Here is a 57,671-nt window from a genome sequence, read left to right on the forward strand (position 1 = left end):
GCGTTGGTGACAGCTATGACAACGCTCTAGCGGAAAGCACAATCGGTCTGTTCAAAACCGAGGTCATCGATTTTATGGGGCCTTGGAAATCTGTTGGACAGATCGAATGGGAAACCCTGAAATGGGTGAACTGGTACAACAAAAAACGCCTACACAGCAAAATCGATTACATCACCCCCCATGAAGCAGAGGAGAACTTCTATGAAGCCTTGAATGCCGCTGAAAAAGCAGCTTAATATTTGAACCAACAACTCTCCGGTAAAACCGGGGCGGTTCAATGTTCGCTATCCCATAGGTACCCATTTCCCGGTTCTAGTATGGCGTTGAACTCTGGATAATCGACGAGCTGACGCCCAACTGTTGTTCCTTGTAGGGCGTAGAATGGTTCCTCGGATCTTCGAATTTCTCGAGTTGTGCGCTCACAGGCGAAAGCATCGACGACCCCACGCCGCAATGCCAGTCCGTTTAACTTAAACGCAGAATGTTCTGAATGAAATCTAGGTGATTCGGGTTTATCGAATGAAAGCTCGTAGGCTGTGCTGGAAATGAGTGTTTTCCACGCTTCAAACTGTAGGTCTTCTGGGTAGTCTTTGGTAGTCCATTTAAAAAGCATCAAGTTTCCATTACGCTTGCTCGTTGTGGGAGCCGGCGGTACTTAAAGGTGTTCGTTTGTATGCAAATGACAGGGCTATTGTGGCGTTTTTGTGGTAACCGCTGAAAAAATACTATTTCAATCAGTTACTATACGTCAATTCACATAAAAGAGATGTTGGCGTGGATGGTGTGGAGAAGGGTTACGCCACATGTGATGAGGGTTGCAATCAGAAGAAAAACCCGCACCCATCTGGCCGATATCGTGACAATTGACCTATGAGGCGGCGCAAGTTGATGGTCGCAAATGGGGCAGTCGCAAAAGGTCTCTGCGACTTCTATTCTGCAAAAATGGCAGGATTGTGTTGCCATATGCTGTCCTTTTAATTTGCACACTAAGACGCAATTGAAATTTGAAATATTTGGCGTCCCAACCAAAGAACACGATCGGTGATTGGGTGGCCTGTATGAGAGGCCACCCAATGGTTTAGAATGATTCGACTGTCAGCGTAGCGTTGCACTGGCTGCCGTTATATGTGCCGATCCAAACATCGTATACGCCTTCGGTTTGGGCACCGGACATACGGATTTTTGGGTCAGCATTGCCGTTGCCATCGTCGTCAAACAGCCACGTGCCCGTTGCAGAGTTTACAAGCAAAACGGAATCACAATCACTGACAACACGGAATTCCAGTTCATAACCAGAAAGCTGGTTCATGGTGAATGAGAAGTCAGGCTTACCGATTACGTTACCAGTCATTGCTCCAGACCAGTTTGAAGGCCGGATGCCACAGGTTGAGAGGTCATATTGACCGCCAGCAACGACACTATAGTTGCGCGGTGTAAATAGATCTTGACCGGATACGGTGACTTTCTGACCCCATGCGCTGGCGTCTGGGCAGGCCAATGCTGCACCGGTTGTCGCCAAAAATGCGACTGCTGTCAAAAGTAGTTTCATATTCTCTCCTAGGTGTGCGCCGAGTTGGCGATAGACCAAAAATAAGGATGATGATGTCGGATTGGTATGCTGGTTTTCGCTCATCCCACTCAGCGAATGGCGTTTGGATGGTACCGCTTGAGGAGATCTCCTGACCGGCGGGTAGGTGGGACAGCGGCCAGGAGAAATACGCCCTCCAATGCAACACGACAAAGAGGGATGGGATATCCCTTAGGTCATCGTATTCACTGAAATAAACGGACGTGGCCCTAGTCACAATGTAAGGCGCCAAAAGGCAACTCAATTTGCAACCGTCATTCCTGCGTCCCGTTGGTCGGGATGTGGTCGTTCAATTTGCATGTCCCGCCAGGTGGAATGCGTGAACCGGAGGGGTGCGCGACTCGCCTTGCGGTGGTTACCAGTAAAAATTGGTTCCTAAATACCGCAGGGGTGAGATGATGACTTTTATGTTTGCGACGACAGGTGTGAATATCAACAATCTGCATATGAATGCGATTGGTGTTAGACTATCCGGCCTGCGTCGCCTGGCGAAATACGCCCTTTCAACGTCGATCTTATCCTTGCTTCTAAATGCCCCGGCCTGGGCAACCAACGAATGTGGTTTAGACACGCCAGGGGCAACAACCTTGACTTGTCCGGGGGGGACATTCACCACTCTACCCGGGGGTCAGGACTCGATGGTCAGCTACTTAAGTGCTGATGATCTAACACTTGATTTCAATTCAGCAACCGCGTTTACTCCCACTGCTTTTACCGATGCAGGTGTGAAGATAAGGAATGGGGATGGCAATGTTACAATTAATGCCCTAAACGGCCTCTCTGTATCCGGGGCGACCAAAGGCATAGCGTTGATTCATACGGGCCCAACCGGTAACGCTGCAATCAATGTAGATGGCGCAATCATAACAACGATTCGCAGGATAAATGGACTTTCCCCAGGAAATTCAAATGGATATGGTTTAGGTATTATCATTACAGATACCTCAAATGCCGATGGTGCGATCAGCCTAAGCAATAGCAGAATTTCGCTTAATGGTGCGGCAAACAGTGTTGGCGCACTTGTTGAGAACCGAAGTGCCACTGGCAATGCACATGTTGCCTTTAATAATGTGACCTACACATCTACCGGCGTGGCCAGTACGGCCCTAAATAGTCTTATCCGAAACGTAAACAGTACAGGTGATGCGACTGCTGTGCTAAACGGTGGTTCCATCACGACACAGGCTGGGATTAATGGCTTTGCAGCTGGTGGTGCCCTCGCGCATAACTTGGGTCTAGGCGATGCGACGATTACCGCGAACAACACGGTGGTGAATGTCCTTGGGTCACAAGTAAATGGCCTGCCTGGCGTTGACTCTAAGTATAGTTCGCCAATTGGCATTGCGGCGGTTATCGGGAATGCTTTCTTTCCTAACATACCTCAAAACACGGGCAGTACTGGCACCGCAACGGCTATTGTAAATCACAGCACTGTTAATCTTGGGCCTACGGCGACTTCAAATGGGGTTGCCGCGGTAAATTGGGCGAATGGTGGATCAGCTGCGACAGTGACCAATACGCATATTACCACGACCGGCCTCAATTCCAATGGGATTGTAGCATCGACGCAAAGGAATAATGCGAATAACAGTAATGCCGTTGCAACAATGATCGGGGGCTCTGTCACCACCGGTAGTCGCCTTGATCCTTTGTTGGGTTATAATTCTGCGGGTGTCGCTGGCTATAGTCAGGGGGCGGGGAATGGCGAAGTCCATGTGATGGAATATGTGGATGGAGGTGGGACAGCACACGGTGCTGTCGTCACATCCAATGCCGACGGATCTTCGGCAGTGGCAACTCGTTCCCGCGGGGCAACAATCGTGACTGTCCAGGGTGAGGACACGGTCCTGACGGCCTTTGGCTTTGATTCGTCTGGCATTTTGTCCACTCAAAATGCCAGCGGCGCGGGATCTACCTTTGCGGTTACTGTTGGCACTGGTGTGGAGGTATATGGTGGTGCCGGGGCTGGATCGGCCGGCATTAGAATCAAAAGCCAAACAGGCAATACAGGCACCATAGACATCGCGCAGGGCGCATTGATTGATGGTTCAACCGGTGCGCATGGGATTTGGGATGAAGAGGGTGACGCGACTGTTACCAGTTACGGTGAGGTACGACAGGGGATCGCAACCTTTGGCGGCGTGGACGTTGTAAACCTACTTGAACACAGCTTGACCACAGGTGGTTCGGGTGTACCTGGTGTTGATACCGGGGAAGGCAACGACACTGTAAATGTTAAAAGTTTCGACCCGCTCGCGGTTGCGACCGTTGAAGATGGCATCATTACAGGCTTGGGTGATGATATTGTAAATATACTAGACGGTAGCGACGTCTCAGGGCCCGCAAATGGTGACGGTATAAATACAGGCGCTGGCAACGATCAGGTTTATGTTCGCAGTGTGGACCCTTCGATGTTTGCTGATATTTCGCAAGGCATCGCAACGGAAGATGGCGATGATATTGTACGCATAGAACAAAATAGCCGTGTCACAGGCGGTTTGAATACCGGCGACGGCAACGATAACGTTTTTGTCGGCACTGGAGCTACTGCCGTGGCTACGTCTGCGGTTGCGTCACTTGCGGGCGGAATTGATACGGAAGATGGTGATGACACTGTCCGATTGGCCAATGGCAGTGTTGTCACGGGCGGTTTACGTACGGGTACGGGCGACGATATTTTCAGCATTGGATCCAGTTCCACCACTGTGCACACCGGCTTGGCCAGCTTGACCGGCGGGATTGATGCTGGTGACGGCGACGATGTTGGTGAATTGCGCGATAGCAGTGTCGTCACTGGCGATATTGAAATGAGCGGGGGCAATGATGCCCTGACCATCACGAGTGGCGCGGATATTACGGGTGTCACTTTGATTGATGGTGGGGGCAACGCGGCTTTCAATGACGGTGAAGAAGATATCCTACACCTTGTGGGTAATTTGCAAACCCGCAGATTTCAAGGTTCTGATTTAACCAATTGGGAAACAGTTAACCTGGCGAACAATGCTGATATCACGTTTCACGGCGCAGATCTTGTGACTGGTTCTGGTGCAGGAACTGGGTTCCACAATGAAAATGCTGGTTTGGTTGTACAAAGTGGATCGTTCGCACGTTTTGACGGGGATTTCACAGTCGACGGCGATCTCACCAACAGAGGGACCGTGGACCTAAGGCCTGATGCGGCACTAGGGACAACGCTTAATGTCACAGGGGATTACACCGGTGGTTCTGGATCAACCTTGTTAATGGATGTGTTCCTTCAAGATGGTCTCACTGACAATAACCTTTCAACTGATATTGGCATCAGTGATCATCTGATTGTTGCAGGAAATGGATCTGGATCTACTGTCGTGGATTTCAACAATATCGGCGGCCCTGGCGCTTTAACAGATCTGAACAGCAACGGCGTTGTCGACAACAACGAGGGTATTCTTTTTGCCCAGGTTCAAGGTGGGACTTCAACCGCCAATTTGTTTACGCTTGGCACGCTTTCTGGCACGACCATTGGCGCATTCACCTATGATCTTGTGGCCTTTGACCCTCTCACTTCAGCCAGCGGATCTTGGGATTATGTTCTGGCCAATCGGTTCTCAAATATATCAGAGCCGTATGAAGTATACCCACGCGCTGTGATGTTTACGATGCCAACCTTGCACCAACGCGTAGGCAATCGCCACTGGGATGGGCTGCAACCTGAACTGCCACCAGAAATCTTCTGTAAGGATCCCGAGCAAAACTACCGCTGTACGATCACGGAAGAACAGGCCTCTTATTATGGTGAAGAGAAACTGATCGAAGAAAACAGTGCCTGGGTGCGGATCGTTGGCAGCCACGCCCGTATTGCACCCACGCTCTCAACCACTGGCTTGGTCAACTACAACATTGAAACTGTCGAAATTCAGGCCGGTATTGACCGCTTGTTGCGTGAAAGTGATGAGGGCAACAAATGGATTGGTGGCTTGAACGCACAGATCAGCACAGCTGGTGTCACGGGGAATGATCCAAGTGGCGATGCGTCGATGAAAGCGACTGGTTTGGGCATTGGCGCCACCTTGACTTACTATAAGCCAAACGGATTCTATACTGACATCCAGGCCCGCCTCATGGCGGTTAGTACCGATTTTTCTTCCACTTCCGGCAGCTACGATAATGCCCGCGCTGTTGTTGCGTCTGCCTCTGTTGAGGTTGGTCGTAAATATGAATTCGGTGATGGCTGGCGTGTAGTGCCCCAAGCGCAGCTGACTTATACCCAAGCGCGTTTCCGTAGTTTTGTTGACACGGTCGGCACAGTCGTAGAACCAGATAACGCTGAATCGCTGAAACTGCGTGTTGGGGTTAACCTTGGACGTGAACGCAATTGGATCGCTGATAATGGCACCGTCCGTCGTCTTGAAGTTGAAGCAGGCCTCAATCTGCATAAAGAACTTGCCGGACGTACACGTGTGAATGTTTCAGGCACGCCGCTTTACAACGAAGAAGAAAGCGCCACTGTTGAAGTCACACTGGGTGCGACTTATAACTGGAACGACGATCGGAATTCAGTTTACGGGGAGGTCGGTGTCTCAACAGGCCTGCGTAATCTTGGCCGCAGTCGTCGGATCTCAGGTACAATCGGGTACCGCCGCAAGTGGGATTGATTTAAAAATCCGTTTAGCTTAGCAATACGATGTTTTACGAGCTAAACGGATTTTTATGGAATGTATCATTGGACCAGTCATGGGTTATCAGCCTCGCACGCCTATGAAGCTTGGCGTGACCAGCTTTCAAATTCATCGGTGCCTTGGCATTTGAATTCACAGGGTGAAGATCCGTTTTCTATCAATTATGCTGCGCAAAAAATCGGAAAACTTGCAATAACCCATTGCAAGTTTTCTGCATGTTCAGGGTACCGAAATAAGACGGATATTTACCAATCAGCCGATGCGCTTTATTGTATTCAATTTATGGTGGGTGGCCGCGAGAACGTGGCTTATGACGACAACAGAGATATCCTGTTGCCAAGCGACGCCTATATTTGGGACAGCGAAAAAGAGTTCACCTTTTGCACCAAGGGCAAGGTCAAGAGCTTCTCCTTGAGTATTCCTAGGGCTTCTTTTTTCTCAAGGGGTAAGCCCGGCGTACCGATGGTGCGCAAGATCGATTTCGAGAAGGGGATGGGTGCCCTGTTGTTTCAAACGGTTTTATCGACCTTCAACAATGGGCATGCATTTTCTCAGGGTGACAGCGACGTTGTGGAACGCGCAATTATTAAGTTGGCCACCATTGCATTCCACGCATAGATTGGCCCGCTTACTGATTGGGGTGGTTCAAGGGCCGCGTTTATTAGCAGCGGTTCCCTAAACATAACACATCCCATCAGACCCTGATCATACAAGCTGATATACCAACACCCGAACGCATTTGGCCGGCCCCCGTCAAAATGCACTCTTTTTGCACTCAGCGTCAATTTTTTCTGCAGTGTCGCGCAATAATGATTTTTAGATAATTGCTATCAATGGTCTAGGTTGGGACATAACGACGGGGATTGTCGGTTGGGAAAAATACAGCGAAATGATCAAATGCAGCCAGGAGTGTCCTCGCAAGAGCGAGTCCTCGCAGCATTGCAATCGGTCGTGTCACGCGGGGCGGCTACGTTAACGCAGGTCACAGATGAACTTCAGATCCCGCGCAGCTCATCACATCGGGCGATGCAGGCACTTATTGACTTTGGTTGGGTCAGTAAGCGATCTGGTGATCAAGCCTATGTTTTATCCTGTCGGTTCGCAGACCAAGTTGGAGTCTCAGGTTTTGGTATGCATGCGGCCGAATCTTTTCGGCCAGTTATGGCGGACCTGCGCGAGCGCGAATACTTACATTCAGAAGTGGCGCTGCCAGACCCTGCGGGGCGCATGCGTGTGATCGAAAGTACATCAAAAGAAGCATATGCACGTGGCGAAGCTTGCAAGTTAGCACGCATTGTTGCCAACACTGTTCCGGAAATCTACGAACACTGCAATTCAGTGCAGGAGGCCGCCCGTCGCCTTTCTTCTTGGGCAGTACCAAGTCGGGAAAAGGCGCCGGTAATCGGAACGCCAATCTCATGTTCCGGGGCGCATATCGTGGGTAATGCTGCTTGTATTTCTTTTAGAACTGAGCGGTCTGAGGTGGGGGTCTGGACGATTTGGCCTGTGCGTAACTTTAGCAATTCAGTGACACAGTTAGAACGTATTGTTGGCCACTTTCGAAATGATGAAGTATTTGATTTTCCACGGGAAATCGACCTATTCTATACCGGAGATATCCAATGAGTTTATCTGCCCCATCTGCCGTCCTGTTCTTACTATCGCTCGCTTTTGCAGTGGTTGCGCTGCTTAAGTTTTACGGCGTGCATGTTCCACAAATACCATTGTCCGTTATGTGGTGTTTCGCGATTGCATACGGGATCCTTTTCGTTGGGGTCGTGTCCCGGGGTTTATGACCTTTGGGGGCGGCGATCCCACTCATCGGGATGGGGTGACGCATCTGATTGCGTGCCAATAGCGAACCGTCGCAAGCTAAAAATATGAGATTTGGGGACAAAATGGCGCAAATATCGAAATTTAAAATGATAACAGGCGTTTCGGCGATTGTTCTCGCGGCGTTATCGCCGGTCAACTACGCAGTGGCGGCTCCCGATAGCATTATCGAGGTGTATAAGCAGTGGAATTATCAATGCCAGTTCGTCACTGCTGTAAACCTGCCCGCTGTGACTAAAAACTGTGAAGTGGTACATCACCTAAATGATAGCACCGGTAAGCGCATTCTGAGCGTCGCTTTCACTTGGGAAGACGACACATCAGAGCCGCCAAATGGCTTCGATCAATCTGGGATCAAAGCAACGCTTGTCACACCGCCAGGTGTGAATTTACGGGTTGTTCCTGAGCTGGTGGTGGAACGCTTGAGTGAGCTGCCAATCGTTTGGAACGCCCAATACAGCACTTGCGTTGTGTCTGGATGTATTGCTGACCTGATGTTGAACCCATCACATGTTGGAACGCTGAGTTCTGGCGTTGGCATCCAAGTGCGCTTTGGGATGGTGAATGTAGGTCCCATTGCCGAGTTGAACCTACCGGTTGACGGTCTAGAGGAAGCTTTGGAGGCGTTGATCCGTGACGATGCAAATTAAAAACCTTTCTCGTCGTGGCTGCCTTATGGGCATCGGCTCAAGTTTACTGGGAACTTCCCTTCTTTCGGGTTGTAGTTCAGAAACACCTGGGGTTGAACAGCGTGTGCCTTACAATTTCTCTGTAGCAAGAAATTATGAGGACGAAGAGTTTCGCGTTTTACGTGTGCGACGCAATAAGTTTGATGACCGGTTTCTTCCGCAAGTGGTACGATCCCCCTTTCGCCATAAGACGGGTACTTTGATTGTGAAAACTGCAGATAACTATATCTATTTGCAGGTCGGAAATGGCCTTGCACGTCGATATGGCGTTGGCGTTGGCCGTCGTGGCGTCGCATGGTCGGGAACAGCGACTGCTGCCTTGAAACGCAGATGGCCTGCCTGGCATCCAACACCACGGATGCGCGCCCTTGAACCAACCTTGCCCGCCTATGTATCACCTGGGGAACATAACCCTTTAGGGGCAAGAGCTATATATCTATTCCAAAATGGTGAAGATACACTATACAGAATACATGGCACTTCAGAGCCATGGACAATTGGCACACGCGCCTCTTCAGGTTGTATTAGAATGTTGAATGAAGACATCATCGACCTGTTTGATCGCGTGCCGCTGAATGCAACTGTCATCGTAACTTAAGAATGGCAGAGCAACACACATGAGGCAGATTGAGTACAATGAAACAAGTAAACCATTCTCCAAGGCGCTTTGCGCTTGGAATGGTGCTCACGTTGCAAGCGATTGCAGGGGGAGCACAGGCAGCTGAAGGTGTACGGTTTTCGCGCATTGATGTGCGCGGGAATACCCAAAGCAGTGATGCAGAAATCCTGGCTTTATGTCAGCTTTCTCCAACGGCACGCTATCAGGCAAATGATCTGCGTATGGCGCTGGATTGTCTCGGGCAATCAGGGCGTTTTGAAACCGTTAATTTTGACGCCGAGGGCGATGTTCTTGTTGTTAATGTCCTTGAGGCACCCCAATATAGTGGGCTTTTGGACGTTAGCGCATCGGTGGATTCTGATCGCGGGCTAAGTGCAAATCTTTTTGTTGAAAAGCAAAATCTATTCAGTGAGGAACTGACTGGAAGTTTGTCTGTTGAGCTGTCAAAATACGACCAATATCTCGGGGCATTCTTGCAAGATGAAGACATGTTTGGGAGCGGTATACCCGGTGGCTTCAACCTCGAGTATTCGGGGCAGAATTACCCCGATAGTGCCTATGATGTCAGCCAATTTGAGTTGGGGTCATACCTAGAGTTCGCGCATGGGGAAAATGCTCTGACGCGCTTGCGGGCAGGCGTTCAAAGGTTGGAAGTTGATGATGTAGCGCCAACCGCCGGAGCCTATATGCAGGGCGAGGAAAACACGTTTTCTCGTTTATTCTTGGGGGCTGACTACCAACAACGCAGAGAATTTGCACTCGGAAATCTTGAAAGCGCAAGCTTGCAGTTTTCTGCATCACAAGTGTTTTATGCCAATTCAGGCGGTGGAAATGCTTCGAAAACTGAAGCCTCTGCTGCTGTCCGCGCCGCAACACAAGGCGAACGGTTTGCGTTTGGTGCCAGCGTTTCAGGTGGGCATGTTGCGGCTCTGGGGGGCGGGCGCACATCTATCGCCGATCGCTTTCAATTGGGCGGTGAAAGCCTGCGCGGATTTGCGGAACGCAGTATCGGCCCGCGTGAAAATGGGCATGCCCTTGGCGGGAATTCATATGCCGTGATGCGAGTAGAAGGCGATATGCGCTTGATGTCCTTTGAGAACATCGAATTGCGTGGTGGCCTTTTTGCCGAGGCTGGCAGCGTTTGGGGGCTTAGTGATGCGCCTGCAACCATCGATGATGATGCGAATTTAAAAAGCTCCGTTGGTGTCTCTTTCGGTGTCGAAGTCGGTGATGTGCCGATTAACCTATTCTACGCGGTGCCAGTGAACAGCGACCCAGGGGATGATGTCCAAAGGTTTGGGTTTTCATTGTCTAGACGTTTTTAATGTTTTGATGCGAGCAGGTGTTCCTACATCAGCAAAGCAAGAAAAAGAAACCCTGCAGCGGCGAAATTGGCCGATGCAGGGTTTGTCCTATAATCAAGTCAGGGATTGGTGGGGGTGTTCCGCGTGATTTTCTGTCCCAATAGTGAGGCGAAATTGTCCCAATAAGGGGTTCTTGAAAGCTCAAAAATCCCTTATTTTTAGGTTTAATTACACAGACATGCAGATGTATTTCATTTCGAGATATTCATCTAATCCGTGATGCGAACCTTCGCGTCCTAGGCCCGATTGTTTGACGCCTCCAAAGGGGGCGACTTCGGTCGAGATGATGCCTGTGTTCACGCCAACCATGCCGTATTCTAAGGCTTCGGCGACTTTATAGACGCGCGAGAGGTCCTTGGCGTAGAAGTATGATGCAAGGCCATAGATCGTGTCATTGGCCATTGCGATCACATCATCCACATCGTCGAACTTGAACAGCGGCGCGAGCGGGCCGAAGGTCTCATCTGTCGCGACCTGCATATCTTGCGTGACGCCGGTGACAATTGTCGGTTCATAAAACGTGCCGCCCAGGGCGTGGGTTTTACCACCTGCAATCAGCTTTGCACCTTTGGATGTGGCGTCTGCAAGGTGCTCTTCCACTTTCGAAACTGCGGCTGGGGTGATCAGCGGGCCGGTGGTGATACCATCTTCTAGGCCGTCGCCCACGTTCAATTTCGCGACAGCTGCGGCTAGCTTTTCGGCGAATGCGTCATAGACACCGGATTGCACATAAATGCGGTTGGCACAGACGCAGGTTTGGCCATTGTTGCGGAACTTACAGATCATGGCCCCTTCGACAGCAGCGTCCAGATCGGCGTCATCAAAGACGATAAATGGTGCATTGCCACCAAGTTCCATTGAGCACTTCATCACTTGATCTGCCGCTTGACGCATCAAGATCCGGCCCACATTTGTGGAACCCGTGAAGGTTAGTTTACGCACAGCGAAGTTCTCGCAGAACTCTTGACCAATGCCAGCAGCATCTGTCGCCGGGATCACGTTGAACACGCCCGCTGGGATGCCCGCGCGATCTGCCAGTACAGCCATAGCCAGAGCAGACAATGGGGTTTCAGTGGCGGGACGCGCAACAAAGCTACAGCCAGCCGCAAGGGCAGGGGCCGCTTTTCGGGTGATCATTGCGTTGGGGAAATTCCAAGGGGTGATTGACCCGACAACACCAATGGGCTGCTTTAGAACCATGATGCGTTTGTCGGGTTGGTGACCGGGGATGGTTTCGCCGTAAACGCGTTTGGCTTCCTCGGCGAACCATTCGATAAAGCTTGCGCCATACATGATTTCGCCTTTGGCTTCGGCCAGAGGTTTGCCCATCTCAGCGGTGAGGATCGCGGCGAGATCGTCGGCGTTTTCTAGCATAAGGTCATACCAGCGCCGCAGGGTGTTTGCGCGATCTTTCGCGGTCAGGCCAGTCCAGCCTTTCATCGCAACTTCGGCGTCTGCGATACAGGCTTCGGTTTGGGTGCGGCTCACGTCCTGGACAGAAGCAATCACGTCACCGCGGGCTGGATTGATCACATCGAATGTTGCTCCGGTTTCGACCCATTTGCCGTTGATATAGGCGCGGGTTTCCAGAAGAGACGGATCTTTCAAAAGGGATTTCAGGTACGTCGCTGACATGATATTTCTCCGATGCAGAACAGTTGCGCTTTCAAAGCACGCAGCCTAAGTCTTGTCCAGATAATATGATCAAATTTGCAAAGAGTAGGTCCAGAGATGTCGGAAAATCAGTCCAATGATGATGCTTATGCCAATGGCGCCTATATTGACGGTGCCGCGGATTATCCGGCGCGTTGGGAAGGGCAAGCCCAAGACTGGCGCATGCATGAAAATACCGCCGGGCGTGCGCGTCTAAATCTGGTTTATGGGGATGCGCTGCGTCAGAAATTCGATTTGTTCTTGCCCGAAAGCAAGCCGTTGGGCACGTTGATTTTTGTGCATGGCGGATATTGGAAGGCCTTTGACAATAAGTCATGGTCGCATTTGGCCAAGGGCGCACAAGCGCGGGGCTGGGCCGTTGCTATGCCGTCTTACACGCTGTGTCCCGAAGTGAAAATTGCCGATATCACTGAGGAAATCCGCCAAGCGCTGCACCACATTGCAAGCATAACACAGGGGCCGATCGCCCTAGCTGGGCATTCTGCTGGGGGTCATCTGGTGGCCCGTATGTTGTGCCAGGACGTGCCGCTTGCACCTGAGGTGGCCGATCGTATTGTCAAGGTCACGCCGATCTCGCCGTTGTCTGATTTGCGGCCCTTGGTGGACACAGAAATGAATATCGATTTCGCGATGAATGCGGAAACAGCTTGGGCGGAAAGCCCATTGCGTGAAGTCACCCCGCGCACTGTACCTGTGGCCTGTTGGGTCGGAGGGGGCGAACGCCCTGCATTCATCGATCAAGCAACCTGGCTTGCAAAGGCCTGGGGGGGAGATTTGAACATCGACGCGGATCTACATCATTTCAATGTGATTGATGGGTTGGCCGATGAACATAGCGCGCTTCTAATGGCCTGTCTTGGGCTTTGATCGTATATTGGCAGAGGTGGAAAATAGCGCCCAATAGGGTGTTTTCCCTCTGCACATCCCTTCAAATATCCGTTATTACCCCTATATAGAATGTGAATAGTAAGCGAATTAGGGAGTACCATGGCAGATTTTAACACGCAGATTCAGCAAAGCCAGCAACAGGTTTCAGAAGCTCAAGCTCAGATTGAGGCGATCACAAGCCGGATCGAAACCGCCCGTGCGAAAATGAAAGCCGGGGAAAGTGACATCGACATCGAAAGCGCGTCCCTTGCAGACGTGCACGCCCATACTGACCTGATGAATTCCAACATCGCGGAATTGATCATGGGGCTGGATGATGTGACCGCTGGCTTCTCGAAAGAGTTCGATGAAATGCGGACCAAAACCGGCTGGGAAACCTTCGTTGGTATTTTCTCAAAGGGTAAATCCGAAAGCCTGCGTCAAGAACGGATGCGCACCGCGTCTGTCGATGATAAATTGCAGGATCTGATTTCAAAATCTGACGTGATCGTCAAGCTTCTGGAAGGTCAGCTGAATGTGCTGAATGAGCAGAAAGAAAAGGTTTCTGTCAACCTTGCTGACACGTTGGACGAACGCGAAATGTCGGTGGGCGAATTGGAAACTCTTAAGGCCGAAATCCAGGGTATGGACCCGAAGATGATCGCACTTGAGAATAAGATCGCCGTTGAACAAGACGCCGCTGCACGTACCAAATTGGAAACTGAACTTGCCGCGCTGAACGAGACATATAACGCGAAGGTTCAAGAGGAACAGGTCAAGATCGCGAAATCCCAGACCTTGGAACGCTACATTGAAAAGGGCAAAACTTGGGTTGATTCACTTCAAAACCAAGCCGCAACCCAGATGGTTCTGATCAACAAGCTGCAAACAGACACAAAGCAACGTGTTGTTTTGTATGAAGCCCTGACAAGTTCTTTGAAAACTGCGCAACAACAAGATGTTGCCCATCAGATCAACGAAATTGGCGTGGAAACAGACCAAAAAGCCCAAACCGCCATGGCCGCCATCGGGTCTGCCACCAATCAGCGTATGGCTGACATGATGGAAGCTCATGAAGACCACATGGTGTTTGCGCGTGAGGTGCTGGAAGCCAAAGCGAAATCAGACGAGCGTTTCGCCCGTCGCTTCGAGAAGATCGTCGAAAAACACGATAAGAACCTCTACGGCGGCTCCTGATGAAGTTCTGGCATCAGCAAATTGCTATTGCCGGATTTATCACCCTGACAAAGCTCGTAGCTTGGGCAATTGATGCACCTCCATTTTCACTCAATGGCAAAATGGAGGTGAACTCAGGGTATTGGTTGGCCTGGATGCGAAGTCTGCTGAGTATCGTATTCCTGGGTCGGACCTTGACTTGGTTCGCTTGGGATTCAAAGCGGGGACATTGGCTGGTGGAAGCGGCGGGCTTTTCATCAGATAAATTGGACCGAAAATATACTGGCTGGTTTACCCGCTGGTGGCTCCATGTTGATCGAAACGGTGTAGATTTAGATGACCGAAGTTAACCTCACCCGCGATCACACGGACCTCTCTGATGGACGTTTGGCGCGGCGGTATTTTTCCAAGTTCCAACGGATCACCCGCCATCTGACACGGGTGGCGGCTGTGATGCAGCAGGAACGGGAGTATTCCAAGGCGGAAATGGCCGTGATGACCCGCTATCTGACCGGGCTGTCTTACACATTCCAGGCGCTTTCGACCAAATATCTCATGACCGGGCGTGTTGGTGGCATGACCGCGGATGAGATGACGATTGACCGCCAGGAAAGTGGCTTTCCGGTGCTGGCCGAAATCCTGCGTATGGCAACGGATGCCAGCCAAGCTGAAACCCATCTGCGCAATATGCCGTCCACAGAAACCCTGAAAGACGAGATGGTCCGCCAGATTGTTGGCGATCTTTCCGTGCCGACAAAATTGCAATTCGCTTTGTCGCAACGCCAATATTACGAGGAACTGTTGAAGGGCGAACTCTTTTGGGCCTCGAATGATCCCGAAGCACTTTGGCAGGGCAATATCGGTGATGACCGCCGTGAATTTCTGGTGCATTGGGCGACCTGGGACAATCAGGTCAACCTGCCGGTGATCTATTTGATGACGGTTGAGGACAGTGGTCGCACGGCCCTGCCAAAAGACAGCCGTCGCTGGCCTGGCGTGCAACATCACCTGATGGCGCAGGCGCTGAATGGGTTGAAATTGGTGACGATTGCCAAGGGATTTGACCGAGATTTCGACGACCTGCACCCCAAACGCCTGCGCCGCATTCACATCGGCCCGATGTATTCATCGGCCTTCACGCGCCAAACCGGTCCGATCCGTGAAGTTCTGGAAAAAGCCCGCGCACCTGTCGGGGATGATTGGGCCTTGGCGTGGACGGTTGAAAACTTGGAAAGCGAACGGGTGATGGAAGAGAAATCCGGCTGGTTTTCCACCGTGGAACGCGAAGTGTTCAAGCTTGATCCGTTTTCTGGACGTGGCGTGGATACAGGCGCCACAAACACCAAACGCGCGATCATTATGCCCGAACGTCCGTTCCAGGTGCTGGATGATATGAAACCCGCAGGGTTCAACAGCGTTGAGAAATTTGTCGTCAGCGAAAAAGGCCGCGTGTTGCGGTATCGTTGAATAGTTAATACGAATTATGAGGTAGATTTATGAGCCATTCAGCCGATCAAATGGAACTCCGCGAAGACGATATTCGCAAACATTACGATGCTGCCGGAAATATGCTGGCGGGGATCGATCACACGCCGCGTATTGGCAAGGGGCGTGACGCAGCGCCTGTTGCGGGTGGGTCTTCGGGCATTCCGACGCGCAGACGTTTTCGGTCCACCACGCCAGGTCTTGTAACTCGATCCACCGCGCGCCCCGAAGGTGTGCAATTGATTGCGCGGATTGAAGGGCTGGGCGGGGATGATCCGCTGACCTCTCCGATGGAAGCGACCGTTCTGAACGATCTGCGCCGCGCGGTTGCGATTGCCTTGGCCGTGGCTGAAAACTTTGGCGAGGCGACCGAACTGGCCGCCATGAAACGTGACAACCTGCAAGGCGCTTTGGGTGACGATCGCAAGGCCGCCTTCAGCGAACTTTTGACGGCTGAGGCCCTTGTCACTCTATCGGTTTTCGCCAATGCGACTTCTTTCCTGTTGTCCCCCCATGCGTCTGAGGCCACCGCCGATATTGGTGAGGTTGAGGAAGTTCTGACAGACAATGGCCAGCTGGCTTTGCACGGTGCGCTCTGGGAATTGGACCAGGAATTGTCGGCGCTTGCGGAAGAAGAAAAACTGGTCGCAACCGTCATGGCGTTCTGTGAAAAACTCATGGAAAAGGTCAGCCTGCGTGCGCAAAACGCTGGTAAACTCGCCGCGTTCCACAATGCATCCTGGAAGGTCGAAGCAGATGATCTGACCATTGCCGGTTTCACGCCCGCACGCGCCGCCAAGGGCAGCAAGCTGACCATGAGCTTCAAAAAACCCAATGAGGTCGTCGGCAATCACATCGCGAAATATCAGTCGATGAAATTGGCAAAAATGGTCATGGCCTATGACTTTGAACGCAAGCTGAACCCTTTTGCGGAACTGGGTGGTTTCATCTTTACCTTCATGGGCGATGGCAAGCCGGGCACGGGTAAAACCACGCTGATCCAGATGATGGCGGGCTTGATCAATGATTACTGTCAGGTCGCCGGCTATCCCTTCCGGTACCAAAACCTTTCGACCGATAACATCGACAGCTATCAGGGTAAATCGGGCCAAAATGCCAAGGCTTTCATCAACAATGTGCTGGATCCCAACGTGATTGGTTTCGGCACAATCGATGACATCGACCAACTTGCGGGCAAACGTGGGGATCGGCAATCTTCTGCAGGTCAGCTTGAGATCACCGCCGTTCTGATGGAAAGCTTTGCGGGCGCCAATACGGTTGTGCGCGGGAATTGCACCTTTGGCATGTTCTCGAATTATCCGGAAAATGTCGATGATGCGCTGCGTCAACGGGCTGGTGCGCGCTTCCTTGTGGATGGGCCGCAGACGCGCGATGACTATATCGATATCCTGTCGCTGCTGATGGGCAAGAACCATGATATCCCTGTGGGTGATCACGAATTATTTTCAGCGCAAGAGATCAAAAAAGCCGTTTCCGCCAGCTTTGAGGGCCACGGAAAACCGCATGAAGAAGGCCTGTTACGCGTTTGGGATCAGACCGAAACACAGATCGGCAAGCTTGATACCATCGCGAAATTGGGCACCTATCTGAAGGCGATCCAGGAGGCGGATGAACGCTTTACGGGTCGTGCGATCAAGAACATCACGGATGCTGTGAAAGTGCGTGCGATGGACTTTGAGCTGCCGGATGAATGGATGGAAAACCCCGATCTGTTCCTGTTCAAGGATTATAACACCAAGCTTGCGATGATCTCGGACATGCGCCAACCGATCACGGTGGATATGGTTGTGCAAGAGATCAACCGCTACGCCGACAGTGAATTCCGCTATGCCGATAAATCGGATGAGGTGGCGATTGAAAACATGGTGCGTGACTTTGGCCGAAACGAGGAAGCCAAGCGGCGCTATCTGAAAGGCCAAGCGTAATGCGCCTTAAACACAAAGGGCAGTGCCTGACCCTGGGTGGGTGCGAAGCGCCCTCCCGTCAAACCGCAGGTTTGCCTTCGGCAAAACGGGAGGGTCAGGCGCTGCCCGGCGGTGCCGGGCAAGGACCGGTCTTGGTCGCGAACCTTAGTGGTGATCTGACACGGAGCATCCGGGATGAGTGAGGAACAAACAGATCGCTTCTGGCGAAAGAATAACCCCATCCTTTGGGGGATTATTTTATCTGTTGCATTCATCGGTATTTACGGCTGGTTGGCTATTCTCGAAACCTGCGGTGTTGTGTCCTGCGAAAGCAAATGGCAGGAATTTTTGTCTGCAAGTCCAAATGAGATTGGTGACACGCTTGCAGGTATCTTTGGTGGCCTCGCTTTCTTGTGGATCATTATGACTGTTTTGCTACAGAGCCAGGAGTTGAGGGAGCAACGCAAAGAGTTACGTCAGGCACGTGGTGAGTATGAGAAAATGGCTAATGCTATGCAGAAACAAGCGGAAGTGGCAGATCAGCAGATTTCGATATTGCAGGGGGAGCAGAGACAGCGTGATGAATTGCGTGCCGACAGACTCTTCAATCAAAAGCTTACATCTTTTGTTCAGAGCGTAATTGAAACACCTTCCCAGGGGCTTCATTGGTACTTTTCAAATGATATAATCGATGACGAAACTGGTGGGAATGGTCAGATACATGCCTTAAATTTATATCATAAGGACATGCATGATCAAACGGTCGATGAAACATTGATTGGTCTTCGCAGGAGATTGCCTGGGCTACGCGAGAGTTTGTGGGAGTATACACATACGAGTATCGATTTTCGATTGCCTGATTCACATGCTGTAATCTTATACTTGGTTGAAAAGTTGGAAGATCTTACTCGAATGAAAGCTGATATCTCCGATGCAGAACAAGAACGTTTGGAAATGTTTCGCTTGCCTGAAATCGGACAAGAGTTGCAGGAGCTTTTGTCGACTACTCAATTGTGGGCGGACACCGTAGAATGAAACGTCTCATCCAACATGGCCTGATGTTTGGCAATCTGATTGAGGTTTCCTCGCCCGCTTTGGTGGCGCGTTACAATCGTGCGCTGGACAGTTTGACGGGGAAGACCACAGACCTCACGGATTTTCACATTGATATTTCCGGCTACTCCCCCGAGATCGGGGATGAGCTGGGGGATCATCTGTATCTGAACCACGGGGGCTGTAATCGGCAGTTTATTCTGCTGACCACCGATCAGAAAACCGCGCCTTTGTTGAATGCCAAATTTTCCACATCTCGCGGGATTTTGCGGCAGTTTATTGAACGCAACGAAAGCCAATTGTTCGCGCTGACCACCCGCGATGCGGTGGCGGGAGAGCTGTTGAATTCGGTCTATGCGGTGGACGGGGCGCAGGCCTTGTTCGACATCCGCCAGATCACGATTGAGGCCGACACCACCGAAGCCCATGTGTCTGACGCCCGGCGTCTGGAAGGCATGATCACCCGGTTTCGCCATGAGGACGATGGCTGGCTCGACGATGTTTTGATCGCCGATATGATCACGCTGGCCAAGAAAACTGGCGATGTGACGCGCCAACCGATCAACCTGAAAACCCCTAGTTTCAGCCAGGAAAATTTCTGGACGGCGCATTTTGGTGGGATCTATCTGTTCCAGAATATGGACCACCCGGCACTGATCTCGCGCGAGGATAAAGTGGCACTTGGCAATAGGCTTCCGATCAAACATGTGTTTGATTTTGATAACAGAAACCAGATCGCGAAGTTTCTTGAATATAACGATCTGGTCGAACCCATCGTGAAGGCACGCGGTGTCGATGCCGCGGCGATCTTGCAGCAGAAAATGGATTTCATCGTGATGGATGTGGCCGCGGATGCAGGCGAAGACCTGACTGGTGCAACCCGCCGTGATCTGCGGGCCATGGCGCGGCGGTATGGGGCCGATTTGCCGAAGGAATTCCACGGCCTTGCGGATCTTTTGCGTTGGGCGAATGGGGCTGGAAAATGGCCAAAGATCACGTCGGAACACCCGGCCTATTTCTATACATTACGCGCACGAAATCATGCAGACCGCGACCTGGTAAACATGTTGTTAGCGGAATTAACGCCAAAAGACATTCGCCAATTGTTCATCTGCCACAAGGAACGGTTCTATCAAGATTACGCGTCTTGGCCGGATGCGAAAAAAGGATTTGTGGCGGAATTCTTGGCGCGCGATTATATGGTAGATAAAGCGGGCGCGCGTGCGGCGTTATTTGGCGGTGAAGACACAATGGATGAATCGTCACAGCCATCGCGCGCAGGGGCATCACGCCAAAAATTCAGCGGCCCATGGGGCAGCGCAGTATAAACGAGGGAGGCAGGTTTGGGACTTATCAGATTGATAATATTTGGTTTTCTCGCCATGACCGTGACCTATTTTCTGGTGTCGTGGTATTCGCGTTCTGTGCGGCTTGAACGGCTGGAAAAGGAATGGGATGCTGACCCGCAAGGCGATGATGCCGCGCGTACAACCCATATCGAAACCGGCATGGTCGCTTATGAAAATGGCTTCCGTAAGAAGTTGATATGGCTGATTTATATCGTGCCTGTGGTGTTTGTCATCACGGCTTTCTATGTAACAAACACAGGTTAAAAATCACATGCTGAACAGAATTAAATTTGGACTGAAGGTCCTTTTGGTCGTCATCATGGGCGGGTTTTTCCACTATGTTTTGCCGCAACACGACGTGGTGCGCGTGACCTCGACCGAGATCATCCGCCAAGATTTTTCGTGGTATAACAAATTGTTCTATGCCCAAGCTGACAGCGGGAATGTTGAAGCTGCCAACCGCGATATGCGCCTGATAAACACAGTGCGCCGCAAGACATGGATCTGGGGGTTCTTCCGTCGCGAGTCTGAAGAGGTAATGGTGTATCGCAATGAAGATACCGGCTGGATTTGGCCACCGTATTTCAAGTTTGACAGTTCCAACTTGCAAGCTGAGGCCGCGGCGGTTGTGTCGTCGCGTGAGGATGAACAATGGGTGGTGCTCACGCATTATGGTTGGCGCAATAAGTTGATGACCGTGTTTCCAAATGCGATTGGTGTCCGCGCGGTCGAAGGCCCGGATGTACGGATAATTCCTTGGTTTAACATTATTTTCTTCACCTTCCTGCTTGTGGCTTGGCGGTTCTTGCAGGCGGCATGGGGACAGTTTCGGGAACGCAATCTTGACCCCACACTGGATACTGTGGATGGACATATGGATGCTGCAACAGACCGCGCGCGTGGTGTTTGGGGGCGATTTACCGGTTGGCTCGGTACGTGGCGCAGCAAACCTCGCAGATGACGATGCACTTGCGTTTCTAGTCAGCTTTTAGGCCCCCTAATTCATCCTATGTGTGTTAGGGGGATCGTTGGGCAACAACGCATGTATTTCTGCAAAAAAAACGGGGGCGGGCATTGGTAGAGTGCTGTCAGATATCATGAATTTGCATGACCACCACCCCTGGTGGATTTCTTGCCAACCAATACTATCTTCTTTTATTTGGTAGTGTTATTCGCCAGCACGAGATCAAGGGCTTGTAGGGTCCGCTGGCTTGCGCCTTGGTGCTGGGATGTGAAGGCGATGATACTGTCCTGTGAAACTTCTGACGGCACACGCAGGGTTTCAATCAGCTCTGCCGCTGTTGTAACATCTTGCGCAACGCCGGCCTGTTTAGCTTCGACAAAGGGAAATTCGATTGGCCAAGTAATGGGACCAACCAAGACAGGCTTGCGCAACGATAGGGCTTCGATGATGTTATGGGCACCGCGTTCGTTAAAGCCTCCTCCAACGATTACACGATCTGCCAAGGTCAAATAAAAGTACATTTCCCCCATGCTGTCACCAAGCAATACGTGGGTGTCGTCGAGAAAGGGTGTCTTAACAAAATGATCTGTCCCAGCATGGATGTCGCCCAGGACTTTGCTGCGGCGAAGCGTTTTGAGATTTGAGGCAAGCAGCAAGGCCTCAACCGCATCAAATCGTTCTGGGGCACGTGGGACGTAGATGAATAGCGGGGTGGGGCGTTTGTCTTCTTCTGCTTGCTTGGCCACTCTTTGGATCAGGTCCGTATACAGATCTTCTTCATCGGCAACGCCGCTTGCGATTGCGATAACCTCGCGATCACTGTGGGCGATTTGCTGTCGGACTTTCGTTGCGACATCAATCTGTTGTTGGGGGATGGGTTGGTCAAAGCGCAATTCGCCCGTAACAGAGATGTTGGGCAGGCCGATTGACGCAAATTGTTCGGCCTGAATCGCAGACTTAACAAAAGCGCCGGCGCATTTTTGGATCACTCTCTGGCGAATGCGTAACCCTTTGGCGTCACGCTTCATTGGGCGCGAAGAATACTGTGCATTGCAGAGATAGAGCGGCAGTTTTGCACGTCTGGCAGCAAGCACCATTGCTGGCCAAATCTCAACTTCAAGCATCAATGCGATCCGCGGGCTGCAAGCGCGAAAAAACCTTCGGTGACACCAAGCGATATCAAAGGGCACCCAGATCACCGCGAGTTGCCCCGTTGCTATTTCGTGGGGAAACTGGCGTTCTGCCTCTCGGCGTCCTGCGGGTGTGAAATTGGTGATAACCACTGTGTCGTCGCGATCCAGCACCAGTTGAATAAGTGGTACAGCGGATCTGATTTCGCCAAGGCTGACCGCGTGAAACCAGATTGGGTGTTGGGGCAGTGATCCCGAATAAAATCCAAACCGTTCGCGCAGATGCTGGATGTAAAGCGGGTCTTTGCGGCCTCGTTTCCACAAGTAAGCCAATATCAGTGGCATCAAAAGACCCCAGCCTAGGCCATAGATAAGCATAAAAATGGTTAGGATCATGGATCGGGCCTTAGCAGTGAAATCAACTCGTTGGCCAGCGGTATAACAGAGGCTTGCGCATCGGCAACCAGCTGTTCTGCAACGACTTGAGAGTGTGCGGTGGGATCAGTTCTGATGGCCTGAACAAGGGTTTCTACAGGCGTGTTTGACGTGTCAATTTGGCAGGAAAGCCCAGCGTCTTTAAGGGTGTCATAGTCCACTTGGAAATTGTGTACGTCTGGTCCGTGCAATACAGGGACACCCAAACAAATGGCCTCCCACGGATTATGACCGCCCACGCCTCCCATGCTTGCCCCAATATATGCCTTTTGGGACAGGCGATACCACAGGCCAAGCTCGCCGAAACTGTCTGCAAGGAAGACCGCGGTATCGTCATCGGGGATCATGCTGAGGCTTCGTTGCGCAAATGCCATTTGGCTGTGCCCTAACTGTTCGATCAGTTCGGGGGCACGGTTAGGAACACGGGGGGCAAGCACCAGAAGATAGGATGGATCATCTGCAAACAACAGCTTTTGGGCGGCGATCACTACTGCTTCATCGGCAACATGGGTGGAAGCTGCCGTCCAGATTTTACGTCGGGACAATTGATGTTTTAGTTGGTTCAAATCAGATGGGTTTACCGTAAGAGGGGCCGCCGCCGGTTTGAGAGACCGATACAATTGTGGTTGTTTCGCCCCAAGTGACTTGAGATGTCTTTGGGTCTCTGTGTCTTGTGCCGACACAAAGGCGAACCGTTTGAATAGATCAGCATGCAAACCCGCGAAGCGGGCGCGGCGTTTATAGCTGTTTTCATGTATGCGGGCATTGATGAAAGCCAAAGGAATGCCGCGAGCATATGCATCATGTATCGCACCGGGCCAAAGATCTTGTTCTGACCAGATTGATAGGTCTGGTCGCCAATGGTCGAGAAAACTGCGAACGAAGCCGTTGCCATCGAGAGGCAAAAATTGGTGAACAGTTCGGTTGGGCAGATTTGCCCCTAGAACCTTAGACGAGGACCGGGCAGTCGACGTGATGAGAAATGACAGCTGTGGGTCTGTTTCGTGCATCTGTGCGATTAAGGGTCGCAGGGCCAGCACTTCGCCCAATCCAACAGCGTGAATCCAAATCAAACGCCCTTCTGGGCGGGGCTGTGTTGGGATCCCAAGCTTTTCATCACTGCGTATCGGGTCGTCTTTTCCACGTTGGACACGTCGCTTGATCAGCCATTTCATCAACGGTTGCAGCAACGGCCTAATACATAGATAGGCGCGCAATTGCAGCCCTGTGCGCATGAAAATGGTCATGGAATGTCTCGTGTAGGCAAGTGGTGTGCTTTCAAGTGCGGTGTCGCTTTCGTCACGATGTCATCCCGAATGATGCGCGCATATTGTTCTTCATTTTCGTATTGCACTTGGAACGTTCTCATTCGTGAATCTGTTACGCATTTCGTTGGCTATTGGTTTGCAAGAATAGGATCTGTGACGGGTTAGTCCATCGTAGATTTACGGTTACCTAATTTTGATGCAACGCAATCCATGAAACATCGTTGATACACAACGGGATCACGACGAGGCGAACAGGGGCGAGGTGATCAATCCACCGATGACGACAATCCCCATGGGCTGGCCGAAGCTTGGATCACCTTCCACAATTGCAAGAGTGCCAGGTGAAGCTTGTCCATCGCGGCGTCATCTGATCACCGCCTCGTTAAAAAACCGCCATGGTCATTTTTTCACGCCTCGCTCCAAGCGCAACATTGGCCCTGAAATCCCCCTTTAGGGATCATGTTGCGTATAACCCGGCTGGACGGTGGGACGAATGGTTCTTTCGTTTCGTTATTTCGGATCGTCTCTCTCAGAAGTTGGTTCACCTCAGTTAAGGGGCTGAACTCCAGCTACCAGGTTTGAATACGCGGCCCCGAGGGTTGTCAAAGTCAACGGGCTTTGGTCGGGGGGCATTTTTACAGGAACAGAAAATCACTTTCTGCCAAGTCACTGGCGAGAAGGTTTTCTATTATGATAATGTCATCCACCCCGTAATGTATTGTCGTGTTGTTTCCATCTTGAAGGATATCCAAGTCGGAATAATTGAGGCCTCTAAATTGTAAGCTATCAATTCCCACCTGATAGTCACGGATCATATCTTGGCCAGAATGAGGCGCGAATACAAAGATATCACTGCCTTCCCCGCCGGCCAAAATATCAGCCCCTTTACCGCCTTCGATGATGTCGTCGCCATCAAATCCAAATATCCAGTTTCCCTGTTGGTCGCCAACCAATTGGTCGGCGGCAGTGGTTCCAAGTGTGTCGCCGACATAGTGAACTGTGTTGGTGCGATCACCTGCGGGGCCAGTTGCAACAGTGACTGCAAGGCGACCATCTTCCGTGAAATAAATGCCTTCTGGTTCGCCTTGGCGGTCGATTTCTCCGATTTTGAAATCAAAGCTGCCAACACGTTCACCAGTGATCGTGTATTTTTCGAACCCTTTCGCATCATCTTGCCCGCCATAGCCAGAGATCACGTAGATAAAGTCACCATCACTGGCCAAGCCTTGTAAAGGGGGCGTCGCAACTGTTCCCGCGGGCAGAGGCACAGACTGAAGGTCAAAGGTGGTGACAGGTTGTGCCTGTTTGAGATCGCCGTTGTTGTCTGTCAGATCTTGTAAGTTGAACACCCGTATTTGAACCGGCGTGGTCGATGTGTCTTCAACAATCAGATATGCCCCATCGTGCGAAATTGTAGGCGAGGCGCTGCCCGAACGGCCATCTTCCTTCCAGACAAGTACGTCCTGAACATTGCGGATCAATAGATTACTGTCGTCACTGGGATCTTCCCAGATCTCAAACCGAACCACCTTGTTTTCGTTCCCCATCCGAGACGACCAAAAGATATCGACATCGACCGTGTTGTCTTGCGCGTCGATTCTAGTAACGGTTTTTTCATAGCTCAGACCTTGGTGCCCAATCGTATTATCGATGCTTTTTGTGTACCGAGCGGCATCCAAAGCGGGCCCGTCTGCGATGTCGTATTTGTTGATGATTGCATATTCGTGGTCCTGCCCCTGGCGCGAAACATGCAGACTGAACAGGCTTCCATGGGCTTCATCAACCGATTGAATGACGTTGCCTGCACCATTCCCCATTTTGTTAAGCGTATACTGTTGGGTCGATGTCTCACGGCTGAATTGCAGATCATTTGCACGGGCCTCAATAAGGTCATTTGTCCCGACGAAATCCGCGTGCGTGATATCCTGTGAATGGGTGTTCTTTAGGATGAAACGCGCACCTGTACTGGTTTGTATCACAGTGTCTGTGTCGTTGACTTGGGAAATATCGAGTTTAGAAAACGATGCATCCTTTAGTCGAATTTTATCAATTCCGATTTCAAAATCGGTGATGATGTCGGTGCCGGATTGATCCGAAAGCACAAATTGATCGACACCTGTACCGCCGCTTAGTGTGTCATTTCCGTGCCCGCCATCAAGCACATCATCGCCCGCACCACCGAAAAGATTGTCATCGCCATCAAGGCCAAGAAGCCAGTCGTCGCCACCGTGACCTTTCAAAACATTGTTGTCGTTGCTGCCTGTTAGCACATCATTGGTAAAATCTGAGCCACCTAAGTTTTCGATACTCACATATGTGTCGGCACTATTATTTTGTCCTGTCGAAAGATCGACGATGATGCCTGTGCCGTTAAACAGCTGGCGATCAAAATAAGACACAGTGTCAGTGCCAGAGCCACCATCAAATAGATCTGATCCCGATCTGTCGCGGAAATAGTCGTCGCCCTCTGCACCGAACATTTGATCGTCACCACGGCCACCAAAAATATTGTCGTCACCAGCTCCCCCAATAAGGGTATCATTGCCAGCGCTTCCGTTTAGGTCAATTTCTTCATTGCTACCGAGTTGCGCTGTGTTGACAGAAGTTTGCGCAGCATTGGCATGCGGCCCGGCGCCTGTGGGGTCGACAAAGGAATAGTTGAACGCGCTATAGGTGACAGCAGCAGGTGTCGCCGTGGCATGGATTTCGCTGCTGGCCTGCGCGATCGCCATGATTTGAGATGTGGTGCGGGCGCTGTACGCCGTTGTTTGAAGGGTTACCAGCTTTCCCAGGCTGTCATTTTCGCTCGTGCCGAAACCATTGGGCGTCCGCGTTGATGCAGGGGGGGGCGCGGGTGGGGCGCAGACGTCGCTCTCCGTGGTGTCGTTGATCTGTATTACGCGCGGGCCAAACATCTGCTTGGACCGTTCGGTTCCGATGCAGTCTAAGAAAGGCGATGCAATGCCGATGGGGTGATTGGAGATATCACCATCGAAACTTGTAGGGACTGGTTCAATATTTGTGAGCGTCCAACGATCAAAATGGGGAACTTCGCTTGGGTTTGCATTGCCGGGTTTTTCGATATCTCGATCTGTGAGATCAGGTATATCGTCTGCGACGCCATCGTCGGGTTTGAAACCCAGTTGGACGATATCAAACAACATCCGCTCTTCGAGATCCGCAAGCGCAATGACATTCTCGGATGCCATCTGATCAGATGAAACATCTTCGGAATTTGCGCATTCTTCAGCAAGCGCCCCAGTGTGAATGTCACATGCTGAAGCAGCTGAAGCCAGGGTGACTTCATCGTTTTTCATCTTCAATCCTCGGTTATTTGAGAGAAGCCTCGCCATGGAATAGGCAAAGGCAGCAGGCGATTGAAAAGGTACAATGGGACAACAGTGGAGGCGGGCCTCCTTGTGATCACTGAACTGGGGCGTTGTTTGTCACCCAGCTTCGTTCAGCTTCAATCGTGGTCTGTTTTTCGCCATTTCACCTTGATCAAAGTACCATTCTTCTGATCTCAACTTGCCTCTATTTTCAGTCGCAGGGCGTGTTAGGTCAATAGAATTTGAGCTAATTATTACAATCTAAGTTAACGCAAGGGCGAGAAAGTACAGCTACACGTTGATTTTTCTGACAATTTTAAAGGTAACAGAATTTTTGAAATTTTGCCTGGTTGCTGCTCATGCCGCTGTAAAGGCCTTGTTAACCAAGTATTTACAGCGTTGGATTCGAACAGCCTCCCGAAATCGTGTAAATGCCGGGCCGAAAAGATACAGCCCGGCATATAGTGTTATTCGCCGTAGGGGATCCAGATGTTTTTGACTTCTGTCGCGGCTTCAAGGAAGGGGCGCATATCGGGATCTGCCCAGTCGCGCGTATGGGCGTTGTTGACCCAGGTGCGTTTTAGGTTGCCTGCGGACCGGGTTTCTACATCGGCCGAGATATCAGCAGAAGAGAAACTCCAGATCGCATCCACATCAAGATGATCCGCCAAGGTTTTGGCAAGTTCTGCGTGGTCGCCGGTGATGATGTTCACGACACCCGCAGGCACATCTGAGGTGTCCAAAACCTGGTAGAAATCTGTCGCCGACAATGGGAAAGCATACGAGGCAACCGTGACGGATGCATTGCCCATGGCCATGGCGGAGGCGGTTGATTTTACAAGGCCCAACAGCGGGGCGTCATCGGCGCATAAAATGCCGATCGTGCCCACGGCTTCCTTCATGGCCAAGGCCACGCCACGGATCGGCACGCCATGGGCTTGGCCGTCGAATTTATCGGCCCAAGCGGCGGCGGTGAACAGGGCGCTGATGGAGGCTTCGACCTCAGCCTTGCCATGCTTTTTGCCGGACATCGCGTCAAGGCGTGCAGCGAATTCATCTGCGCGGGCGGATAGGTTTTCGCCGACATAATACAGGATCTGCGCGCGCAGGTGGCCGGTGGTTTTGCCCCAGCTGGCGCGGGCCTTGGCGGCGGCTTCGACGGCGTTGCGGATGTCCTTGCGACTGCCAATGCCCATATCACCCAGCAGTTTGCCTTTGGGGGACCAGATCAGCTGTGTTTGACCCGCATCCGGGCGCGATTGCTTGCCGCCGATATACATTTTCGCGGTGCGATTGATTGCGTCGGCTGCCGTGGCATCACCTGCCTCATAGGGGGCGATGGGGCTAAGTTTTTTACCCGTCTCGATGGGTTTTGTATAGGCCGCGAGACCTTCCCAACCGCCTTCACGACCAAAGCCACTTTCGCGCAGACCACCAAAGCCAGCGGCGGCGTCAAATAGGTTCGTCGCATTGGTCCAAACCACGCCACATTTCAGTTTTGGCGCGATATCAAGTGCAAGGTTTACGTTTTCCGTCCAGACGGATGCGGCCAGACCGTAACGGGTGTTATTGGCGACTTCTACGGCTTCGGCTGGGGTGCGGAAGGTGGTGCCGACAAGCACGGGGCCGAAGACTTCTTCCTGCATCAAAGTCGCTGCGGCATGCAGGCCGGTGATCAAGGTTGGCGGGTAATAACAGCCGCCTTCGGGCAGATCACACGCGGCTTGATAGACCTCGCCCTCGCCGCCATGGGCGTTGACCAAATCGGTGATGCGGGTCAGTTGACGCGGGTCAACAATGGCACCGACATCAATGCATTTATCAAGTGGATCGCCGATGCGCAGTTTGTCCATCCGGGCGCGCAGTTTGGCATAGAAAACATCAGCGATGCCTTCTTGAACCAGCAGCCGAGACCCGGCACAGCAGACTTGGCCTTGGTTGAACCAAATCGCGTCTACAAGCCCTTCGACCGCGCTGTCGATGTCTGCGTCGTCAAAGACGATATAGGGGGATTTTCCGCCCAACTCCAAGGTCAAAGCCTTGCCCGAACCTGCCGTCAGTTCACGAATGCGACGCCCCACGGCGGTGGATCCGGTGAAGGCGATTTTGTCGATATCATCATGTGTGACGATGGCCTCGCCGGTGGCGCCATGGCCTGTGACGATGTTAACGACGCCCGCAGGCACGCCCGCTTGTTGGCAGATTTCAGCGAAGAAAAGCGCTGTGAGAGACGTGTATTCCGCAGGTTTCAAAACCACTGTATTGCCCATGGCCAGCGCGGGTGCGACTTTCCAGGCAAGCATCAACAGCGGAAAATTCCAAGGGATGACTTGACCGCAAACACCCAAGGCCGTGCGACCTTGCATTTCTGTGTCGGCCAGCTGCGCCATGCCCGCGTGATAATAAAAATGGCGAGCCACAAGCGGGATATCGATGTCGCGACTTTCTCGGATCGGCTTGCCGTTGTCCATGGTTTCAAGCACCGCGAGAATGCGGGCGTGTTTTTGCACAAGACGCGCGATGGCATAAAGGATTTTGGCGCGCGCATGGCCGGATGTTTTGGCCCAAGACGCTTGCGCTTTGCGGGCGGCTTTTACGGCAGAGTTGACGTCATCCGCGCTGGCTTCTGAGAGGTCGGCCAGGAAGGCGCCATTGGCGGGGTTGTGGCTTTTGAACTCGGCTTCCGCTTTGGTGAAGCTGCCGTTGATGAAATGGCCAAAGGAATGGCCGTGGCTGTCGAGCCAAGCAAGTGCTTCTGAGTTGCCTTCAAGGGCTGGGCCATAATCCATAGTGTCAAAAATCTCTGCGATGGTCATAAACGTGTCTTTCTGTCGCGGGAGCGTTTTCTTTGAAAGAAAACGGGTCGGAATTTTTGGAAAATTCCGATTATCCGATGGCGTGGCGGTTGGCGGCGGAGTAGCGGCCAGTGAGATGGTGTTCAAGCTGGCGTTCAATGTCGCCCAGCAAGGATGACGCGCCAAAACGGAAGAGATCAGGACGCAACCAACGATCCCCAAGTTCTTCTTTGATCAAGGCAAGATAGGTCACCGCATCCTTGGCTTTGGAAATGCCGCCTGCGGGTTTGTACCCAACTCGAAAGCCCGTCCATTCACAATAATCCCGGATCGCACGGATCATCACAAGGCTGACGGGCAGGGTGGCGTTGACGCTTTCCTTACCGGTTGAGGTCTTGATGAAATCAGCGCCCGCCATCATGCAAATCATCGACGCACGCGCCACATTGCGCAGGGAACCAAGTTCACCCGTCGCGAGGATCGCTTTGACATGGGCATCGCCACAGGCCGTGCGAAAGGCGCGCATCTCGTCATACAGGGCTTGCCAATTTTGGGTCAGCACATGACGTCGTGAAATCACAATGTCGATTTCTTGGGCACCGGCTTTGACGCTTTCTTCAATCTCGGCAACGCGCAAATGGAAGGGGGACAGGCCCGCTGGAAACCCGGTGGACACTGCGGCAACGGGAATGCCCGTGCCGTCAAGGGCTGCTACGGCGGTCTCGATCATATCGTGATAAACACAGACGGCACCGGTGGTTAGCCCGTTCATGCCGAGATCCGCCAGCATGGTTTTTGACACGGGTTGGCGCGCCTTGGCACAAAGACGACGCACGCGACCTTCGGTGTCATCACCGGACAATGTGGTTAGGTCGATCATTGAAATCGCACGCAGCATCCACGCGGCCTGGTGATCTTTCTTGACGGATCGACGACCAGGCAAACTGGCACAGCGACGTTCCACCGCCGAGGTGTTCACCTGCACAGCCATCACCCGATCGAGATCAAGATCCATCCCCGGATTACGAGGTTCGTGCAATTGCGGCACGCCTGCCAGTGTTGTCAGCGTATTTTTTGTATCAGTCTGCATCCGGCATTGTCCCTGGGGGTTGCGCTAAAGGCTGAATTTCTCATGTCAGCGCAAACAATGCAAGCATTTGTCCAAGCGGTCAAAACTGAGTTCCAATTTCGACCGTCCAGAGTTTGGCTAGGGGGATTAGGGCAGGGGGCGGTGTTTCAGCGAGATCAATGCAAGGCTGCGAGATGTGTCTTGAGCTTGGTCAAAGTCGCAACCGCGTCGATTTCAATGGCGACGGCAACTTTGGGACGGTTTGGGTCTGCCAAGGTCGCACCGACGGTTTCGCCGTCTTGACTGACGCGCAATCCCGTATGTTCAAGCCCAAACCAATCAGGGTTGGAACAGGCAAGCACGGCGGCGGCGTCATGCATGGGGCAGCCATCGAGATTGGCGACTTCCTTATAGAAACCCAGGTAGAATTCCGAAATTCGGTTGAGAAAACCACCGATTTTGGGTGAGGATGCAGCAAGCGCTGCGAAATCACCGGGCACAAGCAGGGTTTGCAAGGTCACGTCCAAGCCGACCATAACGGTGTTGAGGCCACTTGCGAAAACCGCATCGGCGGCGGCGGGGTCGTGAAAGATATTGGCTTCTGCATGGGCGGTGATATTGCCGGGGCAATGCAGGTTTCCGCCCATAATCACAAGTTTATCCAAGTTTTGCGCAAAGCTAGGGTCAAGTTTCAGAGCATCGGCAATATTGGTCAATGGGCCGATGGCACAGACGGTCAAATCGCCGGGATGTTTGCGGGCCATTTCGACCAGATACTCTGCTGCGTTTTGGTCGTGGTTCGTACCGATTTGCGGCACCTCAACGATATCGCCAAAACCTTCAGATCCATGTACCCATGCGGAGGGTTCAAACGGATAGTCGTTCCAAGGTTTCGAAGCACCTTCGGCAACCACAGCGTCAGACCCGAGCATATCCAAAAGGAAACGCGCATTGCGGCTGGATTGGTCGACGCGGGTGTTGCCGAAAACAGTGGTCAGACCAATTAGGTCAATTTCGGGTAATGCATGAGCCAGGGCAATGGCAATCGCATCATCTACGCCCGGATCGGTATCAATAATCATTTTCATAGCGATATCGAATAAAGGGCGCATGGATTTGGTGCAATCAAAATAACAACGGCGGGGAAAGCCCCGCCGCCGTTTGATTGTCGTTTAATCTATGTGGTGCGGATCACGCAAACCACCAGCGGGATGCAGCTTTTGCGCCATCCATGGTCCAGTTCGCGGCCACGTCATCTGAATGTGCGATGTCTTTGGACACGCCCATGATGTAATTGGCGAACATTGGAACAACCGCGCCACCATCGTCACTGATAAGGGTCTGCGCTTCGGCATACATGCCGCGACGTTTATCTTGATCCAGCTCAGAACGGGCTTCTTGAACAACTTCGTTAAAGCGCACAGCACTTTCAGTTGTGCGCCAAGCGGTGTCATTCCATTCGGTTTCCGCAACATAGGCCGATGCGAACATCCAATCCTCTGTTGGACGGCCACCCCAGTAACATGCACACCAAGGTTTCTTGTTCCAAACGTTGGACCAGTAACCATCAGATGGTTCACGTACGACTTCAATATCAATGCCAGCTTCGGCAGCAGAAGCCGCGATAAGCTGTGCCGCATCAACCGCACCCGCGAAGGCTGCGTCAGAGGCGGACAATTGGATCGGGCCAGAGTGGCCTGATTTTTCATAGTGATGACGCGCAAGATCCGCATCAAACTCACGCTGAGGCAAATCAGAGGCGTGGAACTGATTGGCAGTTGAGATCGGGTGATCATTGCCAACCGCACCATGGCCTAGCAGAATTTTATCAACAAGTTCCTGACGTTTGATCGACAGTTTTAGCGCCATGCGCAGATCGTAATTGTCAAAGGGTGCCGCATCTACACGCATTGGGAAGGTATAGTGAAGTGTGCCGGTCTTTTCCAGGATGTTGATGTTTGGTGCACGGCCCAGCAGACCAACGGTCTTGGGATCAACACGTTCAATCGCATGTACATCACCTGACAAAAGCGCGTTTTGGCGGGCGGTGACATCCAGCAGTGACAGCATCTCGATCTGGTCGAAATGGCCTGTGCCTTCTTTCCAAGCATTGGCGTATTTATTGGCGATGGTGCGTACGCCAGGTTCAAAGGTTTCGATCACATAGTTGCCCGTGCCGATGCCAGCCAATGCATCAACTTTGCCCTCAGATGACGGCAGGATCAGCAGGTGATAGTCGCTCATCAAATAGGGGAAATCGGCGTTGGCCGCGTTCAGTGTGAAGACAACGGTGTTGCCATCGATGGCCATGTCTTTGATCGGGGCGGTCACACCTTTTGCAGCGGAAGTCGAATCTTCGCCGCGGTGATGGTTGATGGACGCAATGACATCTTCAGGTGTCATGGTCTTGCCATTGTGGAATTCAACGCCTTGACGCAGATTGAAACGCCATGTGATCGCGTCGTCAGATTCAAAGCTTTCGGCGAGATCGCCAACCAGATCACCAGCCGCGTTCACCTCGGTCAGGCTGTTGCCGTAGAGATAGCCAAAGTTGGTGTTGAAGTTGTTTTCAAATGTGCCCGGATCCATCGTATCAGTGGTGGAACCAGCGGCCATGCCCATGATGAATTTTCCACCTTGCTTTGGCGTTGCGGCCATCGCTTGATTGGCCCAGCTAAGCGCGGTTGGAACAACGATACATGCAGCGACCATGGACTGTATAAAGCCTCGGCGCGAGATTTGTTGGTTGGTTAGTTTCTGTTTCTGTGACGCAATAAAAGCATTTTTGCGTGAAAGCATGATGTCTCTCCCATGGTGGACTTTGCCGGGCTTATGTCGCCCGTTGTAGTCGCACCTTAAGAGGAGGGTGTCGTAAAATAAACAGTTATGTCGCTTTTGTTTTCTTTAGGCGGAATATGCGACCGTGCGCGTCGCTTTTGAGACAAAAAAGGCAGCGACTTTTCAGTCGCTGCCCCTTGTTTCAACCCAAAGGGGATTCGCTTATGCGAACCACCAGCGTTCTGCTGCTTTGGTGCCATCGAGTGTCCAGTTGGACGCGATGTTTTCAGAATGTGCAACGTCTTTGGACACGCCCATGATATAGTTTGCAAACATCGGAACAGTCGAACCACTGTCGTCTGACAGAAGTTGCTGTGCTTCAGCATACATGCCGCGACGCTTGTCTTGGTCCAATTCGGAACGTGCTTCTGTGACGATCGCGTTGAAACGATCTGCACTTGGCGTGTCGCGGAAGGCTGTGTCGTTCCATTCTGATTCTTGAACGTAACCGGATGTGAACATCCAATCCTCGGTTGGGCGACCAGACCAGTAAGACGCACACCAAGGTTTTTTGTTCCAAACGTTGGACCAGTAACCATCGGAAGGTTCACGTACAACTTGCACGTCGATGCCAACTTCTTGTGCAGATGCTGCGATCAACTGGGCGGCGTCTACGGCGCCGGCGAAGGCAGCGTCTGATGCTGACAATTCGATGGTGCCAGAGTGACCGGATTTCGCATAATGGTGACGCGCTTTATCAGCGTCGAACTCGCGCTGTGGCAAGTCAGATGCGTGGAAGCGGTTCGCAGTGGAAATCGGGTGGTCGTTGCCAAGTGCGCCGTGGCCGTGCAGGATCTTGTCGACAAGTTCCTGACGCTTGATGGAATATTTTAGCGCAAGACGCAGATCATTGTTGTCAAACGGTGCTGAGTCACCACGCATCGGGAAGACATAGTGCAATGTGCCTGTGACTTCTTGGATGTTGATGTTTGGCGCGCGACCGAGAAGGGCAACCGTTTTTGGATCTACGCGGTCAATCGCGTGAACATCGCCAGACAGCAAAGCGTTTTGGCGTGCTGTTGCGTCAAGCAAGGCGAGGATTTCGACTTCATCGAAATGACCCGCATTCTCTTTCCAAGCATTGCCGAAACGTGTGGCTGTTGCGCGGACGCCTGGCTCATAGCTGTCAATTTTATATGTGCCGGTACCAATACCTGAATGCGCGTCCATTGTGCCATCTGCGGACAGGGGCAGGATTTGCAGGTGATAGTCGCTCATCATGTAAGGGAAGTCGGCGTTTGGCGCGTCCAAGGTGAAGACAACAGTGTTGCCGTCAGCTTTGATTTCTTGGATCGGGGATACGATGCCCTTTGCAGCCGAAGTTGAATCTTCGCCGCGGTGCATGTTGAGAGAGGCAATCACATCTTCAACGGTCAGTGTTTTGCCGTTGTGGAATTCAACGCCCTGACGAATGTTGAAGCGCCATGTTTTCGCATCTTCAGATTCGAAAGTTTCGGCCAATTCGCCAACCAATTCATTGCGGTTGTTCACCTCGGTCAGTGTGTTGCCGAAGAGATACCCAATGGAACCGATGAAGTTGTTTTCATATGTTGATGGGTCAAGCACGTCGGTGGTGGAACCAGCAGCGATACCTTGAACGAATTTACCGCCCTTTTTAGGGGTCTCGGCCATCGCTTGGCTGGCCCAACCCAAAGCGGTTGGGATCACAACGCCAGCTGCGACCATGGACTGCATAAAGCTGCGGCGGGAAATTGTTCCAGCGGTCAGCTTTTGTTTCTGTTGTTGAATAAAGAGGTCTTTGCGAGAACGCATGCCTTGTCTCCCTGTGGTGGTTATCATTCTTGCCTGCACGCTACACGGGCGCGCGCAAAGGGCCAAATAAAATTGTACGGTTCCTTGGGGTTAAGTGCCGTTTTTGGTGGCAAAGATCTATATGCGACGCTTTGTGTTTTTAATGCGAAATTGAGGTGTGGCATATGCGGATACTTTTACATCAAAAGCGACATGCGATCTTCATGTTCGTTCGTATACGGTTGGTTTTTTAGGCTTCCGACATCCCATGCGAGGACTGAAAACGACATTATTATAGGGAAAGCGCCTTTACAGATCGGCAAGTCACTGCATAGCATGTCCCAAACATGGAGCGCCGGACAACTGCCAACCATCAAGGCATGGCAGGCGGGCGCCAGGGGGGAAATCGTGAATTTAATTCTGCAAACCATTCTAAAGCGCCTTGCGCTGGGGGTGGTGACACTGTTTTTCGTGTCGCTCGTCATTTTTAGTGCAATTCAGTTTTTGCCGGGCGACTTTGGTGAAGCCGTGCTTGGCCAAGCCGCAACTGAAGAAACCGTTGCAGCGTTTCGGCGTGAACTTGGTCTCGATCAGCCTGCATGGCAACGCTACCTTGATTGGGTCGGCGCTGTGGCAACGGGTGACTTTGGCACGTCCTTCTCCGGTCGCGCATCTTCCGGTGTAGACCGTTCACGCCCTGTGATGGAAATGATCGCACCACGCTTGGAAAACACATTGTTCCTTGCAAGCATCACCGCGATGGTTGCGGTTCCGCTGGCTTTGTTCCTTGGGATCACCGCCGCGCTTTGGCGCAATTCGATCTATGATCGGGTGGTGAATGCGATGACGCTGACCTCGATTTCCTTCCCTGAATTCTTCGTCGCCTACATCTTGATTCTGTTTTCAGCTCTTTGGTGGGGCCTGCCAACTTTGGCGAACATCACGGACGGTATGCCGTTTTGGGAAAAAGTGCATAAGTCATTGCTGCCATCCCTGACCCTGACCCTTGTGATCGTGGCGCATATGATGCGCATGACGCGGGCTGCGATTATCAATCTTCTGGCCAGCCCTTACATTGAAATGGCACGCCTAAAGGGGCAAAGCCGTATCCGTGTGATCCTACGCCACGCGCTGCCAAATGCATGGGCACCGATTGCAACCGTGATCGCGTTTAACCTTGCTTATCTGGTGGTTGGCGTTGTGGTTGTCGAGGTTGTCTTTGTTTACCCGGGCGTTGGTCAGTTGATGGTTGATGCGGTTGCATCGCGTGACATTCCTGTTGTGCAGGGCTGTGCGTTGATCTTCGCGGCGACCTATATCTTGCTGAACCTAACCGCAGACATCATTGGGATCGTTACGAACCCACGTTTGCTGCACCCGAAATAAGAGGCACCCAATGACCGATACGAACACCTATTCGGCAGCCTCAGAGGTTGCCAGCACCATCACCCGACGCACCCGTTGGGAACGTATGAAAATCGCTTTGAAGAAGGCACCATTGACGGCCTGGTTTGGCATGATCGTCATTGCTTTCTATCTGTTTGTCGCCGTTTTTGCCCAGTGGCTTGCCCCACATGGCGAAGCAGACAACAGCTTTGCCGCCTATCTGCCCTGGGGGGAACCTGGGCATGTCTTTGGCACCGACCAAATTGGCCGAGACGTATTCTCGCGTTTGATTTACGGGGCACAAAACACCATCGGTATCGCGCTTGCGACCACGCTTTTGTCCTTCATGATTGGGGGCACACTTGGTCTTGCGGCGTCTATTCGGGGCGGTTGGACAGATCAAATTCTGTCGCGCATCGTTGATATTTTGATGGCAATCCCAAGCCTGATTTTCGCGCTGATGCTTCTGTCGGTTTTTGGCTCTACCGCGGGAAGCTTGATCATCATCATCGCGCTTTTGGACAGCACGCGCGTTTTCCGGATCACCCGATCCGTTGCGGTGAACGTTGTTGTCATGGATTATGTCGAAGCCGCGCGTCTGCGTGGGGAAGGCCTTGGCTGGGTCATGCGCCGTGAGATCTTGCCAAACATCATGCCGCCTTTGGTTGCTGAATTTGGTCTGCGGTTCTCGTTTGTGTTCCTGACCATCGCTTCACTGTCGTTCTTGGGTGTGGGCCTTCAGCCCCCAACCGCAGACTGGGGATCTATGGTGCGTGAAAGCGCGTCGCTGATGCAATTCGTGCAATATGACCTGAAATCTGGCCTCACCCCATTGCTGCCCGCCGGTGCAATCGCGCTGATCACGGTGGCTGTGAACTATGTCGTTGATTGGTTCTTGCATATGACCAGTGGCCTGAAGGATTGAACTGATGAGTGAAGATAGCAAACAAAACGAAGGCAAGGCCGGTGATATCCTTCTTGAGATGCGTGACATTCGCATCGAGGGCTGGTCTGATGAGAAATGGAACCCAATCATCAAGGGCGTCGACCTGACATTGCGTCGCGGCGAAGTCCTTGGCTTGATTGGGGAATCTGGTGCTGGCAAGTCAACCCTTGGCCTTGCGGGTATGGGGTTCACCCAGCCTGGCTGCCGCATCACAAGTGGATCCATCATGTTTGATGGGATCGATTTGGTGAAGGCCACGGACAGTGAAAAACGCGCACTTTGGGGGTCTCGTGTGGCCTATGTTGCGCAATCTGCGGCGGCCTCTTTCAATCCGGCACATCGCCTGATTGACCAAACGGTGGAAGCCACGGTTGCCCATGGTTTGCAGGGGGAAGCGGCGGCGAAAGATGATGCGCGTGAATTATATTCCGCGCTGACATTGCCCTTCCCTGAAACCATCGGCGAACGATACCCGCATCAGGTGTCTGGTGGGCAATTGCAACGTGTGATGACCGCGATGGCCATGTCACCGCGCCCGGATTTGATCGTGTTTGATGAACCCACAACCGCGCTTGATGTGACGACACAGGTCGAAGTTCTGCTGTCTATGCGCAAGATCGTGGAAGAATTTAATACAGCTGCGATCTATATCACGCATGACTTGGCCGTGGTGGCACAGATGGCGGATACGATCAAAGTGCTGCGTTACGGCAAGGAAGTTGAAGAATCTGAAACGCGCCAGATGTTGACCGCCCCAAAAGAGGATTACACCAAATCACTTTGGTCGGTGCGTGCTTTGCATAAGGAAGCGCAACCGTCTGATGATATTGTGCTTTCCATCGATGGTGTCGATGCGGCCTATGGGCGTGGCTTGAAGGTTTTGCATGATGTGAACATCAAAGTGCCACGTGGACGCACGGTGTCGATTGTGGGGGAATCAGGGTCTGGTAAATCCACAACCGCGCGTGTGATCACCGGGCTTTTGCCGCCGATGACGGGGCAGGTGATGTTCAATGGCGAAGCCTTACCGGCTGAGTTAAGCGGCCGATCTAAGGAACAGCTTCAGAAGATCCAGATGATCTATCAGATGGCTGATACTGCGATGAACCCGCGCCAAACCGTGGGTGAAATCATCGGGCGTCCGCTTGAATTCTATCATGGCCTGAAAGGTGCTGCGAAAGAACAGCGGGTGTTGGAACTTCTGGACATGATCGAGTTGGACGAAACGTTTTACGATCGTCTGCCATCTGAGATGTCCGGTGGGCAAAAACAGCGGATCTGTATTGCGCGTGCCCTGGCGGCCGAACCTGAGGTCATCATCTGTGACGAGGTGACGTCAGCCTTGGATCAGATCGTGCAGGAAGGCATCCTTAAGCTTTTGATGAAGCTGCAGGAAAAGCATGGAATCACCTATTTGTTCATCACCCATGACATTGCCACGGTTGAGGCAATTTCTGACGAAATCGTCGTGATGTATATGGGCGAGGTTGTGGAACAAGGCCCGAAAGATGAAATCATGTCCGCGCCTTATCCCGACTATACGAAACTGTTGCTGTCATCCGTTCCAGAGATGGACCCGGATTGGCTGACAAAGTTGGCTGAAAGCCGCGACGACACCGCCTAAACTCGATATATGCTGATCAATACAATGATGCCGGGGCTGCAAATGCAGGCTCGGCATTTTTTGTGGGGGTGGGGGATAAGCGCGGAATATACGCAATCATCATCTAATCAAAGACTGAGCGCTGAAAGGATAACCGTGGTACTCCCTAGGGGAATTGAACCCCTCTTTCCAGGTTGAAAACCTGGCGTCCTAACCGATAGACGAAGGGAGCACCGTTCGGTGAGCGGGTATTTAGCTTGTCCTTTTGCGCGGGGCAAGAGGAAAAATAATATCTTTCGAATTTCTTATCGAAAAATGCAAACAGCGAAATTCAAGCAGGAATTTCAAAGCGTGTAGGAATTTGTAAGATGGGGTAACTGTGGTACTCCCTAGGGGAATTGAACCCCTCTTTCCAGGTTGAAAACCTGGCGTCCTAACCGATAGACGAAGGGAGCACCGTTCAGTGAGCGGATATTTAGCTTCTTCGCGGGGGAGGGGCAAGAGGGAAAATCAAAAAAATGTGGTGGTTTGTAAAGTTTTTTGTGCCCGGACCCATGGGAGGTATCTTAAACCTCAGCGGCGTCTTCTAGACGCAACTGCACCGTTTCACGCCCCTGCCAACGGTTGATTTCAAGACGTCCAGCCAAGTGAAACAGCGCGCCATTGTGGTCTTGCAGGCTGTGTCCCAAGGGTGTGTCGAAAGCCCCAAAGCAAATCGCATCAATACGCGGGCCCATGCCATCGCCAAAGCTGATCTTCAAATGTGATTCTCCAACCCGCTTGGCGAAGAATATTTTCTGACTGGCGAAAGCAAAGCGCGGACCAGGGGCACCGGCACCAAAAGGACCCGCAGATTCGATTTTTGCAACCAGATCCGTTTGCGCAGCACCCGGCATCAACATGGCATCGATTTTCAACGCCGCAGGTCCACCAAGACCCGCGCCTTGTTTTGCCAATAATTCCTCAAGCCGCGCCATAGCCGGTTCAAGTTGGGCCCGCGATAAGGACATCCCCGCCGCCATTTTATGACCGCCACCTTTTTCCAGCAGACCTTCTGCCACCAATTTTTGCACCGCATGACCAAGATCAACGCCCGACACGGATCGCCCCGACCCTTTGCCCGCATCGCCATCAAAGCCAATGACAATGGCGGGCAGATTTGTGGCTTCTTTCATGCGCGAGGCAACGATTCCCACCACGCCCGGATGCCAACCATCATCGGCCGCCCAAGCAAGTGCAGCGGGCTGGTTGTTCTCGGGCGTATGGGCGTCGAGGCGATTTTGGACCTGATCCATTGCGACTTCGCGCGTCAGGTTTTCGATCTCGCGGCGTTCACGATTGAGAGTTTCAAGTTGCGCCGCCATTGCGCTGGCTTCTTGGGCGTCTTCCGTTGCCAAAAGACGCGCGCCAAGGTCGGCCTTTCCAATGCGACCACCCGCGTTAATACGGGGTCCAAGCAGAAAGCCAAGGTGGTATGACGTGGGCGGGCCATCCATGCCCGCACTGTCGGCAAGCGCAACCAAACCCGCGTGACGGCGCTGCGCCAGAACCTTTAGGCCTTGGCGCACAAAAGCCCGGTTCACACCGATCAAAGGCGCAACATCGGCAACCGTGCCAAGGGCAACGAAATCAAGAAGGTTCAAAAGGTTGGGGCCTTTGGCGCCCGCTTCGCGCATTTGACGTGTGACCTCCACAAGCGCTAAAAACACGACGCCCGCCGCGCAGAGATGCGCCAGATCACCGCTTTCGTCCTGGCGATTGGGGTTCACCACCGCATGCACATCAGGCAGGGTCTCGCCGCCAAGGTGGTGATCCAAGACGATAACATCCGTATCCCCCGCCGCCGCCAAGGCCTCATGGGACAGGGTGCCGCAATCTACACAAACGATCAGATCGTGATCTTTAGCAAGTTCTGAAATCGCAGGGGCGTTGGGGCCATATCCTTCGTCTATCCGGTCGGGCACATAAAGCGTCGCACGTTGATCAACAGGATAGCCAAGCTCGCGCAACCAATGGATCAACAGCGCACCAGAGGTGCCACCGTCCACGTCATAATCTGCGAAAACCGCGATGCGTTGACCGGATTGCGCCGCCAACAGAAACCGTGCAGCGGCCTTTTCCATATCCAACAAGGACCGGGGATCAGGCAGTAAATCTCGGAGAGAGGGTTCCAAATAGGCAGGCGCATCCATCGCTGAAACGCCAAGCCTTGCGAGGGTCCGACACAGGGCCGGATCCAGCTTTGTTTGCTGCGCCATAGCTTCTGCTTGGCGCTCGATCTCGACACCCGGCCCCTGCCAGCGCCGCCCGGTGAGCGACGCTTCTACGTTCAGAAAAGCGGGGGCGTCAAACACTGTTTATACAGCGTCGACAGGTGTGCGATATTCCATGCGACGCACGGAACCGGTGCGCGAACGCATTAGGATGGTTTCAGTGGTCATCCAGCCGGGTTCGCGTTTTACACCGGATAGGATAGAACCGTCCGTCACACCAGTTGCGGCGAATAATACGTCCTCGGTGACCATTTCGTCGCGCGTATAGATCTTGTCAAAATCGGTGATGCCTGCTTTTGAGGCACGACCACGTTCGTCATCGTTGCGGAACAGAAGCCGTCCGTACATTTGACCGCCCATACATTTCAAAGCCGCCGCAGCAAGAACACCCTCAGGTGCGCCGCCGGTGCCCATATACATGTCGATGCCAGTGGTTTCAGATTCCGCACAGTGCATAACGCCCGCAACGTCACCGTCAGAAATCAAACGGATCGCCGCACCAGTTTCGCGAATGCCTGCGATAACGTCTTCATGGCGAGGACGTTCCAACACACAAACGGTGATGTCTTCACAAGCGCAACCTTTGGCTTTGGCAAGGGCTTCAACACGTTCCTTTGGCGACATGTCCAAAGTCACAACGCCTTCAGGGAAGCCTGGGCCAACCGCCAGTTTATCCATGTAAACGTCAGGTGCATGCAGCATGGAGCCACGTGGGCCCATTGCGATCACGGTCAAAGCGTTTGGCATGTCTTTCGCGGTCAGGGTTGTGCCTTCCAGCGGGTCAAGCGCGATATCAACGCCAGGACCTTCGCCTGTGCCGACTTCTTCGCCGATGAACAACATTGGCGCTTCGTCGCGTTCGCCTTCACCGATGACCACAACACCTGCGATATCCAGCAAGTTCAGCTGTTCGCGCATAGCGTTCACAGCGGCTTGGTCAGCAGCTTTTTCGTCGCCACGGCCAACAAGGCGTGCAGAGGCAAGGGCAGCAGCTTCAGATACGCGGGCAAGGCCCAGAGACAGCATACGGTCGTTAAAGTCAGTCGTCTTGGGCATTTTAGCATTCCCGGATAAAAACAAAAGTTGCGCCCGGTTTAATGTGCGCCGGCCTTTCGGGCAAGGTGATTTGGCATCATAAAATGGCCGAATTGGGCCGAGGACGAAGATTACGGCAGAATATCGGCCTCAGACACGCCGTCTGCTTGACTTTTGCGCCTGTCTGCTGTGTATCAATCCGGACTAATTTTTTACCCTGAAGGGGACGCGAAATGCACGCTTATCGCAGCCAGACCTGTGCCGAACTTAACAAATCCAACGTGGGCGATAATGTACGCCTGTCCGGCTGGGTGCATCGGGTGCGAGATCACGGCGGATTGCTGTTTATCGACCTGCGCGACCATTACGGAATTACGCAGATCATGGCGGATGCCGACAGCCCTGTTTTCGCAGAGCTTGAAAAAGTACGGTCTGAATGGTGTATCCGCATTGATGGTAACGTCATGGCGCGCGACGAAAGCCTTGTGAATAAAGCGATTCCAACCGGCGAGATCGAAGTTTTCATTCGCGATTTGGAAGTTCTGGGTTCTGCGCAAGAACTGCCATTGATGGTGTTCGGTGATCAGGAATACCCTGAAGAAACTCGCCTGAAATACCGCTATCTTGATCTGCGCCGCGAGAAGATGCAGGAAAACATGTGTCTGCGGTCTGACGTTGTGGCGTCCATGCGTCGTCGCATGTGGGATAAGAAATTTCGCGAATATCAAACGCCGATTATCACAGCGTCCAGCCCTGAAGGCGCGCGCGATTTCTTGGTGCCTTCCCGTCAGCACCCTGGTAAATTCTACGCACTGCCACAGGCGCCTCAGCAGTTTAAACAGCTGATCATGGTGTCTGGTTTCGATAAATACTTCCAAATCGCGCCATGTTTCCGCGATGAAGATCCACGCGCTGATCGTTCACCAACAGATTTCTACCAGCTCGACCTAGAGATGTCATTTGTTGAACAACAAGACATTTTCGACACGATCCAGCCGGTTCTTGGTGGGATCTTTGAAGAATTTGGCGGCGGCAAGAAAGTTGACCAAGAATGGGAACAGATTTCCTATCGTGACGCGGCCCTTTGGTATGGTTCTGATAAGCCTGACTTGCGTAACCCAATCAAAATGGAAATCGTATCTGAACATTTCGCCGGTTCTGGTTTTGCGATCTTTGCCAAGCTTCTGGAACAAGAAGGCACACAGATCCGTGCGATCCCTGCGCCCAAAGGTGGGTCACGTAAGTTCTGTGATCGTATGAATAAATTCGCACAACAAGAAGGTCTGCCTGGCATGGGTTATATCTTCTGGCGCGATCAAGGCGAAGGCCTGGAAGCGGCTGGACCTTTGGCGAAAAACATTGGTCCTGAGCGCACAGAAGCGATCCGTCAACAGCTGGGCCTTGGTCTTGGCGATGCGGCGTTCTTCTTGGGCGGTAAACCTAAAGCGTTTGAATCCGTTGCGGGGCGTGCGCGTAACGTGATCGGCGAAGAACTTGGCCTGACCGATATGGACCGTTTTGCATTCGCTTGGATCGTGGATTTCCCAATCTATGAGAAGGATGAGGAAACCGGCAAGATCGACTTTGAACATAACCCGTTCTCTATGCCCCAAGGTGGCATGGAAGCGTTGAACGGTGATCCTTTGGACGTTCTGGGTTATCAGTATGACTTGGCCTGTAACGGGTATGAATTGCTGTCTGGTGCGATCCGGAACCACCGCCCTGAAATTATGTATAAAGCTTTTGAAATCGCGGGTTATGGCGAAGATGAGGTCAACAAACGTTTTGGCGGCATGGTGAATGCGTTCAAATTTGGCGCGCCTCCCCACGGTGGCTGTGCGGCGGGTATCGACCGGATTGTGATGCTGTTGGCAGAACAAGATAACATCCGCGAAGTGATCATGTTCCCAATGAACCAACGTGCGGAAGACGTGATGATGAATGCACCAAGTGAGGCCATGAGCGACCAGTTGCGTGAACTTGGCCTACGCGTCGTTCCACAGGACAACTGATAGGTCCGCGGCGAGAATTTGCCGCATTGAACATTGGTGGGATCAGGTGTTGATCTGATCCCACCGCAGCCAGTCTCTCATATACCTTTCACAAAGGGGCAAGCCGGACGGGCTATGCAATAGGGGACAGGCGATGCAAAGACGTGATTTTCTAAAAATGAGTGCAGCAGGCGTGACGCTTGCGGGTGGTGGCAGTGCGCTTTGGGCGGCTGGGGCCGATCCTGTGGTGCAGCATCTGAAAGTGCAGCCCGCGCAATATGGCCTGATGCCGGGGAAGGTGACCCAGGGCATGGTCAGTCTGGCCGCAGATGCCCCGCCGCCTGTTTTGCGGATGAAACAGGGGCAAGCCTTTGTCGCCAATGTGGAAAACGGCATGGAGGATTACACGGCGATGCATTGGCATGGGCTGCGTATCCCCAATGCGATGGACGGTGTGCCATATCTGACGCAATTTCCCATCGCCCCAAAAGAGATTTTTCAATACACATTCACACCGCCGGATGCGGGCACCTATTGGTATCACCCGCATTGCATGACCATGACGCAAATGGCGCTTGGTCTGACCGGTGTTTTGGTGGTGGAAGAAGCGGATGATGTTGGCTTTGACAGCGAAGAGGTGCTGAACCTGCGTGACTTTCGCCTGAACGGCGAGGGGCAATTCATTGACCTTTATACTGGGCGTGGTGCGGCACGTGGGGGCACCCATGGCACGGTGATGGCGGTGAATTGGCAAGACGTGCAACGCAGTGATCACGCGGCAGGATCGCTTGTGCGGATGCGGGTTGCGGCGACAGATACGACGCGGATCTATAAGCTTTATTTTGTGGGTACTGACGGCGAAATCATCGCATGGGACGGCCATCCGGTGGATTACGCGGTGCCTTTCCCGGTGTCTGGTGATGATCCTTTGATCCTGTCGCCGGGCCAACGTATGGATGTGGCGTTGCGCATGCCTTCAACAGAAGGCGAGACCGTGAAATTGATGGCGCGTGTGCCGGGTGGCGTGCGTGAATTGGCGGTCTTGACGTCGGTGGGGCAGGATGCAGGGCGTGTGTTGTCTGAACTGAAACCCCTGCCGCGCAATCCCCTGTCTGAACCTGACCTGACCAATCCTCGGGTCGAGGAATTCGTCTTTGGTTGGTCCCCGGAAGGCGATCTGCCCAACAATGGGTTTTGCGGCACGCTTGGCTATACGTTTTGGTCGATCAATCGCAAACCTTGGGCTGGGGATGCGTCGGAAGGCACGGCGGCTTTGGCGCGCCTGAACCTTGGGGAAACCGTTGTTTTGCGCCTGCGTAATGAAAGCCCGAACCTGCATCCGATCCATCTGCATGGGCTGGCGTTCCGGCCGATCCGGTCGAACAAGCGTGACGTTCTGCCCAATATGACGGATACGGCACTGCTGTTGAAGGACGAGGTGCTTGAGGTCGCATTGGTGGCGGATAATCCCGGCAAATGGGCCTTCCATTGCCACGTGATTGAGCATCAGAAGACCGGGCTTGCCGGGTATATTGAGGTGGTGTGAGGGGAATGATTACCCCTCGCGCACGGCGTCGATCATGCGCTGCACATTGTCGGGATCGGCGTCTGGTGTGATGCCGTGACCAAGGTTGAAAATATGCGGACCATTTTTCAGGGCTTTGCAGATACGTTTGGTTTCAGACACCAGTTTGTCCCCGCCTGTGACCATGTGCTTTGACGCCAAGTTGCCCTGAACACAGCCATCAGTTTGCAGGTTTTCAGCCGCCCATTCCGCACTGATGGAATTGTCGATCGCCAGGCAATCCGCACCTGTGGCTTTGGCGAAACCGATATAGCCCGCGCCCGCTTCACGTGGGAAAGCGATGACGGGTGTGTTGGGATATTGTGCCTTCAGGGCCGTGATGATTTCCTTGGCAGGTTGCAGCGCGTAGCGTTGGAAATCAGCGCCTTTCAGAGAACCCGCCCAGCTGTCGAACAGTTTGACAACCTCGGCCCCGGCCTCAATTTGCGCGGCAAGATATTCGATGGTTGCTTGCGTGATCTTCGCCATGAGCGCGTCAAAAGCTGCGGGGTTTTCGTTTTTCAACAGATGTGCCGGGCCTTGATCCGGTGTGCCACGGCCCGCGATCATATAGGTCGCCACGGTCCAGGGCGCGCCCGCAAAGCCGATCAATGTGGTTTCTTTGGGCAGTTCAGACGCCAAGATTTTCACGGTTTCATAGATCGGCGATAGGGTCGCGTCGATCTCACCCACCGGGCGCAGGGCATCGACGCCTTCCATGGATGTAATGGTGGACAGGCGCGGGCCTTCGCCGGTGACGAACCACAGATCAGCGCCAAGGGCCTGTGGAATAAGCAAAATATCTGCAAATAGGATGGAGGCATCAAAGCCATAGCGGCGAATGGGCTGCAATGTGACCTCTGCCGCGAGTTCTGGGTTGTAACAAAGCGACAGGAAATCACCGGCCTGGGCACGTGTTGCGCGATATTCGGGCAGATACCGCCCAGCCTGGCGCATCATCCAAATTGGGGGGACTTCTTGCGTCTCGCCTGCAAGTGCTTTCAGGATGGTTTTTTGCTGTGCCATGATATGCGCCTTTCTTGGTTTCTCCCTGCCTCACGCCTGTGCGGCGTGATGTCAAGTGAACAACTGTCGCGCCCCGCATCCAGGCCATTGTCAGTGGGTGTTTTCGGGGTTAAATGGAGGAATGACTTTGACACTCCCCACCCCCGCTTCACCGCTGAAAATCGGCACCCGTGGATCACCCTTGGCCCTTGCGCAGGCGTATGAAACCCGTGCGCGGTTGATGGCGGCGTTCGATCTGGTGGAAGATGCATTTGAGATCTGCGTGATCCAAACATCAGGCGACAATCGTCAGCTGATTGATGCGGATCGTCCCTTGAAGGAAATCGGCAATAAGGGCCTGTTCACCAAAGAGATCGAAGAGGCGTTGTTGTCCGGTGGCATTGATATTGCTGTGCATTCGATGAAAGACATGCCGACGGTGCAGCCTGAGGGGCTGATCCTTGATTGCTATCTGCCGCGTGAAGATGTGCGCGATGCTTTTGTGTCGCTGAAATACGCGGGTATTGCGGATTTGCCAAAGGGTGCAACCGTTGGCACATCGTCCCTGCGGCGTCGGGCGCAGTTGTTGAATACCCGTCCTGATCTGAATGTGGTTGAATTTCGTGGCAATGTGCAGACGCGGTTGAAGAAACTGGGGAATGATGTTGCGGATGCGACTTTCCTTGCGATGGCTGGGTTGAACCGTTTGGGGTTGGATGTGCCGAAAGCCGCGATTGAGGTTGATGACCTGCTGCCCGCCGTTGCCCAAGGCGCGATTGGGATTGAACGGCGTCTGGATGATACCCGTGCGCAGGAAATGCTGAATGCGATCCACAACAGTGAGACCGGGCAACGGCTTGCGGCGGAACGTGCGTTCTTGATGACCTTGGATGGGTCTTGTGAAACCCCGATTGGGGCTTTGGCGGTTCTGGTGGGGGATCAAATCCACCTGCGCGGCGAGATCTTGCGCCCGGATGGATCAGAAAAAATGTGTGAAGAAGGTATTGCGCCAATTTCTGAGGGTGCTGAATTGGGGCGTGCTTTGGGCGAGCGCCTGCTTGCCGCCGCGCCCAAAGGGTTCTTTGACTGGCGTGACTGAACGAAAAAGACCCCGGAAACTTTGAAAGTTTCCGGGGCGTTTTATTTGAAATAAAACGGGGTCGCGCGCTGATTTAGCGTTGGCCGTAATACAGGCCGACGACGTGTTCGGCTTCTGCAAAGAACAACCAACGTGACGCAAACAGGCCGCCAAGGTGGCTGATCACAGCGATCAGGGCCAACATGTGGTTGCTAGGCAGCAGCAACAGTATGGCGGCTGGCAGGATTACCATGAATACCATGGCGATGATCCGCAGCTTTTGCGCGTGTTTGCGAGCAACCATATAGACCATTTCATGCAGCAGATAGTTGGTGCCCGTGTGGGGTGGCTCAAACATCCGAACCTTGCCTATATCACCAAGACCCGTTGCGGTTTCAATCGTGTGGCCGCGTTGGGCAAAGCGTTTGTCACCATCAAACCATGCCAGCAATTGAACTGCGCCTGCGATCAACAGCAACACACCTGCGGCTGTCGCTTGGCCTGCCAATAAGGCCCCGCCCGCGATGGACAGGGACAGAAAATAGGCGCTGGTCAGCGGGTGGTTCCAACGTGGAATGGTTGGCAATTGTGCATAGATCATTGAGGTTGTGAAGACTGTGCCAATGCTAAGCAAGGCGCCGATCCAGCCGATTTGCGTAAGCTTTGTGTCAAAGAAGATCACGCCGATTGCATAGAGGCCCATCAAGATCAGAGACGCCACTGCAAGGCAGCCTTCACGTGACAACCAGCTGGTTTTCCACTGGCTAAAGGCCTTCATGGCGTTCTTGGGATTGCCCAGGTGGAAGGTTGAGGCCAGCAGCCCGCCAACCGACAGGGCGAAGGCGATAAAGAAGAAGACAAAGGCGACCCAACCCGTGACATCAGGCAGGCCCATGCCCAAAAATGCCAGAAGGCCAAAGCCGAGACCCGAAAGGGCGGTGAAGAGGATTACAGAGGGTGCCGGATGCATCAGAGTTTCTCCAGAGCTTTATCAAGCCAACCAAGGAAACCTTTGGTTTCAGTGGCAACAGGCGCAAGCAGGGGGGCCAGAATGTCGATTTCGTCCATTGTGTCTTTGGGACGTGGGGGAAGGTATTTGTTCACGGGTTTCGTGCCAAGTTCAGGCATCAAATCCATACCGCCACGCGCGCGGGTCAGTTTAGATACGTTGCTTTCGGGATCCGCGAAATCACCAAAGTGACGCGCATTTGCGGGGCAGGTGCGCACGCATGCGGGTTCGCGGTCCTCCTCGGGGAGGTTCTCGTTGTAAATCCGATCCACACAAAGGGTGCATTTCTTCATCACACCTGCGGCTTTATCGAGTTCACGTGCGCCATATGGGCAGGCCCAGGCGCAAAGGCCACAGCCGATGCAGTCCTTTTCATTGACCAAAACAATGCCGTCTTCCACGCGTTTATAGCTGGCACCTGTTGGGCAGACGGTCACGCATGGCGCGTCGTCGCAATGCAGGCATGATTTCGGGAAGTGAATGGTTTGGGCCGGGGTTGCTTCTGGTTTGACTTCAAAGCTATGGACCCGGTTTAGGAACGTACCAGATGGATCTTCGCCATAAGCATCCTGATCCGAGAGGGGCGCACCATAGTTTTCGGTGTTCCAACCTTTGCAAGAAATCACGCAAGCATGACAGCCAACACAGGTATCAAGGTCGATGACCAGGCCAAGTTTACGGGTGGTTTGTGCGGGAAGTTGTGTCATTTGCCCACCTTCCATGCGAGGTTTTCAGGACCCTTGCCAACAGGGGATTTGATGGGGTCGAAATCAGGTTGGCTGTTCTCGGGTGGGCCGTCGACCTTTTCGATTTTGACGCGCAGATCAAACCAAGCGGCTTGACCCGTGACTGGATCAGAATTCGCCCAACGCAGACCATCGCCTTTTGGCGGCTGAAGTTCGTGGATGAGGTGGTTCAACAGGAAGCCTTTGGTGGCCTCTGGTGCTTTTTCGTCCAGCGCCCAAGTGCCCTTGCGTTTGCCGATCGCGTTCCATGTCCAGATGGTGTTGTCGTTTAACCCGCCGTGATGGGCGACAGGCACCGTGATTTCACCATGGGCGGATGAGATTTTCGCCCAATCACCATCTTCAAAACCATGTTTGGCAAAGATCTTGGTTGGCAAATACATAGGGTTACGCCCATGCAACTGACGCAGCCAAGCGTTCTGCGTGCCCCAAGAATGATACATCGCCATGGGGCGTTGTGTCAGGGCATGAACTGTGAATTCCTCGGTGTCGACATTATCATCTTCAAAGGGTGCGTACCAAACGGGCAGGGGATCCAGGGTTTCCTTAATGCGTTCGCGCAGATGTTCTGGTGGCTGACGATGGCCGTGACCTTCGGCAGCAAGTTGGAACTTGCGCAAAGGTTCAACATAGAGGTTAAACAGGTAGGGTTGCGGCGCGTCATAGATGCCGGTTTTGACGGCCCAATCCTGATAGGCCATGTTCCAAGGCTTGTAAAAAGCGGCCTCTTCCGGGATGTGATGCACGGCGAAACCACCGTTCTCAATATAGCGATCCATCTGATCCGGGTTCACTTCACCACGGCCAAATTCATCGCCATTTTCGCCACGGAAACCGGAAAGCGGGCCGATGCCAGGTTTGCGTTCGTGATTGACGATGTAATCGGCGTAATCTTTGTATTTCGCGCTGCCGTCTTCATTCACAAAACCGGCCATGTGCAGCCGCGCACCAAGATCACACAGCACAGATTGGAAGCCACGCACATCGCGGTCAGGTTCAATCACCGGCCAACGAATGGCGTCGGCGGCGGCGTCCGCTTCACAGATCGGGCGATCTAAAAGCGAAATACAATCGTGGCGTTCTAAATAAGTCGTGTCCGGCAAGATCAGATCGGCATAGGCCACCATTTCCGAGGAATAGGCGTCAGAATAGATGATGTTCGGGATGACATAATCACCGTTTTCATCTTTGTCCGTCAGCATCTCCATCACACCTTTGGTGTTCATGGAAGAGTTCCAAGACATATTCGCCATATACATAAACAGCGTGTCGATCTTGTAAGGATCACCGGCGTGGGCGTTGGAAATCACCATATGCATAAGGCCGTGGGCCGACATCGGGTTTTCCCAAGTATAGGCTTTGTCGATGCGCGCGGGGGACCCGTCTTCTTTCAGCATCAGGTCATCCGGCCCTTGTACGTAACCCAGATGCGGGCCGTTCAAAGGGGCACCAGGGGTGACTTTGCAGTGGGGTTTCGGGTGGGCTTCCGCAGGTTTAGGGTATGGTGGTTTGAAACGGAAACCACCAGGCACCTCAACCGTGCCCAGAAGGATCTGCAACACATGCAAAGCGCGGCAGGTTTGGAAGCCATTGGAATGGGCTGAGATCCCGCGCATGGAGTGGAAAGACACGGGGCGACCTGTCATGGTCTTGTGTTTTTCACCGCGGAAATCGGTCCATTCTTGTTCAATTTCAAAGGCTTCGTCAAAGGCGACGCGGGCAAGTTCGGCGGCGATTGCGCGGATGCGACCTGCGGGAACACCGCAGCGTTCTTCGACGGCTTCCGGTGCATATTCATCGGACATATAGCGTTCAGCGAGGTGTTGGAACACTGGACGATGGGTTACGTCTTTTACGGTGTGGGTTGCCGCCAGATCAGGCTTTACGCCTTTTTTGTCAAAGGCCGTAGGCTTGCCGGTTGCCCGATCAATGACCAGAAGCTTGTCGTCTTTGTCGCGCAGAAGCAGGCCGAATTCATCGGATGTCTCATCGCCATTCACAAGCACAGGAGCATTGGTGAAACGGGTCAGGTATTCCAGGTCAATCTTGCCGGCTTTCAGCAATTCATGCGCCAGCGACAGGATGAACAAACCATCAGTACCAGGCGTGATGCCGACCCATTCATCAGCAATTGCGTTGTAACCCGTACGAATTGGGTTGACGCCAATGATCTTCGCGCCGCGTTCTTTCAGCTTGGCCAGACCGGTTTTGATCGGGTTTGAATCGTGATCTTCGGCAACGCCAAACAGCATGAACAGTTTGCTGCGATCCCAATCTGGTTGGCCAAATTCCCAAAACGCCCCACCCATGGTGTAGATGCCAGCGGCGGCCATATTGACGGAACAGAACCCACCGTGGGCTGCAAAGTTTGGTGTGCCGTAAGCCTGCGCCCAGAAACCGGTGAAGCTTTGGGATTGATCGCGGCCCGTGAAAAATGCCAGCTTTTCAGGGTTGGTTTCGCGGATGCGGGACAGATGCCCTGTGGCAATCTCTAACGCTTCATCCCAGGAAATCTCTTCGAATTCACCAGAACCACGTGGGCCAACGCGTTTCAAAGGGGCCTTCAGGCGGGATGGCGCGTTGATCTGCATGATCCCGGCAGAACCCTTAGCGCAAAGCACGCCTTTGTTCACAGGGTGGTCGCGGTTGCCTTCGATATAGGCGACACGCATTTCGCCTTCATCGTCTTTTTTCATATGGACGTTAATTCCACAGCGACAGGCACACATGTAACAGGTGGTTTTGCGGATCTCATCGGAAACTTTGGGTGAGGTGTCAATCTGCGGCTGATGATGCGTCATGTGGTATCCTGTTGGCGAGAGAGGCTCTGGCTATTATTCTGCTGTTAAACCCTAATTTGGATTATTATTCTAGCGGGGTCTTTGTGGCTGGGTTACTTTTTTGCATGGCCTGCAACGCGGTCACGGCGATCATTTCAGTTACATCCTGGGCCGAACACCCGCGTGACAGGTCATTTGCAGGCTTTGCGACCCCTTGCAGGATGGGCCCAATGGCTGCGTAACCGCCCAAGCGTTGGGTGATTTTATAGGCGATGTTGCCCGCGTCTAGGTTCGGGAAGATCATGACATTGGCGAGGCCCGCGACATCTGAATCCGGCGCTTTGCGCGTGGCGATTTCAGGGACGAAGGCCGCGTCGAATTGCAATTCGCCATCAACCTGAAGGTCAGGGCGGGCTTTGCGCAAAGCCTGGGTTGCGGTGGAAACTTTGGTCACCATCGGGTGTTTGGCGCTGCCCCGTGTGGAAAAGCTGAGCATGGCGATTTTGGGATCTACCTGCAAAAGCGCCTGGGCGGATGTCGCGGATTGCTGGGCGATGGACACCAGATCATCAGCGCTTGGGTCAATTACGAGGCCACCGTCGGAATAGACCATAGCACGCGCGTCTGGCATCGCTTGTTCAGGTGGGAACATCAGGAAAAAGCTGGAAATCATTGCGGCATCTGGGGCAACGCCGATCACCTGGATTGCGGCGCGCACAACATCGGATGTGGTGTGAACTGCGCCCCCAAGCGTGCCATCCGCATGGCCTTCGCGCACAAGCATTGCGGCGTAAACAAGTGGTGTTTGGACAGCCACGCGGGCTTTATCCGCATCAACGCCTTTGTGTTTGCGCATCTCGTGGAATTGCGCGGCGAATGCCTCTGTCAGGGGGGAAGTCTTTGGGTCGTGAATTTCAATGCCGTCGGCAAGGGGCAAATCCTGCGTGGCAAGGCCTGCGTGAATTTCTGCTTCATCCCCGACAAGAATGACATTCACAAGGCCCAGCTTATGGGCGGCCAGCGCCCCCGCGATAATGCGGGGATCACTGCCTTCGCTTAAGGAAATCACCGGACGTGTTGCAAGCTTATGCGAGCGCAAAAGTTCAACCGGGGTCATCACATCACGTCCAGTCATTTGATCAGGCGCCTTTCTGTGGGCGCATGTCGTCGGCAGAGATGCCAGCAACGGCCACTGGTTTCTTCATTGCGTCACGACGGAACGGGTCACCCAGTTCTTGGTTGATCATGGCCTCAATAAGGGTGGTGATGCCCGCTTTCTGGTCAATCACGGCCTGTGCCAATGCTGCGGTCAATTCGTCCATTGTGCGTGCGATAACGCCTTTTAGGCCACATGCGTTGGCGATGCCGGCGTAAGAAACCTGTTGGTCCAGTTCTGTGCCAACAAAGTTATCGTCGAACCACAGTGTTGAGTTGCGCTTTTCCGCACCCCATTGGTAGTTGCGGAACACAATTTGGGTCACGGCGGGCCATTCGCTGCGGCCAATCGCGGTCAATTCTGTCACAGCAATACCGAAGGCACCGTCACCAGAGAAGCCAACAACAGGCACATCAGGACAACCGATTTTCGCGCCAACAACAGAAGGCAGACCATAGCCACATGGGCCAAACAGACCAGGTGCCAGATATTTGCGGCCTTCTTCAAAGCTTGGGTAAGCGTTGCCGATCGCACAGTTGTTGCCGATGTCGGAAGAGATGATCGCTTCAACTGGCAGAGCAGATTGAATTGCGCGCCAAGCCATACGTGGGGACATCCAATCTGGTTTGTCGCCGCGTGCACGTTCGTTCCAGTTTGTGCCTGGATCGTCTTCTTCGTGGGTCATGGAAGACAGTTGCTGTGCCCATGCAGATTTGGTCTGCGCGATGGTTGCTTTGCGCGCGTCACGGCCTGCGTCGCCTGCGGTGTCAGACAGTTGTGCCAAGATGCCTTTTGCAACTTTCGCCGCATCACCGATGATGCCAACGGAAACCGCTTTGGTCAGGCCGATGCGATCAGGGTTGATGTCAACTTGGATGATCTTCGCATCTGACGGCCAGTATTCCATGCCGTAACCTGGCAGGGTAGAGAATGGGTTCAAACGTGTGCCAAGACACAGAACAACGTCAGCCTTGCTGATCAATTCCATGCCAGCTTTTGAACCGTTATAGCCGAGAGGACCGGCAAACAATGGGTGGTTGCCAGGGAACGCGTCATTGTGCTGGTAGCCAACGCAAACAGGCGCATCAAGACGTTCGGCCAGTTCTTTTGACGCTTCGATACCGCCAGCTGACAGAACAACGCCCGCGCCGTTCAAGATCACTGGGTTTTTCGCCTCAGAAATCAGTTTGGCAGCCTCAGATACCGCGGTTTCTCCGCCGGAAGGCAGTTCGAACTCAACGATTGCTGGCAGAACGATGTCGACAACCTGGGTCCACATATCGCGTGGAATGTTCAACTGTGCAGGGGCCGATGAACGTTTTGCGTTCATGATCACACGGTTCAGAACTTCGGCAACGCGGGATGGGTCGCGCACTTCTTCTTGGTAGCAAACACAATCCGCAAACATGCGCATCTGTTCCATTTCTTGGAAGCCACCTTGGCCGATGGTTTTGTTCGCAGCCTGTGGCGTCACCAACAACAAAGGTGTGTGGTTCCAGTAAGCGGTTTTCACGGCGGTCACGAAGTTTGTGATGCCTGGGCCGTTTTGCGCGATCATCATGGACATTTTTCCGGTCGCACGGGTGTAGCCGTCAGCCATAAAGCCGCCGGAACCCTCATGGGCGCAATCCCAGAAGCTGATGCCCGCTTTCGGGAAAATATCGGAAATTGGCATCATGGCAGAGCCAATGATCCCAAAAGCGTGTTCAATACCGTGCATTTGTAGCGTTTTGACAAAAGCTTCTTCGGTGGTCATTTTCATGGGATTACTTCCTGTAGTTCGGGCCGTATTAGGCCGTGTGAGCGGGCGGGTTTCACGGAATGTGTCCCGTGAATCACGGGGTTACTGTGTCTCTATGAATACGTGTCGCAGGACTTAGGTATTAGGGCCAGATGTATTCGAAATTAAGTCCAGAATGGATTTCGGGGTCTATTTGCGAAGTTCTTCAGCAAGAATGCGAATGCCATCGGTGATCCGGTTGGCAGGAATTGATGAATACGCTAGGCGGAAGTACCCTTGGCCTTGTTCGGGTTCCTCAAAAAAGGGAATGCCAGGCTCAACCAACACGCCACGCGCTTTGAGGGCATCCATGCGATCATCAATGTTAACGCCTGGTGGTGTGGCCATCCAATAGGATGAACCACCAAATTGCGCTGCCCCTGCGATTTCCAACCCTTGCGAGCGAATGGCACGGTCCATAACTTCGCGGCGCTCATGCAGTGCAAGACGTAGGCGGCGCACCAATGCATCGTAATGGCCGCGCGATAGAAAATAAGCGGCAGTGCGTTGAATATGGCCAGGCAAATGCCGCAGCATGGTCGCACGTAATCCACGGGCTTCGCGAATAAAGGCTTCTGATCCAACGAGATAGCCAAGGCGTAAGCCTGGAAATAGTGATTTTGAGAAGGACCCGACATAGATCACACGCCCATCTTCATCCAAGGACTTAAGCGCGGGCGACGCGGTTGTGAGGAATGACATTTCGAATTCGTAATCATCTTCCACGATCAGGAAATCATCGGCGCGCGCTTTTTCAAGCAGGGCGCGGCGGCGTTCAATTGGCATGGTTGCTGTCGTTGGGCATTGGTGGCTGGGGGTTGCAAAAAGCACGTCCAGATCATCGGGCAACATGTCTGGATTAAGCCCTTTTTCATCAACATCTACAGGGGCAAGGTGGCAACGGGTCTGGCCCAAAACTTCGCGCAGGCCAGGGTAACACGGGTTTTCAAAAACGGCCTTGCGGCGCTGACCAAGCAGCAGTTGCGCAGTGATCCATAGGGCGTTTTGGGCGCCAACTGTGATCAGAATCTCTTCGGGGCGTGCCAATATTCCACGGCGCGGTAAAGTGTGGCGTGCGATGAATTCAACCAGTTTTGGGTCGTCACGATCTGCGAAATCGCCCGTCAGTGATGTGAAATCTTTTTTGCCGAGGGCCTGTAGGGCGCAGAGGCGCCAGTTCTGTTGGTCGAACAATGTGGGATCGGCTTGGCCGTAGACGAACGGGTAGGAGTAGGCGCCCCAGTTTGACGGTTTGTCGACCTGGCGCACCCCGGAATAGCTTTGGCCAATGGCGCGGGTCCAATCAACGGTGTCGTTGCTGCGGTTCTGCGGGATTTCAGGCGGGGGCGGGGCAGAATGGGACACATAATAGCCCGAACGCCCGGCAGAGGTCAGATAATCGTCCGCGATCAATTCGTTATAGGCCAGCGTCACGGTGATGCGGCTGACCCCCAAGTGA

At 52.9% G+C, this 57,671-nt stretch carries 41 protein-coding genes and 2 tRNA genes (1 of these 43 running past the window's edge); 22 read left to right on the forward strand and 21 right to left on the reverse strand.

Annotation, left to right across the window (positions count from 1 at the left end):
- On the forward strand, positions 1-236 hold a 236-nt coding region (locus RJ38_RS04965), incomplete at its 5' end, for an integrase core domain-containing protein (protein WP_039017799.1).
- Positions 237-1,078: 842 nt separating this feature from the next.
- Here the strand turns inward: RJ38_RS04965 and RJ38_RS04975 are convergent.
- Positions 1,079-1,549, reverse strand: coding sequence for a hypothetical protein (locus RJ38_RS04975; protein ID WP_039017801.1), 471 nt, complete (start codon positions 1,547-1,549; stop codon positions 1,079-1,081).
- 437 nt (positions 1,550-1,986) lie between these two features.
- Here RJ38_RS04975 and RJ38_RS04980 point away from each other — a divergent pair, with 437 nt between their 5' ends.
- From RJ38_RS04980 to RJ38_RS05005, 6 genes are all read left to right on the forward strand, one after another.
- A complete protein-coding gene (locus RJ38_RS04980) occupies positions 1,987-6,222 on the forward strand; it encodes an autotransporter outer membrane beta-barrel domain-containing protein (protein WP_039017802.1) in 4,236 nt (1,411 codons plus the stop codon).
- Positions 6,223-6,282: 60 nt separating this feature from the next.
- Positions 6,283-6,864 carry an AraC-like ligand-binding domain-containing protein gene (locus RJ38_RS04985; protein ID WP_039017803.1) on the forward strand — a complete coding sequence of 194 codons (582 nt, stop codon included), beginning with the start codon at positions 6,283-6,285 and terminating at the stop codon, positions 6,862-6,864.
- 291 nt (positions 6,865-7,155) lie between these two features.
- Positions 7,156-7,872: a helix-turn-helix domain-containing protein gene (locus RJ38_RS04990; protein ID WP_156121760.1), complete on the forward strand. Its 717-nt coding sequence runs from the start codon at positions 7,156-7,158 to the stop codon at positions 7,870-7,872.
- Between the two features lie 296 nt (positions 7,873-8,168).
- Positions 8,169-8,729, forward strand: coding sequence for an invasion associated locus B family protein (locus tag RJ38_RS04995; protein ID WP_162183551.1), 561 nt, complete (start codon positions 8,169-8,171; stop codon positions 8,727-8,729).
- Positions 8,719-9,366 carry a L,D-transpeptidase gene (locus tag RJ38_RS05000; protein WP_039017806.1) on the forward strand — a complete coding sequence of 216 codons (648 nt, stop codon included), beginning with the start codon at positions 8,719-8,721 and terminating at the stop codon, positions 9,364-9,366. The genes RJ38_RS04995 and RJ38_RS05000 overlap by 11 nt, the downstream gene beginning before the upstream one ends.
- Positions 9,367-9,404: 38 nt before the next feature.
- On the forward strand, positions 9,405-10,712 hold the full coding sequence (locus tag RJ38_RS05005) for a BamA/TamA family outer membrane protein (protein WP_039017807.1): 1,308 nt from the start codon (positions 9,405-9,407) through the stop codon (positions 10,710-10,712).
- Between the two features lie 207 nt (positions 10,713-10,919).
- Here the strand turns inward: RJ38_RS05005 and RJ38_RS05010 are convergent, their stop codons facing one another.
- Entirely contained in the window at positions 10,920-12,386 is a 1,467-nt protein-coding gene (locus RJ38_RS05010) for an NAD-dependent succinate-semialdehyde dehydrogenase (protein WP_039017808.1), read from the reverse strand.
- Positions 12,387-12,482: 96 nt separating this feature from the next.
- Between RJ38_RS05010 and RJ38_RS05015 the strand changes: the two genes are divergently transcribed.
- The 9 genes from RJ38_RS05015 to RJ38_RS05060 all read left to right on the forward strand — a co-directional run bounded on the left by RJ38_RS05015 (position 12,483) and on the right by RJ38_RS05060 (position 21,241).
- Positions 12,483-13,292: an alpha/beta hydrolase gene (locus tag RJ38_RS05015; RefSeq protein ID WP_039017809.1), complete on the forward strand. Its 810-nt coding sequence runs from the start codon at positions 12,483-12,485 to the stop codon at positions 13,290-13,292.
- A gap of 120 nt (positions 13,293-13,412) precedes the next feature.
- A complete protein-coding gene (locus tag RJ38_RS05020) occupies positions 13,413-14,489 on the forward strand; it encodes a hypothetical protein (protein ID WP_039017810.1) in 1,077 nt (358 codons plus the stop codon).
- Positions 14,489-14,818, forward strand: coding sequence for a hypothetical protein (locus RJ38_RS05025; RefSeq protein ID WP_039017811.1), 330 nt, complete (start codon positions 14,489-14,491; stop codon positions 14,816-14,818). Before RJ38_RS05020 ends, RJ38_RS05025 begins: the two co-directional genes overlap by 1 nt.
- On the forward strand, positions 14,805-15,935 hold the full coding sequence (locus RJ38_RS05030) for a hypothetical protein (protein WP_039017812.1): 1,131 nt from the start codon (positions 14,805-14,807) through the stop codon (positions 15,933-15,935). The genes RJ38_RS05025 and RJ38_RS05030 overlap by 14 nt, the downstream gene beginning before the upstream one ends.
- Positions 15,936-15,964: 29 nt before the next feature.
- Positions 15,965-17,899 (forward strand): ATP-binding protein, encoded by a 1,935-nt coding sequence (locus RJ38_RS05035; RefSeq protein ID WP_039017813.1) that lies wholly within the window; start codon positions 15,965-15,967, stop codon positions 17,897-17,899.
- Positions 17,900-18,073: 174 nt separating this feature from the next.
- On the forward strand, positions 18,074-18,913 hold the full coding sequence (locus RJ38_RS05045; protein ID WP_039017815.1) for a hypothetical protein: 840 nt from the start codon (positions 18,074-18,076) through the stop codon (positions 18,911-18,913).
- Positions 18,910-20,259: a DUF6638 family protein gene (locus RJ38_RS05050; RefSeq protein ID WP_039017816.1), complete on the forward strand. Its 1,350-nt coding sequence runs from the start codon at positions 18,910-18,912 to the stop codon at positions 20,257-20,259. Before RJ38_RS05045 ends, RJ38_RS05050 begins: the two co-directional genes overlap by 4 nt.
- A gap of 15 nt (positions 20,260-20,274) precedes the next feature.
- The gene (locus tag RJ38_RS05055) at positions 20,275-20,544 is read left to right on the forward strand and encodes a hypothetical protein (protein WP_039017817.1); all 270 of its coding nucleotides are present in this window, start codon (positions 20,275-20,277) and stop codon (positions 20,542-20,544) included.
- Between the two features lie 7 nt (positions 20,545-20,551).
- The gene (locus RJ38_RS05060; RefSeq protein ID WP_039017818.1) at positions 20,552-21,241 is read left to right on the forward strand and encodes a DUF1523 family protein; all 690 of its coding nucleotides are present in this window, start codon (positions 20,552-20,554) and stop codon (positions 21,239-21,241) included.
- A gap of 194 nt (positions 21,242-21,435) precedes the next feature.
- Here RJ38_RS05060 and RJ38_RS05065 read toward each other — a convergent pair whose 3' ends face one another.
- The 8 genes from RJ38_RS05065 to RJ38_RS05100 all read right to left on the reverse strand — a co-directional run bounded on the left by RJ38_RS05065 (position 21,436) and on the right by RJ38_RS05100 (position 35,881).
- Positions 21,436-22,770 (reverse strand): 3-deoxy-D-manno-octulosonic acid transferase, encoded by a 1,335-nt coding sequence (locus RJ38_RS05065; protein WP_039017819.1) that lies wholly within the window; start codon positions 22,768-22,770, stop codon positions 21,436-21,438.
- Positions 22,767-24,056 (reverse strand): 3-deoxy-D-manno-octulosonic acid transferase, encoded by a 1,290-nt coding sequence (locus RJ38_RS05070; RefSeq protein WP_039017820.1) that lies wholly within the window; start codon positions 24,054-24,056, stop codon positions 22,767-22,769. The genes RJ38_RS05065 and RJ38_RS05070 overlap by 4 nt, the downstream gene beginning before the upstream one ends.
- Before the next feature lie 656 nt (positions 24,057-24,712).
- Complete coding sequence (locus tag RJ38_RS18025; protein ID WP_052245207.1) at positions 24,713-27,394, reverse strand: calcium-binding protein; 2,682 nt, start codon at positions 27,392-27,394, stop codon at positions 24,713-24,715.
- Between the two features lie 479 nt (positions 27,395-27,873).
- Positions 27,874-30,222, reverse strand: a complete 2,349-nt coding sequence (locus RJ38_RS05080; protein WP_039017821.1) for an aldehyde dehydrogenase family protein — start codon at positions 30,220-30,222, stop codon at positions 27,874-27,876.
- Between the two features lie 70 nt (positions 30,223-30,292).
- Positions 30,293-31,291, reverse strand: a complete 999-nt coding sequence (deoC, locus tag RJ38_RS05085) for a deoxyribose-phosphate aldolase (protein WP_052245208.1) — start codon at positions 31,289-31,291, stop codon at positions 30,293-30,295.
- A gap of 155 nt (positions 31,292-31,446) precedes the next feature.
- A complete protein-coding gene (locus tag RJ38_RS05090) occupies positions 31,447-32,358 on the reverse strand; it encodes a nucleoside hydrolase (RefSeq protein ID WP_039017856.1) in 912 nt (303 codons plus the stop codon).
- Between the two features lie 103 nt (positions 32,359-32,461).
- Positions 32,462-34,069: an ABC transporter substrate-binding protein gene (locus RJ38_RS05095; protein ID WP_039017822.1), complete on the reverse strand. Its 1,608-nt coding sequence runs from the start codon at positions 34,067-34,069 to the stop codon at positions 32,462-32,464.
- 201 nt (positions 34,070-34,270) lie between these two features.
- Positions 34,271-35,881, reverse strand: coding sequence for an ABC transporter substrate-binding protein (locus tag RJ38_RS05100; protein WP_039017823.1), 1,611 nt, complete (start codon positions 35,879-35,881; stop codon positions 34,271-34,273).
- Between the two features lie 387 nt (positions 35,882-36,268).
- Here RJ38_RS05100 and RJ38_RS05105 point away from each other — a divergent pair, with 387 nt between their 5' ends.
- Genes RJ38_RS05105 through RJ38_RS05115 form a run of 3 tightly spaced genes read left to right on the forward strand, consistent with a single transcriptional unit; the run spans position 36,269 to position 39,816 of the window.
- On the forward strand, positions 36,269-37,246 hold the full coding sequence (locus RJ38_RS05105) for an ABC transporter permease (RefSeq protein ID WP_039017857.1): 978 nt from the start codon (positions 36,269-36,271) through the stop codon (positions 37,244-37,246).
- 10 nt (positions 37,247-37,256) lie between these two features.
- On the forward strand, positions 37,257-38,171 hold the full coding sequence (locus tag RJ38_RS05110) for an ABC transporter permease (RefSeq protein ID WP_039017824.1): 915 nt from the start codon (positions 37,257-37,259) through the stop codon (positions 38,169-38,171).
- A 4-nt stretch (positions 38,172-38,175) separates the two neighbouring features.
- Positions 38,176-39,816, forward strand: coding sequence for an ABC transporter ATP-binding protein (locus RJ38_RS05115; protein ID WP_039017825.1), 1,641 nt, complete (start codon positions 38,176-38,178; stop codon positions 39,814-39,816).
- Positions 39,817-39,952: 136 nt separating this feature from the next.
- On the opposite strand, the gene RJ38_RS05120 is transcribed toward RJ38_RS05115, so the two are convergent.
- From RJ38_RS05120 to glpX, 4 genes are all read right to left on the reverse strand, one after another.
- Positions 39,953-40,027, reverse strand: a tRNA-Glu gene (locus RJ38_RS05120).
- A 148-nt stretch (positions 40,028-40,175) separates the two neighbouring features.
- Positions 40,176-40,250, reverse strand: a tRNA-Glu gene (locus RJ38_RS05125).
- A 111-nt stretch (positions 40,251-40,361) separates the two neighbouring features.
- A complete protein-coding gene (recJ, locus tag RJ38_RS05130; RefSeq protein ID WP_039017826.1) occupies positions 40,362-42,149 on the reverse strand; it encodes a single-stranded-DNA-specific exonuclease RecJ in 1,788 nt (595 codons plus the stop codon).
- Between the two features lie 3 nt (positions 42,150-42,152).
- The gene (gene glpX / locus RJ38_RS05135) at positions 42,153-43,124 is read right to left on the reverse strand and encodes a class II fructose-bisphosphatase (protein WP_039017827.1); all 972 of its coding nucleotides are present in this window, start codon (positions 43,122-43,124) and stop codon (positions 42,153-42,155) included.
- Positions 43,125-43,336: 212 nt separating this feature from the next.
- Here glpX and aspS point away from each other — a divergent pair, with 212 nt between their 5' ends.
- Both aspS and RJ38_RS05145 read left to right on the forward strand, forming a co-directional pair.
- Entirely contained in the window at positions 43,337-45,115 is a 1,779-nt protein-coding gene (gene aspS / locus RJ38_RS05140; RefSeq protein ID WP_039017828.1) for an aspartate--tRNA ligase, read from the forward strand.
- 133 nt (positions 45,116-45,248) lie between these two features.
- Positions 45,249-46,640: a multicopper oxidase family protein gene (locus tag RJ38_RS05145; protein ID WP_039017829.1), complete on the forward strand. Its 1,392-nt coding sequence runs from the start codon at positions 45,249-45,251 to the stop codon at positions 46,638-46,640.
- A gap of 9 nt (positions 46,641-46,649) precedes the next feature.
- Here the strand turns inward: RJ38_RS05145 and hemE are convergent, their stop codons facing one another.
- Positions 46,650-47,684, reverse strand: a complete 1,035-nt coding sequence (gene hemE, locus RJ38_RS05150) for a uroporphyrinogen decarboxylase (RefSeq protein WP_039017830.1) — start codon at positions 47,682-47,684, stop codon at positions 46,650-46,652.
- Between the two features lie 121 nt (positions 47,685-47,805).
- Here hemE and hemC point away from each other — a divergent pair, with 121 nt between their 5' ends.
- Positions 47,806-48,762 carry a hydroxymethylbilane synthase gene (hemC, locus tag RJ38_RS05155; protein WP_039017831.1) on the forward strand — a complete coding sequence of 319 codons (957 nt, stop codon included), beginning with the start codon at positions 47,806-47,808 and terminating at the stop codon, positions 48,760-48,762.
- Between the two features lie 73 nt (positions 48,763-48,835).
- Here hemC and RJ38_RS05160 read toward each other — a convergent pair whose 3' ends face one another.
- The 6 genes from RJ38_RS05160 to pdxR form a co-directional block, all read right to left on the reverse strand.
- The gene (locus RJ38_RS05160) at positions 48,836-49,711 is read right to left on the reverse strand and encodes a dimethyl sulfoxide reductase anchor subunit family protein (protein ID WP_039017832.1); all 876 of its coding nucleotides are present in this window, start codon (positions 49,709-49,711) and stop codon (positions 48,836-48,838) included.
- Complete coding sequence (locus tag RJ38_RS05165; RefSeq protein ID WP_039017858.1) at positions 49,711-50,457, reverse strand: 4Fe-4S dicluster domain-containing protein; 747 nt, start codon at positions 50,455-50,457, stop codon at positions 49,711-49,713. The genes RJ38_RS05160 and RJ38_RS05165 overlap by 1 nt, the downstream gene beginning before the upstream one ends.
- The gene (locus tag RJ38_RS05170) at positions 50,454-53,297 is read right to left on the reverse strand and encodes a molybdopterin oxidoreductase family protein (RefSeq protein WP_039017833.1); all 2,844 of its coding nucleotides are present in this window, start codon (positions 53,295-53,297) and stop codon (positions 50,454-50,456) included. The genes RJ38_RS05165 and RJ38_RS05170 overlap by 4 nt, the downstream gene beginning before the upstream one ends.
- Before the next feature lie 64 nt (positions 53,298-53,361).
- The gene (gene pta / locus RJ38_RS05175; RefSeq protein WP_039017834.1) at positions 53,362-54,411 is read right to left on the reverse strand and encodes a phosphate acetyltransferase; all 1,050 of its coding nucleotides are present in this window, start codon (positions 54,409-54,411) and stop codon (positions 53,362-53,364) included.
- Between the two features lie 4 nt (positions 54,412-54,415).
- Positions 54,416-56,194, reverse strand: coding sequence for a sulfoacetaldehyde acetyltransferase (xsc, locus tag RJ38_RS05180; protein ID WP_039017835.1), 1,779 nt, complete (start codon positions 56,192-56,194; stop codon positions 54,416-54,418).
- 168 nt (positions 56,195-56,362) lie between these two features.
- Positions 56,363-57,671, reverse strand: the 3' portion of a protein-coding gene (pdxR, locus tag RJ38_RS05185; protein WP_039017836.1) for a MocR-like pyridoxine biosynthesis transcription factor PdxR. It continues 146 nt past the right edge of the window; only the last 1,309 of its 1,455 coding nucleotides appear in the window; its start codon lies beyond the right edge, outside the window; the stop codon is at positions 56,363-56,365.

It is taken from the genome of Halocynthiibacter namhaensis, assembly GCF_000812685.1.
GTDB classification, from domain to species: domain Bacteria; phylum Pseudomonadota; class Alphaproteobacteria; order Rhodobacterales; family Rhodobacteraceae; genus Halocynthiibacter; species Halocynthiibacter namhaensis.

What these genes read in the sequence shown, in the direction of transcription:
- RJ38_RS05010 (WP_039017808.1), bottom strand. Translation starts at nt 12,386, where the DNA reads ATGTCAGCGACGTACCTGAAATCCCTTTTGAAAGATCCGTCTCTTCTG.
- RJ38_RS05110 (WP_039017824.1), top strand. Translation starts at nt 37,257, where the DNA reads ATGACCGATACGAACACCTATTCGGCAGCCTCAGAGGTTGCCAGCACC.
- RJ38_RS04975 (WP_039017801.1), bottom strand. Translation starts at nt 1,549, where the DNA reads ATGAAACTACTTTTGACAGCAGTCGCATTTTTGGCGACAACCGGTGCA.
- RJ38_RS05000 (WP_039017806.1), top strand. Translation starts at nt 8,719, where the DNA reads ATGCAAATTAAAAACCTTTCTCGTCGTGGCTGCCTTATGGGCATCGGC.
- RJ38_RS05045 (WP_039017815.1), top strand. Translation starts at nt 18,074, where the DNA reads ATGAGTGAGGAACAAACAGATCGCTTCTGGCGAAAGAATAACCCCATC.
- RJ38_RS05145 (WP_039017829.1), top strand. Translation starts at nt 45,249, where the DNA reads ATGCAAAGACGTGATTTTCTAAAAATGAGTGCAGCAGGCGTGACGCTT.
- RJ38_RS05170 (WP_039017833.1), bottom strand. Translation starts at nt 53,297, where the DNA reads ATGACGCATCATCAGCCGCAGATTGACACCTCACCCAAAGTTTCCGAT.
- RJ38_RS04995 (WP_162183551.1), top strand. Translation starts at nt 8,169, where the DNA reads ATGATAACAGGCGTTTCGGCGATTGTTCTCGCGGCGTTATCGCCGGTC.
- RJ38_RS05060 (WP_039017818.1), top strand. Translation starts at nt 20,552, where the DNA reads ATGCTGAACAGAATTAAATTTGGACTGAAGGTCCTTTTGGTCGTCATC.
- RJ38_RS05030 (WP_039017812.1), top strand. Translation starts at nt 14,805, where the DNA reads ATGACCGAAGTTAACCTCACCCGCGATCACACGGACCTCTCTGATGGA.
- xsc (WP_039017835.1), bottom strand. Translation starts at nt 56,194, where the DNA reads ATGAAAATGACCACCGAAGAAGCTTTTGTCAAAACGCTACAAATGCAC.
- RJ38_RS05020 (WP_039017810.1), top strand. Translation starts at nt 13,413, where the DNA reads ATGGCAGATTTTAACACGCAGATTCAGCAAAGCCAGCAACAGGTTTCA.
- deoC (WP_052245208.1), bottom strand. Translation starts at nt 31,291, where the DNA reads ATGCAGACTGATACAAAAAATACGCTGACAACACTGGCAGGCGTGCCG.
- RJ38_RS05050 (WP_039017816.1), top strand. Translation starts at nt 18,910, where the DNA reads ATGAAACGTCTCATCCAACATGGCCTGATGTTTGGCAATCTGATTGAG.
- RJ38_RS05115 (WP_039017825.1), top strand. Translation starts at nt 38,176, where the DNA reads ATGAGTGAAGATAGCAAACAAAACGAAGGCAAGGCCGGTGATATCCTT.
- RJ38_RS04985 (WP_039017803.1), top strand. Translation starts at nt 6,283, where the DNA reads ATGTATCATTGGACCAGTCATGGGTTATCAGCCTCGCACGCCTATGAA.
- RJ38_RS05090 (WP_039017856.1), bottom strand. Translation starts at nt 32,358, where the DNA reads ATGAAAATGATTATTGATACCGATCCGGGCGTAGATGATGCGATTGCC.
- pta (WP_039017834.1), bottom strand. Translation starts at nt 54,411, where the DNA reads ATGACTGGACGTGATGTGATGACCCCGGTTGAACTTTTGCGCTCGCAT.
- RJ38_RS05165 (WP_039017858.1), bottom strand. Translation starts at nt 50,457, where the DNA reads ATGACACAACTTCCCGCACAAACCACCCGTAAACTTGGCCTGGTCATC.
- RJ38_RS05025 (WP_039017811.1), top strand. Translation starts at nt 14,489, where the DNA reads ATGAAGTTCTGGCATCAGCAAATTGCTATTGCCGGATTTATCACCCTG.
- RJ38_RS05065 (WP_039017819.1), bottom strand. Translation starts at nt 22,770, where the DNA reads ATGATCCTAACCATTTTTATGCTTATCTATGGCCTAGGCTGGGGTCTT.
- RJ38_RS05080 (WP_039017821.1), bottom strand. Translation starts at nt 30,222, where the DNA reads ATGACCATCGCAGAGATTTTTGACACTATGGATTATGGCCCAGCCCTT.
- RJ38_RS05070 (WP_039017820.1), bottom strand. Translation starts at nt 24,056, where the DNA reads ATGACCATTTTCATGCGCACAGGGCTGCAATTGCGCGCCTATCTATGT.
- glpX (WP_039017827.1), bottom strand. Translation starts at nt 43,124, where the DNA reads ATGCCCAAGACGACTGACTTTAACGACCGTATGCTGTCTCTGGGCCTT.
- RJ38_RS18025 (WP_052245207.1), bottom strand. Translation starts at nt 27,394, where the DNA reads ATGAAAAACGATGAAGTCACCCTGGCTTCAGCTGCTTCAGCATGTGAC.
- RJ38_RS05095 (WP_039017822.1), bottom strand. Translation starts at nt 34,069, where the DNA reads ATGCTTTCACGCAAAAATGCTTTTATTGCGTCACAGAAACAGAAACTA.
- RJ38_RS05015 (WP_039017809.1), top strand. Translation starts at nt 12,483, where the DNA reads ATGTCGGAAAATCAGTCCAATGATGATGCTTATGCCAATGGCGCCTAT.
- hemC (WP_039017831.1), top strand. Translation starts at nt 47,806, where the DNA reads ATGACTTTGACACTCCCCACCCCCGCTTCACCGCTGAAAATCGGCACC.
- hemE (WP_039017830.1), bottom strand. Translation starts at nt 47,684, where the DNA reads ATGGCACAGCAAAAAACCATCCTGAAAGCACTTGCAGGCGAGACGCAA.
- RJ38_RS05100 (WP_039017823.1), bottom strand. Translation starts at nt 35,881, where the DNA reads ATGCGTTCTCGCAAAGACCTCTTTATTCAACAACAGAAACAAAAGCTG.
- RJ38_RS04980 (WP_039017802.1), top strand. Translation starts at nt 1,987, where the DNA reads ATGACTTTTATGTTTGCGACGACAGGTGTGAATATCAACAATCTGCAT.
- aspS (WP_039017828.1), top strand. Translation starts at nt 43,337, where the DNA reads ATGCACGCTTATCGCAGCCAGACCTGTGCCGAACTTAACAAATCCAAC.
- RJ38_RS05005 (WP_039017807.1), top strand. Translation starts at nt 9,405, where the DNA reads ATGAAACAAGTAAACCATTCTCCAAGGCGCTTTGCGCTTGGAATGGTG.
- RJ38_RS05035 (WP_039017813.1), top strand. Translation starts at nt 15,965, where the DNA reads ATGAGCCATTCAGCCGATCAAATGGAACTCCGCGAAGACGATATTCGC.
- RJ38_RS05160 (WP_039017832.1), bottom strand. Translation starts at nt 49,711, where the DNA reads ATGCATCCGGCACCCTCTGTAATCCTCTTCACCGCCCTTTCGGGTCTC.